Here is a 45,483-nt window from a genome sequence, read left to right on the forward strand (position 1 = left end):
TCAACGCACTCTAAAACCGGAAGGGCCCATTTGTCAGATGCCTTCTGTCGGATGCCGTCCGCGAGATGCCTTCGGCCGGTTTTCCTGTGCACGCATCCGGCGATTGGACCGCGTCTCGGTAGCCGGCCAATCAGTTCCTCGGACACGGGGTGGTGCACATACACGGTAGGCGTAGACCGGTCATGCACATGGTTCTCGTCAAAAGGCTTCTCTCAAAAGGTTGCAGTCAAACGGTTTACCTGGGGGCAAGTAAACCTTTTACACCGAGCTAGATGGTTCGTTTGGGGGCAAACAAACCTTATGACTGCAACCATCTGACGCGAGCCCTCTACCGGCATACCAAGCCGAGCAAGGAAGCTAGAAGAGCTCCCCTTTTAATGAAATCACCCAAGTTTCCACGCCAGTTCTGACTATATCGCGGAAGGTGGGTTAGGTGCGAAGGGGGCGGGTGGAGCCGTCGAGAAGCAGGCAACAGTAGCTGATGAAGACGGCGTCGGTGAGGGGTAGTTCGCCCACCGCGACTTCGAGGCCGCGGCCCCGCGGAGTGGTGCGGGCGACCTCGGTGGTGGCGCCCAACGTGGCGGAGTCTGGGATAGCGAGGATGCGACGCTGCCGGCGGAAGGGGTTCGTGCGCTCAAGCAAGTACTCGCGGCCCTGACAGAGCGCGCGCAGCATGTTCACCGTGAAGCTGGCCTGCTCCGCGGAAAAGTCGGCCCCGCGCACGGTAAAGCGCCGCGCGCCCGGGGTGTGCTTGAAGGCGATGGTGGTGCCCGTTTGGGGCAGCAGCAGGCCCGTCGGAGTCACGCGGGCGATGACTTCGCCCGCGCCATCCACCAGCGCCTCATCGCGCCACACCCAGCGCTGCATCAGAGAAGCACCGCAACAATGGCGACGATGGTCATGAGCAGCAGCGTCGCGATGATCGGAATCGCGGTTTTCTGCGTCCGGGCCTCCAAAATGACGCGCGTAAACCAGCTCAGGGCAGCAATCTCCGAATGACTGAGGTCATCGGAATCATCGCTGTCCTCGCCCTCGAACTCGAGGATGGCCTTGCGTACGCCAGAGTTCTTGGAGGAAAATTGCGCGATTTTAAGGCCGTCGTGGTCTTCAACAATCCAGTCGCCACCAGCCTCGTTGATGAAGGCAAAGGTGCGCCCGTCCAGCGAGGCCTCCAAACGCTTATCGCGCTTGGGGTTGCCCGCCAGGCGGTAGACGCGGTCATCCTCCAAGGTCACTGACGCGCCCAAGTCATCGAGGCCTAAGCGCCAGTGCTCGCCTTCCACATCCGCCGAGCGTTCCTGGAACATGCCCAACGACGCCGGCCCCTCCCCCACGAGGAGGACCGGGTTCTGGCGGTCACTGCGGTCCCAGCTGGTGTAGTGCATTAGCAGCCAACCAGGCGGGCGGCCAGGTAAGCCTCAAGCTCGTCGAGCTTGACGCGCTCCTGCTCCATGGAGTCACGCTCACGCACGGTGACCGCGTTGTCCTCGAGGGTGTCGAAGTCATAGGTCACGCAGAAAGGCGTGCCGATCTCATCCTGGCGGCGGTAGCGGCGGCCGATGGCACCAGAGACATCGAACTCCACGTTCCAGTTGGCGCGCAGCTTGTTGGCCAGCTCGCGGGCCGGGGTGGACAGCTCTTCCTTCTTGGACAGCGGCAGCACGGCCACCTTGACCGGAGCCAGACGGCGATCCAGGCGCAGCACCACGCGCTTATCGGTACCGCCCTTGGCGTTCGGGGCCTCCTCCTCGTCATAAGCATCGATGAGGAAGGCCATCATGGCGCGGCCCAGGCCGGCAGCCGGCTCGATGACGTACGGGGTCCAGCGCTCGCCAGCCTCCTGGTCGAAGTAGGACAGGTCCTCGCCCGAGCCCTTGGTATGCACGGAAAGGTCGTAGTCCGTACGGTTGGCCACGCCTTCCAGCTCGCCCCACTTGGAGCCCTTGAAGTTGTAGGCGTATTCCACGTCCACGGTGCGCTTGGAGTAGTGGGAAAGCTTCTCCTGCGGGTGCTCGTAGAGGCGCAGGTTCTCCTTCTTGATACCGAGGTCGATGTACCAGTTGAAGCGGTCATCGATCCAGTACTGGTGCCACTCTTCGTCCTCGCCCGGTTTGACGAAGAACTCCATCTCCATCTGCTCGAACTCGCGGGTGCGGAAAATGAAATTACCCGGGGTGATCTCGTTACGGAAGGACTTACCGATGTTCGCGATGCCGAACGGCGGCTTCATGCGCGCCGAGGTCATCACGTTCTTAAAGTTCACGAAGATGCCCTGCGCGGTCTCCGGGCGCAGGTAGTGCAGACCCTGCTCATCATCGACCGGGCCTAGGAAGGTCTTGAGCAGACCGGAGAAAGCCTTCGGCTCGGTCCAGTCACCCGGCTGGCCGGTCTCCGGATCATTAATATCCGCAAGGCCATTTGCCGGCTCATGGCCGTGCTTTTCCTCATAAGCCTCAATCAGGTGGTCGGCGCGGTAGCGCTTACCGGTGTGCTTGGACTCCACCAGCGGGTCGGTGAAAACCTCAACGTGGCCGGAGGACACCCACACCTGGCGCGGCTGGATCACAGATGTATCGACACCCACGACATCATCGCGGGACTGCACCATGTGGCGCCACCACTGGCGCTTGATGTTCTCTTTGAGCTCGACGCCAAGCGGGCCATAGTCCCACGCAGAGCGGGAACCGCCATAAATTTCACCTGCCTGGTAGACCAAGCCGCGGCGCTTACACAGGCTGACGACGGTATCAATGACGGATGCCATAGCTAATGGGACTCCTCTGGTAGGGGACAGTCTTTATACAGTGCGGCCTAGTCTAGCGTGCCCCTTAGCACCGCGTGCCTTCACCCCAGAAGTGTGGTGCATTTTATACACATTTCCGCATTCTTCAGCTATAGTGCCGATAGCTCTCTTTTTAACTCTCCACCGATAGAAATGACTGAAGGTGAACGGCGTGACCAACACCCAGACTGACACCCCTCCCCTCGATCTGGCGGCGGCTGCCTCCGTCATTAGCGCTTTGGATTCACCATTGCGCATCGACATCATCCAGCGCCTGGCCGAGCGCGATCACTACGTCCACGAACTGGTCTCCGCGACCGGCAAATCGCAGCCACTTATTAGTCAGCACCTGCGGGTTTTGAAACGCGCGAACATCGTCGACAGCGAGCGCACCGGCCGCGAAGTCCGTTACTCTTTGGTGGCCCCTAAGGTGCTGCCTTTGCTTCGCGACGCCTCACTGGCCACCTCTTAATGGAAGTGTGTTGATAAACTAAGCCACATGGCCATCCACGACAGTATTCCCAAACTCGGCGCTCGCAATACCCGCCAGCGCACCGCCGTCGTTGAGGTCCTGCGCAGTCTCGACAAGTTCGTCTCTGCCAAGGACATTCACCAGGCGCTTCTCGACGGTAACCAGAAAGTCGGCCTCACCACCGTCTATCGCACGCTCCAATCACTCTCGGAGATTGAAGCTGTTGACGCGCTCCACATGCCCTCCGGCGAGACCCTCTACCGCCATTGCGAGAGCGATGCGCACCACCACCACTTGGTGTGCACCAAATGCGGCCGCACCGAAGAAATCGATGGCGGCCCGATTGAAGAGTGGGCCTCCTCGGTAGCCAAGGAGCACGACTTCGAGCTCACCGGGCACGATGCCGAAATCTTCGGCATCTGCGCCGAGTGCCGCGCGGCGTCTTAGACACGCCACTTTTCCTGCCACATCGAGGATATCTTTATCCCCCCCTGACAGCACTACACAGCTCGCGCGCTACTTGACGCCGCCGAAGCGGCGGTCGCGCCGCGCGTACTCCTCCACCGCGGCGAACAAGTCTTCCGGAGTGAAATCCGGGAAGAGCTTGTCTTGGTAAATCATCTCTGCGTAAGCCGACTGCCACAGCAGGAAGTTGGAGGTGCGCTTCTCGCCGGAGGGGCGCAAGAACAAATCCACGTCCGGCATATCGGGGTCATACAACACCGAGCTGACCGTCTTCTCATTGATGGAGCGCGGGTCAAGCTCGCCGCGGGAGACTTGCTCGGCGAGTTTCCGGATGCCGTCGACAAGCTCGGCGCGCCCACCGTAATTCACGCACATCACCAAGGTCATCTTGGTGTTGTCCTTAGTCAGCTCCTCGGCGGCCTCGAGCTCCTTGATAACAGAGCGCCACAGGCGCGGGCGGCGGCCGGCCCAGACCACGCGCACTCCCCTCTCGTTGAGCCAGTGTCGCTGGCGGCGCAGCACGTCGCGGTTAAAGCCCATGAGGAAGCGGACTTCCTCCGCGCTGCGGCGCCAATTCTCGGTGGAGAAGGCATAAGCGGAAAGGCAAGGAACACCGAGGGAAAGACAGGCGTCGACGACGTCGAGAAGCACTGCTTCTCCCCTACGATGGCCCTCGGTGCGCTTCATGCCGCGCTCCTCTGCCCAGCGGCCGTTGCCGTCCATGACCAGCGCGATATGGCGCGGCAGGAACTCCTGCGGGATAGCGGGCGGATGAAGAACTCGGTTCGGGTCAGGCGTAATCACGGGTTACAGTCTACTGTTCCATGATCCCCAACGCGCCAACGCTTCGCTCAAGATGCCATTGCAGGTGCGCGCGGGTGAGGCGATGGGCCTCTTGGGCTTGGGCGTTCGTTGGTTGACTGGGGTGGTCATGGGCGATGAGCCACATGTGGTGCAGGGTTTCTGGGTCTACCTCGGCGGCGCCTGGTGGGCGGCATTGGTGGCAGGCGGCCCCGCCCACGGCTGGGTGGAAGGCGTGGTGCGGGCCGGGTCTTTGGCACTGGGCGCAATCGAAAAGGCTGGGAGCCCAGCCGGCGTGGGACATGGCTTTGAGAAGGAAGGCATCGAGAAGCATGAGCGGATCGCCGTGCTGAAGCTTGTCGAGGACATCGACGCAGGCCTCATAGAGGTAGGGATCGCCGGGGGCATCAGCGGCGGCGAGGCGCTCGGCGGATTCGAGGGCAGCACACGCAGCGGTATAGCGCTCGTAGTCCTCGATGATGCGCGCGCCGAAGTAATCCACGGTATCGGCCTGGGAAATGGTGTAGAGGTTACGCCCGGGATAAAGCTGAACGTCGAGGTTAACGAAGAGCTGCAGGCGCGAGCCGAAGCGCGACTTGGCGCGGCGCACTCCCTTGGCCACCCCGCGCACGAGGCCGTGGTGGCGGGTCAAGAGCACGATGATGCGGTCCGCCTCGCCGAAATCATAGGAGCGGATGACAAGGGCGCGGTCGCGGAAGTTTTCGCGCATGTGGAAGTTCTCCGGCTTTTAGAAGCCCAGGCGGCCCAGCGCCTTCGGGTCCGACTGCCAATTCTTGAGCACCTTAATACGCAGGTCAAGGTAGACGTTTTGGCCAAGGAGCTGAATGATTTCCTTGCGGGCGGTACCCACGATGCGGCGGAAGCGGCGGCCGTCCTTGCCTTCGATGATGCGCTTCTGGCCGGGGCGCTCCAGGTAGAGGATGGCGTGGACGTTGAGGACGTCCGGGCGCTCCTGGCTAGGCAGAATCTCATCGACCTCGACGGCAACCGAGTGCGGCAGCTCGTATTTCAGGCCGGAGAGCGCAGACTCGCGGATCAGCTCGGCGATGCGCTTGGACTGGTCTTCGTCGGTGACGTGGTCATCGGGGTAAAACTTGGGGCCTTCGGGCAGGTGGTCCACGATGACCTGGGTCAGCTCATCCAGCTGCACGCGCTCGGTGGCGGAAACGGGGATGACCACGGCATCGGGGTTCTCTTCCGCGAGCAGCTCGTGCAGGGCAAGCAGCTGGGCGCCGACTTGGTCCTTGGACGCTTTATCTAGCTTGGTGACGATGCCGATGATGGGGGTCTTCGGCGCGACCTTGCGGACGTTCTCCAAGATCCAACGATCGCCGGGGCCAATCTTCTCATCCGCGGGGATGGTCAGGCCGATGACGTCAACGTCTGCATACGTGTCTTTAACGACTTCGTTGAGGCGCTCGCCGAGCAGAGTGCGCGGGCGGTGCAGGCCAGGTGTGTCGACGAGGACGATCTGCGCATCCTCGCGGTGCACCAGGCCGCGGATGGGGTGGCGGGTGGTCTCGGGCTGGTCCGCCGTGATGGCGATCTTCTGCCCCACCAGCGCGTTGGTCAGGGTGGACTTGCCGGTATTGGGGCGGCCGACGAAAGACACGAAGCCGGAGCGGAAGCCCTCGGGCGTGTCGGTGTACTGCGAGTAGTCGGCGGGGTTGGCTTCGCCCTCGGCTGGTAGGTCGGCGAAGGCGGCATCGAAATCAGTGCTCATATTGCCTCATATCATAACGCACGCACCGGTGGTTCCTTCGCGCTGCGCAGATGGTTCCAGTCAGACGGTTCTAGTCATAAGGTTTCCTTGCCCCCAAACGAACCATCTAGCGACCTGCAGAAGGTTTGTTTGCCCCCAAGAGAACCTTCTGACCCGAACCATGTGAGTAGAACCTTATGGCTGGAAACCACATCGTTGAAGGTGGGCCACGAAAGCAGCGGTGCGCGAGGGTGAGAGTTGATGGCGCGAGCGTATCCGCCGCATGGCGACTGCGAAAAAGCTTGCGCCACATGGCATCTTCCAGGAGGCATCTGTTAAAAGGCGTTTTCACGCCTAAAAACGCCTTTTGCGGCGTCCAGATGGCGTTTTTACTACCAGAGACGCCTTTTGGGAGATGCCGTTTGCCGGGCACCTTTTGCGGGACCACAGCGAAGGCTGACGGCAGGGCCACGTAAGGCCGAGACTCAGACTGGTGCGCGAGACCGCCAAGCCTCAAGCTGCAAAGGCGCGCGGGCAGCGGTCACGGATTGGCGGCTAGAGCTCCTCCACCCGGAACTGCAGCTGCGGATTAGCAAAGACATCCTGCGACTCGATGAGCAGCAACTCCTGCGAATCCGCCTCGTAGGTGTTCTGCAGCAAGTCGAAGACCGAAGAAGCCGTGCGCTTGAGCGCTTCCTTCGCATCGTGGGTTTCCACGTAGTGGCCGGTGAAAAGCGAGGCCGTGACGTCACCCGAACCGTTGCGCTTGAAAGGCAGCTTGGGGGTGGCAACCAGGAAGGCGCGCTCGCCATCAACGGCGAGCATCTCAATCTCGTCCTCACTGGTCTCCGGACGCTGCACCGAGGTCACCAGCACGGTCTTCGGACCGATCTCCTGCGCGCGCTTCACCGCGGCAAGGGTCTGTTCCAAGGTGCCCACCTCGGAGTCAGTCAGGTAGCCCAGCTCGAACTGATTCGGGGTGATGATGTCCGCGACCGGCACGACCTTATCGCGCAGCAGCGGCGGAATCTCATCGGAGACGAAGCAGCCGGACTTGGCGTTACCCATGACCGGGTCGCAGGCGTAGAGGGCCTTCGGGTTCACAGCCTTGATGCGGTTTACCGCGTCCACGATGGCACCGGCAATATCCGGCCCACCCTGGTAGCCGGACAAGATCGCATCAATGCGCGGGAAAGCACCGCGCTTCTCGATGCCATCCACAATCGCCGTGACCTCTTCCGCCGGGATCATCGGCCCGCCCCAATCGCCATAACCGGTGTGGTTGGAGAAGTTCACCGTGTGAATCGGCCACACCTCATGGCCAGCGCGCTGAAGGGGAAAGACTGCTGCGGAGTTGCCCACGTGGCCGAAGGTGACGTGGGACTGGATGGAGAGGATGTTCATAATCCTCTATTGTGCTACGTCCCACCACACACCTCAACGATTGGCCTTATTTAGCAAACACGCTGTCTTAGCGCGGCCGTGTCAGGCGCGGCACCAAGCCCGCGCCGGGCCACTTTAGATGCCGCCGCCGGGTACTTCCTTGTCCAGCTCGGCGCGCTCGGCGGCATCCGGGAAGGCCTTCGGGCCAGAAGGCTTAGGTTGGTAGCTCACGCCGCGTGCTGCCAAGTCCTCGTACCAGTCCGCCAGCAGCTCATTCTGCAGGCCGAACATTTCCTTCTCTTCCGCCGCAGTCGTGTGGTCATAGCCCAGCAGGTGCAGGCAACCATGCACGGTGAGCAGAGCCAGCTCGTGCCCCAGGGAGTGGCCGGCCGCGGTGGCTTGGCGCTGCGCAAACTCCGGGCAGAGTACGATATCACCCAGCATGGCCGGTCCGGCCTCCGCTGCGTCGGGGCGCCCGCCTGTAGCACCCGGGGTGAGCTCATCCATGGGGAAGCTCATCACGTCGGTCGGGCCTTCCAGGTCCATCCAGCGCACGTGCAGCTCCGCGATGGTGTCCAGGTCCACCGCGGTAATGGTGCACTCGGCATCCGGATTCACGTCGAGGCGGCCGAGGGCGTAGGAGCAGACGTCGATCAGCATCTCCTCGTTGACGCCGTCATAGCCGGACTCGTTGATAAACTCGATGCTCATTTCTTCTCCTCCTGCTCAGCAAAATTGTCGTAGGCCTCCACGATGCGCCCGACCAGCTGGTGGCGCACCACATCAGCAGAGCCCAGCTCCGCGAAGTGGATATCCGGCACGCCCTTCAGGATGCGGCGCACCAGGCGCAGACCGGAGACCTGGCCACCCGGCAAGTCCACCTGGGAGATATCACCGGTCACCACGATGGTGGAGCCAAAGCCCAAACGCGTCAGGAACATTTTCATCTGCGCCGGCGTGGTGTTTTGGGCCTCATCGAGGATGACGAAGGCATCGTTGAGCGTGCGGCCACGCATATAGGCCAAGGGGGCGACCTCAATGATGCCGGCTTCCATGAGCTTCGGAATCATCTCCGGGTCGATCATGTCCCGCAAAGCGTCGTAGAGCGGGCGCAGGTAGGGGTCAATCTTGTCGTTGAGCGTGCCAGGCAGAAAGCCCAGCTTCTCCCCCGCTTCCACGGCCGGGCGGGTCAAGATAATGCGGCTGACCTGCTTGGCGCGCAGGGCCTGCACCGCCTTGGCCACCGCCAGGTAGGTCTTACCGGTACCGGCCGGACCAATGCCGAAGACAATCGTGTTCTCATCAATCGCCTGCACATAGCGCGATTGCCCCACCGTCTTCGGGCGCACGGCCTTGCCGCGGCGCGAGACGATATCGGCCGCGAGCGTCTCAGACACGGAGGCCGGGGCATCCACCGTGACCAGGTCCAGGGTGTGCTTCACGGTATCGGTGCTCACCGGGTGACCGCGGCGGGCAATCGCCTCGAGTTCCTCCAGGACCTTGCGCGCGCGGGCTACCTCATAATCGGGGCCGGCGGCAGTAATGGTGGTGCCGCGGGCAAAGAGGTCCACGCCCACGAGGTTGCCCAAAACGCGCAGGTTATCGTCCGCCGGGCCCAGCACGGTGGCGAGGTAGGCGGAATCGAGATCAAACTTGGTGGTGATAATAGGCACGCCCAAAAGGCTACCAGCGCGCGGTCAGGGTGCCGATGCTGGCCAAGGCCACCATGCTTGCCGACGCCGTCCGCAACACCTCCGGCCCCAACTTGATCGCCGTCGCACCGGCCTCTTGCAAGCGAGCTAGTTCCTCCGCGCCGATACCGCCCTCCGGCCCCACCAGCAGGTAGATGGTTCCGGTGGAGTCGAGGTCCTCCAGATCCTTGAGCCGCGCTTGAGCTTCCTCGTGGAGGACCAAGGCGCGGGTGCCGGACATCTCCTGGCACAGCTGGCGGGTAGTAAGCGGGCCGCGCACCGCGGGTACGCGCACTCGGCGCGATTGCTTCGCCGCCGCCACGGCTGCAGATTCCCACTTCGCTAGCGCCTTCGGGGCCTTCTTGGCATCCCATTTGGACACGCAGCGATCCGCCTGCCAGGCGATGATCTCATCCGCCCCGGCCTGGGTAGCCAGGTCGACGGCGAGTTCGGCGCGCTCAGACTTGGGGATAGCCTGGACCACGACCACCCTCGGGGAGGGTTCGGGGAGGATCGCGAGGTCGTCGACAAGCGCGACCAGCGTGTCCTTGCCCTGCGTATCAGTGATGGTGGCGGTGGCGCGGCGCCCGGACCCATCGATCAGGACCAAGTGCTCCCCTGGGCCCATGCGCTTGACGGTGACTGCGTGGCGGCCCTCCGCACCATCGAGGCCCACCGGCTGGCTGACCTCCGCGAGGGAAAGATCCGGGTGGAGGAAGACGGGTAAAGACATTAGCGGCGGAACTTATCGCGGAAGCGGCTAAAAAGGGATTCGCCCTGGCCATCCCCGGCATGGTGGACCTCGGTGCCTCCGTGGCCGGCGGCGCGGACCTTTTCGAGGGCCTCGCGGGTCTTCTTATCCAGGTCCGTCGGGATCACCACATCCACGTGAGCGTGGAGGTTGCCGAATCCGTCGGTGCGCAGGCGCGGCATGCCCTTGCCCTGGAGGGTGATGGACTCGCCCGGCTGGGTGCCCGGCGCGATATCGATGGTGAGCTCCTCGCCGTCGAGCTGCTCGACGGTGCAGGAAGAGCCCAGAGCTGCATCCACCATGGGCACGCGCACGGTCAGGTGCAGGTCATCAGCATTGCGCTCGAAAACGGGGTGCGGCTCGGTGTGTACCTCGACGTAGAGGTCACCAGCGGGGCCGCCGCCGTGGCCGACCTCGCCCTGGGAAGCCATGCGGATGCGCATGCCATCACCAATGCCGGCGGGGATGTTCACCGTAATATCGCGGCGCTTGCGCACGCGGCCATCACCGCCGCAGTGGCCACAAGGGTCGGTGACTACTTCGCCGAAGCCATAGCACTTCGGGCAATCGCGAGTGGTCATCATGTTGCCCAGCATGCTGCGCTGGACCTCCTGAACCTGGCCCATACCGCCACAGTGATCACAGGTCACCGGCTTGGACTTGGACTCAGAACCAGAGCCCTCACAACGGTCACAGACCACGGCGGTATCGACCTTGACCTGCTGCTTCACTCCGCTATAAGCCTCTTCGAGGGTAATCGTGGTGCGCAGCAGCGCGTCATCGCCGGGCTGCACACGGGAACGCGGGCCGCGGGAGGCCGCTCCCCCACCGAAGAACTCGGCGAAGATATCCCCGAGGCCGCCGCCACCGAAACCACCAAAGCCGCCGCCCTGGGCCGCACGCTCCTCCATGGGGTCACCCCCCATGTCCACAACCTGGCGCTTCTGCGGATCCAGCAGAACTTCCTGTGCAAGGGAAGCCTCGCGGAACTTCTCCGCGGCCTCCTCATCGCCCGGGTTCACATCCGGGTGGTATTTGCGCGCTAGCTTGCGGTAAGCCTTCTTAATCTCGGCGTCGGACGCCGACTTTTCTACACCAAGAATGCCGTAGTAGTCACGAGCCACGTACTGTCATCCTTCTATATCTCGTTGATACTAAATCTAATCCGACGGGCCAGCTTACTCGCCCGCCAAAATTTCACTCACATAGCGTGCAACGGCAGAGACCTTGGAGATTGTTCCCGAGTAATCCATATACGTCGGCCCCACCACACCTAGCCCGCCAAGTGCTGCGGCCTCCGAGCCTGTGCCGAATCCATAGCGCGTAGCTACGACAGAGGTTTGGCGCAGCTCATCGGCTTCGTTTTCCTCGCCAATAGATACTGAAACATTGCCCAGGTCCGGCACGCGGGCCAGCAATTTCAGCACCACGACCTGTTCTTCAAGAGCCTCGATGATAGAGGGCAAACCCTCGGTCAGGGCCACGCGGGTGAGGTTGGAGGTGCCCGCCATGATCAGGCGATCGGAGGGCTGCTCCACGAGGGTCTCAATCAGCGTCGTCGCCGCCTTGAGGAGGTGGGGGCGGATATCGGCCGGGGAGTCGTCGACAAGCGCGGCCAGCTCCACCGAGGCTTCCGTGAGCGTTTTCCCCTCCAGGGCGGTGTTGAGGATATCGCGCAGGCGGTGGGTCTGCTCGGGGTCGATGACATCATCGAGCTCCACATTGCGCTGATCGACGCGCCCATTATCCGTAATCAACACCAAGAGCAGACGCACCGGTGAGAGTGCCACGACCTCGCAGTGCTTCACGCGGGAGACCTTGAGGTTAGGCATCTGTACGACGGCCGCTTGCTTAGTTACCTGGGCCAACAGCTGGACAGAGCGGCGCAGCACGTCTTCCAAATCCACGCCGCCCTCGAGGAAGGTGAGCATGGCGCGGCGCTCGGCCTTGGAAAGCGGCTTAACATCGTGCAGCGTATCGACGAACTGGCGGTAGCCCTTCTGCGTGGGCACGCGCCCGGAGCTGGCGTGTTCTTGAGCGATGAGGCCCTCGGCTTCGAGCACGGCCATGTCATTGCGAATCGTCGCCGAGGACACGCCCAGCTGGTAGCGCTCGAGCAGGGCCTTGGAGCCGACGGGCGATTGCGAGGCGATGTAGTCCGCGACGATGGCGCGCAGGACCTCTTGGCGGCGGGCATCGGTGGAGCTAGACATGTCTTTAAGGCTATCCGTTCTGGCGGGCAAGTGTGGAAGCTGGTGCCAATCTGCCTCGGTGCGCTGGTAGCCCGCCACCACTTCCCGCAGGTTCCAAAGTGCGTTCTTAGAAGCGTCCATCATGCGCTTCCAGGTGGCTCGAAAACTGATGGTCCCTTTAGTCTGGTCTCTTTTGAGGACAAAGAGACCATCTGCGGGCCCATTTCCTGCGATAGATGGTCCCTTTTCGCCGTAAACGGACCAAATTAACGGGACCAAACTAAAAGGACCACTTAAAAGACTAACCGTATCGAAAGCGACTAACAGGTTTCTCGACGTGGAGAGAGAAACTAACACCGACTAACACCGCTATCAAACTTCCCGACGACAGGAGCAAAACTAACAAATTCCCAGCGGGGCTAACTTTAAGTCACTATGTCTCCTCGGTATCGAAAGGCCAAGGCTTGGCCACTTCTTCGCGGCTTCGCGGTTGCATCACACAGATGGTTCTACTCAGATGGCTCAGGTCATACGGTTTACCTGCCCCCAAACGAACCTTCTAGCAGCCTAAGGAAGGTTTGCTTACCCCCAAACGAACCTTCCGACCGGAGCCTTTCCACTGGAACCATGTGCGGAAGGCTGAGGACAGGCCACGAGCAGGGTACGGCCGCTAATGAGCCAGCTGATGCGGATCCGGAGGTCGGCCCGCAGGCGGGGCAAGCCCCCTAGCGAGCGGTGCCTTCGGCGGTATCTTCGGCGACGAGGAGGTCAGTGATGATGCCATCCGCGAGCAGGCGGCCCGCCTTGGTCACGCGGAGGCGCTCACCGGCACGCTCGAGCAGGCCGCGCTCGATGAACCGCGCGGCCACGGGCTCCGCCGCTGGGGCGAGCCAGGACGCAGGGATGCCCTCGCGCAGGCGCAGCCCCAACATGATGCGCTCGGTATGGCGGTCAGCCTCCGTGAGCTGCTCGCGCTCCTTGATGGGCAGCTGCCCCTCACCTACCGCCTTGATATAGGTCCGCGGGTTCTTCACGTTGAAGAAGCGCTCGTTGCCCAGGTGCGAATGCGCGCCCGGGCCCGCGCCCCACCAGTTGCCGTCCACCCAATAGATGCGGTTGTGCTGGCACTCCCCGCCCGGCTTGGCCCAGTTGGACACCTCATACCACTCGAAACCTTCGGCCTCGAGCGTGGAAGAGATCATCCCATAGCGCCGGGCCAGCACGTCCTCATCCGGTGCGGGCAGCAAGCCCTTGGACACCTTGCGGGCCATACGCGTGCCATCCTCCACGATGAGCGAATACGCACTGATGTGGTCCACCCCGGTCTCCAAGGCGCGCTCCAGGGTCAGGGCAACGTCGGCGTCCTCTTCTGTCGGCGTGCCATAAATCATGTCCAAGTTGACGTGCTCGAAGCCCGCGGCGATGGCTTCGCGCGCAGCATCGAAGGCGCGGCCCGGCGTGTGGGCTCGCTCCAACACGGCGAGCACCCCCGGCGAGGCGGATTGCATGCCCAGGGAGAGGCGGGTGAAGCCGGCGTCGAGAAGCCCGGCGAAGTACTCCGGCGAAGTGGATTCCGGGTTGGATTCCGTGGTGACCTCCGCGCCTGGGGCGAGGCCAAAGGTATCGCGGACCTTCGACAGGACCCGGCCCAGGCCCTCAGCCCCCAGCAAACTCGGCGTGCCGCCACCGATAAAAACGGTCTCGGCTTCGCGGCCCACCTGCGCCGCCGCCATCTCCAGTTCCTTCTCCAGCGCAGCCAGATAATCGCTGGTCAGATCCCCTCCCAGCTCACCCGGGGTATAGGTGTTGAAGTCGCAGTAACCGCAGCGCGAAGCACAGAAGGGGACGTGAATGTAGAGACCAAAGGGATCCATGGGGAACAAAGTATCCGACAGCGCCGTTAAAGCGGTAGTCTATAGTGCAGACTTGCCACCCCGATTAATGAAGAAAGGCCTCTTTTAAGTGGAACCTCCGAGTCGATGTCCCCGCCGCCTACGTAAGGCGGTGGGGTAAGCCGTGTTATCTGCCATCCTGATGATTGTGGCGGGTTTCGCCGTCATCGCTCTCATTATCGTGGCCAACGCCTACTTCGTGGCGCAGGAATTCGCCTTCATGTCGGTGGACCGCACGCAGCTGCGCCAGCGCGCCGCGACGGGGGATAAGTCCGCGGAGCGCGCCTTAAAGATCACCCAAAAGACTTCCTTCATGCTCTCCGGCGCGCAGCTGGGTATCACGATTACGGGCCTGCTCATTGGTTATGTGGCAGAGCCCCTCGTGGGCCAAGGCCTGGGCCAGCTGCTCGGCGGCGTGGGCGTGCCCACGGGTGTGTCTGTCGCCATCGGCACGGTGACCGCGCTGGCGGTGTCGACGGTTCTCACGATGCTCTTCGCCGAGCTCTTCCCGAAGAACTACACCATCGCCGCACCCATGAAGTCAGCGCTGTGGTTGTCCGCATCCACGATGTGGTATCTCAAGATCTTCGGCTGGCTCGTCCACTTCTTCGAGTATTCCTCCAATGCCCTTCTCAAGGTCTTCGGTATCGAGCCGGTGGAGGATGTCGATTCATCTGCCACCACCGATGACCTGGAGTCCATCGTGGATGCCTCCCACGAGGCCGGCGACTTGGATGAGGACACCTACCTGGTCCTCGACCGTCTCCTCGACTTCCCCGAGCACGACGTGGAACACGCCATGATTCCGCGCTCGCGCGTGGATGTCATCGAGCCCGAGACCACCATTGGTGAGGTGCGCGAGATGATGTCGGAGAACCACACCCGCTACCCCATCATCGACGATGAGCACAATCCCATCGGCGTAGTACACCTCTACGACGTGCTGGGCAGTGAGCTGCCCCTGGCCACCCCGGCTCGGGAAATCATGAAGGACCCCGTGGTGGTGCCGGAGCTCATGCCGCTTCCCGACGTCGTCACGGAGCTTCGCGATGCCGACGAGAAACTCGCCTGCGTCATCGACGAATACGGCGGCTTCGTCGGGATCGTGACCATGGAGGACTTGGCCGAGGAAATCCTCGGCGATGTCACCGACGAACACGACCTCGAAGAGACCGAGGAAATCACCGAGCAGGACGAGACGCACTGGATCGTCGACGGTGACACCCCCATCGACGAGGTCGAGCGCGCCATTGGCCACGACCTGCCGGAGGGCGATTTCGAAACCGTCGCCGGCCTGCTCATCGCGCATTCCGGCACGTTGCCGGACGAGGGTGAAAAGCTCTCCATCGAGCTCGAGGCTGAACCGGAAGATTGGGTCGATGGTGACGAAGCCCCCATCCGCACGCTCAACGTGCGCGTCGAGGAAATCGACCGCCACGTGCCCTCCGTCCTGGCACTCGAGCTGGTAGAGGAATTCCCGGAAGGAGAGGATGACTAATGACTGATACCTGGTGGTTTAACCTCCTTATCACTATTCTCATCATCGCTGCTTCCGCGTTCTTCGTGGTCATCGAGTTTTCCCTCATGGGCGCACGCCGCAACCGCTTGGAGGAGACCGCGGAATCCTCGGCGGCTTCGCGTGCGGGCCTACGCTCGCTGAATGAGCTGACCGTCATGCTGGCCGGCGCCCAGCTGGGCATTACCGCCGCAACCTTCGTCCTCGGTGCGGTGACCAAACCTTGGGTCCATCACCTGCTGATGACCCCACTGGAGGCCCTTGGCCTGCCGCTGGGCGTTGCTGACGTCATCTCCTTCCTGCTGGCCCTTTTCGTGGTGACCTTCCTGCACCTGGTCATTGGTGAGATGGCGCCGAAGTCCTGGGCCATCGCCCACCCGGAGACCGCCCTTCAGCTCATCGCGGTGCCTGCCCGCGGCTTCATTTGGCTCTTCCGTCCGCTGCTGCTCTGGATCAACAAGATGGCCAACAAGCTGGTGACGATGACCGGCGAGGAACCTGTCGACCGCGCTGGTGCGGCTGGCTATGACGCGGAGACCCTTCGCCACTTGGTCGAGCACTCGCGCCTGACGGGCACGCTTGACGATGACTCCGCCAACCAGATCACCGGCGTCATCGAACTGGAAGCCGCCACTGCGGCCCAGTTGGCCCGCGAGCACGGCTCGGAAATCCTGCCGCTATCCTCCGATGCCACCGTGGCTGAGCTTCATGATCTGGTGGTGCGCAAGTCCATCATGCGCGTGCTGGTCTACCCGCGTACTTCGCGCATCCCGCGCATCGTCCACGTGCGCGATACCTTGCTCGCGGACCCGGAAACTCCGGTGCTGGATTTCTCCCGCCCCGCACTGGCGGTGGGCTCATCCTCCACCGTGCAGAAGACGCTGGACCAGATGCGCGCCCGCAACGAGCAGCTCGTCATGGTGGGCAAACCCACCAAAGACAAGACCGTGTGGATCCTCACCTGGGATGACATCATGGGCCAGCTGTGGCCGCAGATTACGGAGCAGTTGGACCAGGCCGCGCCGGCCACCAAGAACCCAGGGGCTTAGCGCGTACGCGCTAAGCCCCTGGCACACGAAGCTAGGCGGTGGCACGCAAAATTATTCGTGCCACACTAGCAGCGAAGAGCGCCGCCGAGAGAGGGAATCTCGGCGGCGCTCTTCTTAGGTAATCCTTGTGTGTTGGCAACAAGGAAGTCTGTGATGCGGCGACTATGCGGTCGTGGCGGCCTTCTTCTGGCGCTTGGCGCGCACACGGGCAACGACGGCGTCGATACGCGCACGCTCCTCCAAGAAGGGCGGCGGGTTATGCCCGCGCATGGTGCGCACGAAGGCGGGGTGCGCCTCAACGACGGTGTGACGCCAAGCCTGCACGGCGATGAGCGAGGATTCACCCGCGCGCTTGTACAGATTCGGCAGGGAGACCACATCGAGGTTGCGGGCCACGGCGTCGGTTTGCGCCAGCACGTACTCGACCAGCTCGCGCAGGTAGGCGGCCACCGCGGCGGTGCGGCCACGCAGGGTTTCCGCCAGCTCCGAGACCACAACGGGCGGGCCGGAGATGGGCAAGCCCTCAGCCAACGCGCGGGCGGTAAGCTGCTTCGGCTCCTCCACATCATTGTCACCGGAGGAGGCAGCGGAGATGGTGCCGGATTTCAGGCCGGAGACCAGCGCGTGGCGCAGGCCGATGAGCTCGCCGACACAACGCCCAGAATCCACGCGGGCGTCTTCGACGATATCCCCCAGCTCAGCTAGGCAGTCGAGGGCGAGTTCATCATCCCAGTCCTCAATGGCCTCGATGAGGTGCTCGATGTAGTCAACGACTTCATCGCCGATGTTATAGATTTCTTGGGTCAGCTCACGGTGGCGCAGCTCGGCTGCGATCTTGTGCATAGGCTGCCCTTTCCGTGAGAACCTCTAGTTGAGGTTTAGAGTTTTTCTGACCCCGCTGACTCTATTAGAGATCCACCCATTCGGCTGCGCGACACTCCGAAGGAATTCACAGACTCCATCCAGCCTTATTTCTTGCCGGCGTAGAGGCGCTCGATATCCGCTGCGTAGCGCTGCGCCACGACATAGCGCTTGACCTTCATCGTGGGGGTGAGCTCGTTACTTTCCTCGGTGAGGTCCTGGTCGAGGATGACGAACTTCTTAATACCCTCCGCGTGGGAAACGGTGGCGTTGACCTGGTTAATGGCGTCCTGAATATCCGCGCGCAGTGCTGGATCGGCAGCAACCTCACGCATACCCTTGGCCGCGGAGATGTTGTGATCAGCCTTCCAGCGCTTGAGCGCATCCTCATCCAGGGTGAGCAACACGCCGACGAACGGCTTGCCGTCACCGACCACCATGGCTTGGGAAATCAGCGGGTGGGAGCGCAGGATATCTTCCATCGGGCCAGGAGAGACGTTCTTGCCGCCAGCGGTGACGATGAGATCCTTCTTGCGGCCAGTGATGACGAGCTTGCCATCCTCATCAATCTCACCCAGGTCGCCGGTGTTGTACCAACCGTCCTGCAGGGCGTTCTCGGTGGCTTCCTCGTTCTGCCAGTAGCCCTTAAAGACGATATCGCCCTTGATCATGATCTCGCCGTCGTCGTTAATGCGCATCGTCGTTCCGCCCAGTGGCGGACCAACGGTACCGATGGATTGATCGACAAAGTCGACGGCGGCGGCCGCGGCGGTCTCCGTCAAGCCATAGCCCTCATAGATGGTCACGCCGATGCCGCGGTACCAGTGCAGCAAATCCTGCGAGATGGCCGAACCACCGGAGATACAGTACTTGACTTCGCCGCCCATGGCCTGCCTAATAGCGGAGTAGACCAGCTTGTCAAAAGCCTTGTGCTTGGCCTTAAGGACACGGTTAGGCCCCTCCGGAGTATCCAGCGCCTTCGAGTACTCGATAGCGACCTTCTCCGCGCGATCGAAAATGGCGCCCTTGACTGCAGAAGAACCGTGAGCCTTGGCGGAAGCGCCGTTGCGTACCTTCTCAAAGACGCGCGGCACGCCCAGGATCAGGTTCGGGCGGGAGCGCGCGAATTCGATGGTGATGGTGCTGAAGTCGGACCAGTGGTTCTGGGAGGCACCGCCGATGGTGACCGCCAGCGACACCGCGCGGCTAAAGACGTGTGCCAAGGGCAGGAAGGTCAGAACGTGGGAACCCGGCACGGCGATGGCGCCAATGGGGTTGGTCAGCAGGCCGCGGGCCTCCGCGAGCCAGTTGCGGTGGGTCAGCATGCAGCCCTTGGGGCGCCCGGTAGTGCCGGAGGTGTAGACCAACGAGGCGACGTCATCGGTGCCCGTGGCCTCGATGCGCTGGTCGACGGTATCGTCACTGACATCGCGGCCCTCAAACTTCAGAGTATCGATGGCGGAAGAGTTGATCTCTAGGATGCGGCGCAGCTGGGAAGGAGAGCCGTGCAACTGTGGGGTGCCATCCTCTTGCAGCTTCAGGTGCTTGACCAGCTCGGAGTGCTCGCGGGTTTCCGTGATGGCGAGGATGGCACCGGAATCCTCGATAATCCACTGGACTTGGGACATCGACGAAGAGGGGTACACCGGAACGGAGATAGCACCGGCCGCCCAGATGGCGTAGTCCAGCAAGGACCACTCGTAACGGGTGGTCGAAATAAGAGCTACGCGGTCGCCCTGCTCCACGCCGAAAGCAATGAGCCCCTTGGCCACCGCGTAGACCTCTTCCACGAACTCTTTGGCGGTCACGTTGACCCACTCATAGTTCGCAGGGCGGGTAAACAGCACGCCATGTGGGCGGGCGTGCGCCGTAGCCATCATCGCGGTAAGGCAGGTTTCGCCGTCCTTGATCTCGAACTCCGCCTTCGTATGCGCTTCATTCAAAGTCACAGTTGTGTCCTTTCCCACAAAAATTAAATTCCAGCCCACTCTACCAACCGGATTTCTCCCACGCGCAGGAAGGGCGTGGCACAATTGGGGGACGTGACTACCCGTGATCTGCTTCAAGAACTTGCCCAACGCCACGGCGTGGCCTGCGAGTACACCGCCCAGAACGGACAGCCCGTGTACGTCAGCGAGGAGACAATTACCTATACGCTGCGCGCACTCGGCGTCTCTATCTCCGACCGTCCGGACGATGAAGAGCTAACCCAGGTCTTGTTCGAGGACTACCTCGAACGCGCCTCCCGCCCGCTGCCGCCCTGCGTGGTGGCCCGCGAAGGCGCCGAAAAGTCCTTTGCCGTCCACGTCCACGACGGCGACCCCGTCACCGTGACCATCGAGCTGGAGAACGGCGAGACTCGGCCGACCTACCAGGATCCGAACGACGCCCCGGCTGCCGACGTCGCCGGAACCATGTGGGGCGAAGCCAGTTTCCACGTCCCCGGGGACCTGCCCTTAGGTTTCCACAAGCTGCGCTTGTCCTCGCCCGGCATCGGTGAGCACGAGTGCCCGCTCATCGTGGTGCCCAATCACCTCAGCACTGCGGATCGCTACCTTGACCGCCCCGCGGCGGGCGCGATGGCGCAGCTGTATTCGGTGCGCTCCGAGAAGTCCTGGGGCATGGGTGACTTCGGTGACCTCGCCGAATTGGCGGAGACCTTGGCACCGGATTATGACTTCCTCCTTATTAACCCGCTGCACGCGGGCGAGCCGATTCCGCCAGTGGAGGATTCGCCCTACCTGCCCACCACCCGGCGCTTCATCAACCCGATCTATATTCGCATCGAAGATGTCCCAGAGCTGAAGCTGCTCAGCCCAGAACTTCAGGATGATGTGGCCGAGCTCGCCGCCGAGTTCCGCGAGCGCAACAGGTCGGCAGAAGAGATTGATCGTGATTCCATCTTCGAAGCCAAGCTGCAGGTCCTGCAGGAGCTCTTCAGCAAGGGGATGACCCCGGAGCGCCGCACCGCTTTTAGTGAGTACCAGCGCCGCGAGGGCCGCGGCCTGCGCAACTTCGCGCTGTGGTGTGCAGAGACTGAGCTTTCGCGCCACAGTGGACGCCGCCACGCGCTGAGCCTCGACGTCAACGACTTAGCCGAGTTCTACTCGTGGCTGCAATTCCTCTGCGATGAGCAGCTGGATGCCGCCCAGCGCCGCGCGCTCGAGGCCGGCATGAGCATCGGCCTCATCACCGATATGGCCGTAGGTATCCACCCCGCTGGTGCCGATGCCGTGAATCTGGCGGAATACCTCGCCCCGCAATGCTCGGTGGGCGCCCCGCCGGATGACTATAACCAGCAGGGCCAGGACTGGTCCCAGCCACCGTGGCACCCGGTCCGCCTGGCGGAAGCCGGCTACGAGCCATGGCGTGATTTGCTGCGCACAATGCTGGGCAATGCTGGTGGCCTGCGCGTCGACCACGTGCTGGGCCTGTTCCGCCTGTATTGGATCCCGCGCCAGTCCACCCCGCTCAACGGTACCTACGTGACCTATGACTGGGAGGCCATGCTCGGCATCCTCGCACTCGAGGCTGAGCGCGCCGGTGCGGTCCTCGTGGGCGAGGACCTGGGCACCCTGGAACCGTGGGTCCAAAACGCCTTGCGCGATATGGGCGTGCTGGGCACCACGATCATCTGGTTTGAGCACGCCAACGAAGGCCCTACCCCACGCCCGCAGGATCAGTACCGCCACATGGCGATGTCCTCGGTGGGCACGCACGATCTGCCGCCGACGCTCGCCTACCTGCGCGGCGACCACATCGAGCTGCGTGCCCGCCTAGGCCTTTTGACCCGCCCCGTGGCGGAAGAAGTAGCCGAGGACCGCGCCTGGCAAGAAAAGGTCAAGGATAATCTGCAGGCCTATGGCATGTTGGAGAACCGCGAGAGCGAAGAGGACGTGCTCGTCGCCCTGCATCGTTATGTTGCGGGAACTCCCTCGGCGCTGACGGTCACCAACGTGGTGGACATGGTTGGTGACGTGCGCGCACAGAACCAGCCGGGCACGACGAAAGATCAATACCCGAACTGGTGCATCCCGCTGTGCGATACCGCCGGCAAGCCGGTGCTCTTGGAGGATCTACCGAAGCAGGAGCTCTACCAGCGCCTCGCCCAGGCCGCCCAACGTCCGGGCACCCAACGCTAAAGCGTCGTCCCTCTAAAGGACGACGCCGACGATGGCCACCACGACGATGAGCGTGATCATCAACCAAAGGGTCACGCTCACTCGGGATTTGGGTAGTGCGCGCTTGCGGTGAGAAGGCTGTGAGCGCTCAGGGTCCCACAGGCCTTCGCGGTGATCATCGGGAGTCATGGTCATTTATCCTAGTCCGCCCCTCCACGAGTGTGTACACGCGGTCGATGGCCCACATCAACCCCCACCCCATCACGGTTGCGGCCGGCACTGCGGTGACGGCAAGCACCGCCATTTGCGCCCACACTGGCGCCTGCACGAGCCATTCCATGCCCTCAGGGTAGCCTGTTCACCATGAGCAGTGCACCTTTCGACGTCACCTGCCCCGCGGGCACCATCACCGGCTACCTCGATGAGGACGTGGCCCACTTTCACTCCATCGAGTACTCCCATATCCCGGGGGATTTCGAGAACCCCGAACCTGCCCCACCCCGTGACCAGGATGCACGCACCCCGCACCCGGAGAAGGTCGCGCTCACCATCACCGCCCCCGCACCCGGCAGCCGCACCACGTCACTGGCGCCCACGTTGGTCTATATCCACGGCGGCCGCTACGAGCACGGCTCCCACGAGGATCCCCGGGCAGCGGGCACGCCCACCGCACAGGCAGGCATCGTCCACGTGCAGCTGGGCTACCGCGTGGGCCTGCCGGGGCTTGCCCGTTTCCGTGGTGATGAGCCCGACCGCTACCGCGCCATCGAGGACCTGCAGCTGGGCTTGGAATGGATCCAGCGCAATATCGAGGCCTTCGGCGGGGATCCCACCAACGTCACCATCTTGGGCCAGTCCGCCGGCGCCAACGCCGTGCTGTGGCTGTGTCGGCGGGACCACTACCGCGGGGCCTTTCGCCGAGCACTAGCGCTCTCCCCGGGCTTCCCGCGGGAGACCTTCGAGGAGCGCAGTGCCACCCTGCGTCAGGTGATGAAGAAGCCCATCACGCGTTCCTCGCTTGCGGCGATGAGCCAAGAGGAGCTTGCCGCCGGCTACGCCAAGTTCCGCAAGAAGTACAGCCTCGATATGGCGCTGGGCCCCACGCCCCTGGAGTGTGGGCAGCTTGCCGACGTCCCCCTCATCCTCGGCAGTACCCGCGACGAGTTCTACAACATCCCGGCCACACGGAAGATTGACCGCTCCCCGTTCCGCGGCCTCATCCTGCGCTATGCGGCGCCGCGCTTTGGCTTTCCCCGCAATGGTTTCCAACCTTGGTATCAGGTGGCGCAGCACATGGACAAGGAGCGCCCAATGGGCCGGATGGTGGGTGATGCCATCATCCGCCGCTGGGCTGCAGAGGTAGCGGAGAAGGCACCGGGTAAGACCTGGATGGTGGAGTTCATCCGTTCCTCGGGCCCGGCCCTGCACTGCGAGGAGCTGCGCCCGCTCTTCGGCAGAACGCCTCTGGCCCAGTGGCTACAAGATTTTGTGCGCACAGGCGAGCCTGGCTTCGAGGCCTACCGCCCCGAGCACGCTATCTGGGAATACAACCTGGATAACGACGAGAACCGCGTGGCCTACGCCAGCTTGGATTATATTTCGGCGGCCTTCGCCCAGGATGGCAGCCTGCTCTGATCCAGGGGCATTAAGCCAAGAGGGCCGCGCGCAGCGGTTCGTGGGTCAGTTCCTCCACCATCCACGGGCTAAAGGCAAACGGCGTGGCGTCGACGGCGGCGAGCACATCGCGCACTGGCGCCCACGCAAAGGAATCGACTTCGCCGGGGTTGGGCGCCGGATCATCTTCAGTTTCGAAGAGATAGACCGGGCAGATTTCATTCTCCACCACGCCAGAAGAATCCACGGCACGGTAAGCAAAGTCCGGGAGCACCAAACGCGGCGTGCCGCTCAGGCCAAGCTCGAAGCGGCCGCGGCGCACGACGGCGGCGGCAGTCTCCTCATCCGGGCCCGGGTGCCCGCAGAAGGAATTGGTCCACACGCCAGGCCAGGTCAGCTTGGACAGGGCGCGGCGGGTCAGCAGCAGCTGGCCATCGCGCACCACCCACGCAGAAAAGGCGAAATGGAGCGAGGTATCCGCGGTATGTACGGCGGCCTTGTCAGCGGTGCCGGCGGGTGTGCCCTCCGGCGAAGCTAGAACGACGAGTTCCGTCATAGATTGAGGTCTCCTACATAGCGCACGTTGCCAATGCTAAAGCGCGCGTTCCAGAGGTTGCCTGGGGCAACGTTATAGACATATTGAAGGTTGGTGGACGCACCGGCGCCCAGCGGGTGATCCAGGCCCGGCGCGGCCACATCCGGGTGGACAGCGGGGTCAACATCAATCGAATCCACGGTGGCCCAGCCGCCGTTGCCGTCGGCACGCTCGAGGGTGGGTTCCGGGAGGGCGTCGACAGGCATCGGCACCTCGTTGAGGTTGTGAATCTTCACAGTCAGCACCGTTCCGCCACCGCCGGAGTACAGGCCCTGCAGCTCAAATTCCACGTTGAGGCCCTCGTCCTTAACGGGGGCTGCCAAGTCGGAGGTGACCTCGTGAGCGTCCACGTCCTTGGCCTCAAAGGTCGGCGGCTCCGAACTGGAGACCACGATGTTGTCCTGCGGACCCACGTCCGGCGGCTGGAGGATACTGCAGCCTGACAAGGCAGCCAGGCACAGCGGGGCGCACGCTAGGGGGAGGTATTTCTTCACCGCGGATCCTTTTCCATCACGATTTCGGTTTCTCCCCTACCTTAGTCGACGGGTTGGATATTCCTATTAAGGGCGTAACATCGGCCGGCGATGAACTCTATTCTCCGCATCGTCCGCAGCGCCTCCGCTCTGTGGCCTTTCTATCTTGGCGTCCTTATCACCGCGTCAGTCACCGCGATTCTGTCGCTGCTGACACCTTTCATCCTCCGCGAAGCCACCGATACCGTCGTCGCAGGCGGACCACTGCGCACCATTCTGTGGTGGGTCGTAGCACTCTTTGTGGCGGACGCGCTGGGCAACGTGGTGAAGAATATCGGCGGCTATATCGGCGATGTGATGGTCGCACGCCTGCGCCAGATTCTTTCGACGCGCTACTTTGCCAAGCTGCTCTCCGTGCCGCAAGGTTATTACGACAACCAGGTTACCGGCACCATCATTGCGCGCTTGGACCGCTCGATTGCGAATATCACGCAATTCCTGCAGTCCTTCTCCAATAACTTCTTCGTCATGCTCATCCAGGCCGCGGCGGTGCTAGTCATCACCGCGGTGTACTACTGGCCGCTGGCCATCCTGCTGGCTGCGCTCTTCCCCATCTATATGTGGCTCACCGCGCTGACCTCGGAGCGCTGGCAAAAGTTTGAGGCCATTAAGAACGAGAACATCGACGTGGCCAATGGGCGCTTCGCGGAGGTCATCGGACAGGTGAAGGTAACCAAGTCCTTTGTCGCCGAGGCCCGTGAGCTGGCTTCCTTCGGTTCGCATTACCGCACGGTGGTGGATACCACGAAGCCGCAGTCGCGCTGGTGGCATTCCATGGACACCGCGCGCGGCGCGGCCATGGCGCTGATCTTCTTGGGCATCTATGGCCTAATCTTCTGGCGCACCTTGGAGGGCCACTTCTCCATCGGTGACATGGTCATGCTCCTGCAGCTGGTGAACATGGCCAAGCAGCCGGTGTTCATGATGAGCTGGATCGTGGATGTCAGCCAGCGCGCTATTGCCGGCTCCAAGGACTATTTCAAGGTCATGGAAGAAGTCCCAGAGCCCACCGTCAACCCGCAGCTGGTCGACGCCGCTGAAACCTCCGACGTGCCGGAGCTCGACCTCACCCCGGCCAAGCCGCTGCGCCCCGCAGAAGGCCCGGTCTTCGCCTTCGAGGACGTGTCCTTCTCCTATGAATCGGATAAGCCGGTCGTCGCCGACATCACCTTCGCCGCCCAGGAAGGCCACAAGGTCGCGCTCGTCGGCGAGTCCGGCGGCGGCAAGTCCACCCTGGTCAACCTACTGTTAGGCCTCTACCAACCCACGGAGGGAAAGCTGACGGTACTGGGCCACGACGCCGCGGAGCTCACCGCGGAGCGCCTGCGCGCTTCAGTCGGCGTGGTCTTCCAGGAGTCCTATCTTTTCTCCGGCACCATTCGGGAAAACATCGCTTATGGCAAGCCGGGCGCCACGATGGAGGAGATCGTGGACGTCGCCAAGCGCGCCAATGCACACGGCTTCATCGAAGAATTCCCCGATGGCTACGACACCGTCATCGGCGAGCGCGGCCTCAAGCTCTCCGGCGGGCAGAAACAGCGCGTGGCCGTGGCGCGCGCCATGCTGAAGGACGCCCCCATCCTCGTCCTCGACGAGGCCACCTCGGCGCTGGACACCAAGGCTGAGCGCGCCGTGCAGGCCGGTCTGGACGAGCTCATGAAGAACCGCACCACGCTCATCATCGCGCACCGCCTGTCCACCATCGCGGACGTGGACACCATCATCACCCTAGACCGCGGCCGCATCTCCGAGATTGGCGCGCCAGCGGAGCTGGCGCAATCGGGCGGCATCTACGCCGAGCTGCTGCGGCTGACCCAATCCGCCTCCGCCGCCGACCGCCAACGGTTGAAAAAATACGGATTCGTCCAAGCCACCGACGAGTAAGGTGGGACGCATGCATTTCCCTAGCCTGAAAGAACTCTCTGCCCGCGGCACCCGCAAGTGGACCGTCTATGACGAGGACATCCTTCCACTGTGGATCGCTGAATCAGACTTCCTCACCGCACCGGCGGTCAAGGAGGCCATCCAAGAGGCTGTCGACGCCGAGTCCTTCGGCTACACCCCGGCACCCAAGGCCTCTGAGCTCAACGCGGCGCTAGCGGATTTCTATGAAGCGCGCTATGGCTGGCGCCCAGAACACGTCTTCTGGATCGGGGACGTGGTCCGCGGCCTGCTGCTCGGCGTGCAGTACTTCACCGAGGGCGCGGTGGCCGTGCCGGTCCCCTCTTACCCGCCGCTGCTGGAGCTGCCGGAGACCGCCGGGCGCGAGAAGATTGAGACCTCGCTGGAGCTCGACGATATCGAGCGCGCCTTTAAGGCCGGCGCCGGCTCCATCCTGCTCTCCCACCCCTATAACCCGCTCGGCATTGTCTTTGATGAGGACTGGCTGCGGAGGCTCGTGGAGCTGGCAGATAAATACGATGCCCGCATCCTCTCCGATGAGATCCACGCCCCGCTCGTCTACGAAGGCCGCCACATCCCGCTCGGCGCCTTGTCCGACCGCGTTATTACCGTCACCGCCACGTCCAAGGCGTGGAACACCGCGGGCTTGAAGTGCGCGCAGGTGATCTTCTCCAATACTGCGGATGTCGAGCGCTGGAACTCGCTGACCGGCGTGGCTAAGGACGGCACCGGCACGCTCGGTGTCTTGGCTGCGGAGGCTGCCTACCGCCACGGTGGGGAGTTCCTTGACGAGGAGATTGAGTACCTGAAGAAGACCCGCGATTGGCTGGTGGAGGAGTTACCCAAGCGCGTTCCGGGCCTCAAGACTTCCCACCCGCAGGCCACCTACCTGCTGTGGTTGGACTTTAGCGAGACCGCCATTGGGGATAACCCGAAGCCTGCGGCCTGGGTGCGCGAGCACGCCAAGGTAGCCCTCAACGAGGGTGTCACCTTCGGCACGGGCGGTGAGCATCATGCCCGTCTTAATTTTGCAACCTCCCGTGAGCTGCTCGAAGAGGCACTCGACCGGCTGGAGAAAGCATTTAGCTAAAATTTACATCTCATGTCATGGGCATTATCCTTAGAAAAATGTCCATTAATGACGTTCAGGCCCCCGCCCAGTCCGCTTCGAAGACGAGCTCCCCCATCGGCATCGTCATCGTTGCCTCCCTCATGCTCTTCTCCATGTTCTTCGGAGCGGGCAACCTCATCTTCCCGCCGGAGGTCGGTGTCTCCTCCGGCACCAACTTCTGGCCGGCCACCATGGGCTTCCTCGCCGCTGGCGTAGCCCTGCCGGTCTTGGCGGTGATCGCGGTGGCCATTTCCGGCCAGTCCGTGCGAGATATCGGAAACCACGGCGGCAAGATCTTCGGAGTGGCCTTCTCCGTCATCGCCTACCTAGCCATCGGAGCCTTCTACGCCCTGCCGCGCACCGGCGCGGTGTCCATGGAAACCGCGATTACCCCGCTGCTCGGATGGGAGGGAACCTTTGCCAACGGCGCCTTCAACGTCGTCTTCTTCCTCATCGCTTTGGCCCTGGCCTGGCGCCCCAATGACATCATCGACACCTTGGGCAAGTTCCTGACCCCGGCGCTGGTCATCCTGCTCGCCGCCCTCATTACGTTGGCCACACTGGCCAACCCCCGCGTTCCCGGCACCCCGACTGAGGAGTACGCCTCCGCGCCCTTCGTCACAGGCCTCTTCGAGGGCTACAACACCATGGATGCCATCGCGGGCCTGGCATTCTCCATCGTCATCGTGACTTCGCTGCGCTCCAAAGGTTTCTCTACTGACCGTGCGCTGCTGCGCGGAACCATCACTTCCGCCGTCATCGCCGGCGCGCTGCTTGCCGCTATCTACCTGGGCCTGGCGTGGATCGGCCAAACCATGCCGAATGGTTCCTCCTATGATTCCGGCGCCGCCTTGCTTGCCGACGCCTCCAATCTCACCATGGGCAACGTCGGCCAGGCCGTCTTCTCCGCCATCGTCATCCTGGCATGCATGACCACCGCCGTGGGCCTGATTTCCGCCACCTCGGAGTTCTTCGCCCTGCTCGTGCCGAAGACCACCTACCACTTCTGGGCTTGCCTATTTACCGCGCTGTCCATCGCCTTCGCCTTCCAAGGCCTGGATACGGTGCTCGCCATCGCGGTCCCCTTCATCGTGTTCTTGTACCCGCCGGCTATCTCCCTGATCGCGCTGACGCTTCTGCAACCAGCAGTTAAGAAGTGGGTCACCTTCTACTGGGGCTTCCGCCTGGCGCTGTGGGTTTCCGTCCTGTGGTCCGCCGCCACCTCCTTCGGCGCCCCGCTTGGCTTCTCCCCTGGCCAAGACGTTGGCCTGGGCTGGGTGGTTCCCACGCTCCTCGCATTTGCTATCGGCGTTATCATCGACGTTGTATCTACATCCTCGTCGAAGAAAAGTGAGTAGTTCATGACGCCCCGCGCCGCTCTATCCATCCTCGATTTCTGCACCATTTATGAGGGGGAGACCCCTTCTCAGTCCATGGCCAGGTCGGTCGAGCTGGCGCAACAAGCGGAGGCCTTGGGCTTTGAGCGCATGTGGTACACCGAGCACCACAACATGCCCTCTATTTCCTCCTCCGCCCCGGCGGTTCTCATCGCCCACATTGGCGCGAAGACCGAGCGCATCCGATTGGGCTCCGGCGGCATCATGCTGCCGAACCACGCGCCTTATGTTATCGCTGAACAATTCGGCACCCTCGCCGAGCTCTACCCCGGCCGCATCGACTTGGGCCTGGGCCGCGCACCCGGCACCGATATGAAGACCTTGGGCCGCGCCCTGCGCCGCGATAGAAACGCCGCCGAGCGCTTCCCTGAGGATGTCAAGGAGTTGCAGGGCTACCTTTCCGGAAAATCCCTCGTCCCCGGTGTGCAGGCCATCCCCGGCCACGGCACCAACGTGCCGATCTACATCCTCGGGTCCTCGCTCTTCGGCGCCTCCCTGGCCGCCAAATATGGCCTGCCTTATGCCTTCGCCTCGCACTTCGCCCCGCAGCACTTGGAAGCCGCCACGGCCTATTACCGCGAGAATTACCAGCCTTCCGAGGCCCACCCCGAGCCCTATGTCATCGCCGGTGTCAACGTCACCGCCGGGGATAACGCAGAAGAGGAATTCGAGAAGGTCTGTTTCCGCCGCGTTAAGGCCTTCGTCAGCCGCGGCAAGCAGCTCAGCGACGACGACGTCGCCCGCATCATTGACTCCCCACAGGGCCAGCAAATCATCAGCATGCTTCAGTACTCCGCAGTCGGCAGCATTGAGCATGTGCGCGAGTACCTCACCGACTTCCAGCAACTAGCCCAGGCGGACGAGCTCATGATCTCCCTGCAATCCACAAGCCACAAGGCAGCGTTGGGTAATATGGCAAACCTGGCACAAGCGTGGCAGATGTAGGCGTACGCCCAGGCGCGCGTACGCACATCTTTACCCGTCACAGCGTTGTTCTACATAGAGGAGAATTTCGGTGTCCCTTCGGCGCACACAGCAACACAGCATGATCGCTGATTACCTGCGCACCCTCATTCGCAGCAAGAAGCTTTCTCCTGGTGATTTCCTGCCCAGCGAGGCCGAGCTCTGCCAACAGTTCTCCTCTTCCCGCGGCCCGGTGCGCCAAGCCGTCGCGGCACTGCGCTCGGAAGGCCTCATCTCCTCCGGCCGCGGCCGCCGCTCTGTCGTCCTCGGCCGTTTTACCTCGGAGTCCTTCGACTCCATTTATTCCGTGACGCACTGGCTGCGCGAGCGCGGCTTCGAGCCCGGCGCGTCCACCTTGTGGCTGGGGCGCTGCCCTGCTTCCGAGCAGGAAGCCGAGTTCTTGCGGGTAGAGACAGGTTCCCCCGTAATCTTTGTGCACCGAGTGCGCAGCGCCAACGGCATGCCCATCGCCATCGAGCGCATGTTCTTCCCACTGGACGTGGGCAGCCACATCCTCAACTTCGATGCCGACAACGAGTCCATCCACGATCACCTACGTAAGCAGGGCGTAGACTTCGACAACGTCAATCGCGAGCTCTCCCTCGCGTCCGCCAGCGAGGAGGATGCGCGCTCCCTTAATGTCGAGCCCGGCACCCCGCTGTGGCGCCTGCACTTGGACATCTCAGATCACTCTGGTCATCCCGTCGAGTGCACCGAAATCCTGTACCTCGGGGACCGCCTGACGCTGGGCATGACGAGCGTGCGCGGAAGTACCTCCCCGCTCGAGGTCAAGTTGTCGGAAGGATGATGAGAGCCTGGATTGGTGCGCTGGGGCTGGTCGTGGGGGCGTCGTTAAGCGCGTGTTCTGCCGGCTCCACGGCAGTGGTTGATTCTGACTCCTCTGCGCTGACGCTGGCCACCACGACGCCGGCGACCTCCCTGGATTTCACCACCGTCGGCGGAGCCGCCATCCCGGCAGCACTCATGAGCAACGTCTACGAGACCCTGGTGCGCATCTCCCCGGAGGGAGAGATTGTCCCCGGGCTCGCCGAATCCTGGGAGGTCGAGTCCACACGCTATACCTTCCACCTGCGTGAGGCTTCCTTCTCCAACGGCGAGGCTTTCACCGCGCACACCGCCGCGTGGTCCATCAACGCGGTGAAGACGGAGTGGACGAACGGCATTAGCGCCCAGATGGACGTGGTGGAATCCGCCACGGCTGTCGACGATCACACGCTCCTCGTCACCCTTAAACGGCCCTCCGCCGGGTGGTTATGGTCCATGGGCACCGCCATCGGTGCTATGCGCACTCCCACCGAAGCGGTGGGCACCGGCCCCTTTGCCGTCGCGGGCTTCTCCCCCAACGAATACATCGCGCTGCGCGCCCGCCCAGACTACTGGGGCACCCCAGCGGAAGAAGACATCACCATCCGCTACTTCCCGGATTCGCTGACCGCGGTTAACGCCCTGCGCTCCGGCGGGGTTGATGCGGTGTGGGGCGTACAGAACCCGGAGCTGCTCGACACGCTCGATGACTCCATCGAGACCGCCGTGGGCACCACGAACGGCGAGGTGTTGCTGTCCATGAATAACCAAGCAGCACCTTTCGACGACCCCCTCGTGCGCCGCGCCGTGGCCTATGGCATCGACCGCCGGGCCGCCAACGAGATCCTCTGGGAAGGCCGCGCGCAGGATACCGGTGGCTCACCCGTCCCGCCGACTGACCCCTGGTTTAGCGGGAAGGACTACTACCCCTATGAGCCTGCGCGCGCCCGCGCGCTGATGGAGGAGGCCGGCGCGGTGGGCACGCCGCTCACACTCACGGTACCGAGCCTGCCCTATGCGCAAACACTCTCCGAGTTCCTCTACTCGCAGCTGGAGGAGATGGGCTTTGAGGTCACGCTGGAAACCGCCGAATTCCCCGCCGTGTGGCTGAGCCAAGTTATGGGCGCGAAAGACTATCAGATGTCGCTCGTCGCGCACGTCGAGCCGCGCGATATCCCTACCATCTTTGGCAACCCGGACTATTACCTCGGCTATGATTCGCCGCAGGCCCGCACGCTGTTGGAGCAGGATGACATGACAGGGGCCGTAGACCAGATCATGGAGGACATGCCCGCTCTGACGCTGATGAATATGCCCAATATCGTGCTCTACCGCGAGGGCCTGATCGGCCTGCAGCCGAACCAAATCACCGATGCCATTGAGTTGCGGGGCGTGCGATGAGAATACTGCGCTTCCTCGGCACCATGTGGGCTGCCTCCATCATCATTTTCCTGCTCATGCGGGCCGTGCCCGGCAACCCGGCGCGCGTGGCTTTGGGCGTCAACGCCACCGATGAGGCCGTGGAAAAGCTAACGCACTCCATGGGCTTGGACCGCCCGCTTCTCGTCCAATACCTAGAGTGGATGAAAGGGCTGTTGACCGGCAACTTCGGCATCTCCCTGTCCTCGCAGCAGGACATCACTCCGCTGGTGATTGACCGCGCGCAGGTTACGCTGTTGCTCATCGGGCTGGCCATTGTCCTCGCCCTAGCCGGGGCTATTCCCATGGGCATCCTGCTCGCCCGCTTTAAACTCCCCGTGCTCAATGCGGCCACGCAGCTGGGCATCGCGGTGCCCAGCTTCTTAGTCGGTATCCTGCTGGTCGCCGTGTTCTCCGTGCACCTGGGTTGGCTGCCGGCGAATGGCTGGCAGCTGCCGCGCGAGGGTTTAAGCCACCTCGTCCTGCCGGTCATCTCGTTAGCACTGGTGCAAGGCGCCATGCTCACGCGCTACGTGCGCGCCACCCTCCGCGAGGAGATGGACAAGGACTATATCCGCACCGCCCGCTCCCTGGGTGAATCCCGCACCGGGGCGCTGGTCCGCCACGGCCTGCGCAACGCCGCCCTGCCCGTACTCACCGTCACCGGCGTGCAGCTGAGCACCCTGGTGGTGGGCGCGGTGGTCATCGAGAATGTCTTCGTTATCCCAGGTCTCGGCTCGCTGCTTCTCGACGCCGTCTCCACCCGCGACCTCACCACCGTCCAGACCCTCATCATGGTCTTCGTTACCTTCACGCTGACCGTCAACCTGCTCACGGACCTGGCCTACCGGGTCATCGACCCGCGGCTGAAGGAGGCTAGATGAAACCCGGCTATATTCTGGTGGGCCTGACCATCCTGCTCGCCCTGGTCTCCCTGGTGTGGACGCCCTATGACCCGAACCTCATCTCCCCCGACCGCTTAGCCGGCCCCAGCCTGGAGCATCTCATGGGCACCGACCGCTTCGGGCGCGATACCTTCTCCCGCATCCTCGCCGGCGCCCAGATCACCGTGCTGGTGGGCGTGGTAGCGGTGGCCATCGCCGCGCTCATTGGCGTCCCGCTGGGTATTATCGCCGGGATGCGCGGTGGTGGCTTCATCATGGCGGCCACCGACCTGCTGCTGGCCTTCCCGGCGCTGCTGCTGGCCATCGTCGCCGGCGCGGTGTGGGGCTCGTCGACGCTCACGGCGACCATCGCCATCGGCATCGCCGGCATCCCTTCCTTCATCCGGGTCACGCGCTCCGGCACGCTGCAGATTATGACGCAGGACTATATCGCGGCCGCCCGCATCTCGCGCGTGCCGTCGGCGCTCATCGCCTGGCGCCACGTCCTGCCCAACCTCGGCGGCATCGTGGCTATCCAGGCCTCCGTCTACTTTGCGCTGGCCGTCCTCGCCGAGGCTGGCCTGTCCTACCTCGGCCTGGGCACCGCCCCGCCGACCGCCTCGTGGGGACGCATGCTGCACGACGCCCAGCCCCTCCTGGCCACCCACCCCCTCCAGGCGCTGTGGCCAGGGCTGGCCATCGCCGGCACCGTCCTCGGATTCAACCTACTAGGAAGCCATGCTGACCGTCACTGATCTGCGCGTGGGCCCTGTCGGCCCCATCTCCTTTTCCATCGCACCCGGCGAGCGCGTCGGCCTCATCGGCGATTCCGGCAGCGGCAAGTCCCTCACCGCCCTAGCCATCATGGGGCTGTTGCCCGACCACCTGCAGGCCACCGGATCCATCCGCTTCAACGGCCAGGAGCTGCTGAGCATGCGCGACCGTGACCTGCGCAAGCTGCCGCTGGCCATGGTCTTCCAAGAACCCATGACCGCGCTCGACCCGTTGATGAAGGTCCCCGGCTTCAACCGCTTCCCGCACCAGCTCTCCGGCGGGCAACGCCAGCGCGCGCTCATCGAGATGGCCATGGCCCGCCATCCCAAGCTCCTCATCTGCGATGAGCCAACCACCGCCCTGGATCCCTTCACCCAGGAGGAAATCCTCTCCACCATCGTGGATGCCGCGGACAGCGAAGACACAGCGCTGCTGTTTATTAGTCATGACCGGGACGTCGTCAAGCGCGTGTGCGACCGCGTCGTGCGCATCGGTGAGCTCACCGCTCCCGACCTCACCCCGCCGCCCATGCCCACCCTGGGCGAGCCCGTCATCGAGCTCAAGAACGTGACCAAGACCTACCGCGGGGTGACCGCGCTGGACGACGTCTCCCTCGCCGTCCGCGAGGGCGAGCGCCTCGGCATCGTCGGCGGTTCCGGCTCCGGCAAATCCACGCTGCTCAAGCTGCTCACGGGGCTAGCGGAGCCGACCTCGGGGACGGTGGCGGTGAAGAAGCGTGTGCACATGGTCTTCCAAGACCCTAAGGGCTCGCTCAACCCGCGCATGCCTATCTGGAAGATCGTGGCCGAGGGCGGCGGGACGCGCGAAGAAGCCGAGGCGGTGCTGCGGGAGGTCGGCATCGAGGGCTTCGAGCGCTATCCCCGGGACTTCTCCGGCGGGCAGCGCCAACGCATTTCGCTGGCGCGCGCCGTGGTGGGCAAGCCGGAGATTCTGCTGGCGGACGAGGCCGTCTCGGCGCTGGACGCCACTTCGCGGGCCCAGGTCCTCGAGTTGCTACAGCACGTGACGAAGGACATGACGCTGGTCTTCGTCTCCCACGACATCGACGTCGTGCGCCACTTATGCCCCACGGTGGCGGTCCTGCAGGACGGCCGGCTCGTGGATCGCGGCGAAACGAGTAAGGTGTTCTCCCGATATGGAACACCCACTGCCGCAACGTCCTAATGCACTTCAGCTCTTTACCGCCTTTAACACCTCCGCGCGCCGCTGGCCCGGTGCCCTGCGCGCGGCGTTGGCGATCATTATCCCCGGCGGGATCGCTGTAGCGACGGGCCACCCGGATGCGGTGCTGCTCATTTCCGCCGGCGCCTTCTCCGTCATCTACGGCGAGGGGCACCCCTACCGCACGCGACGCCGCGTGATCCTCACCGCTGGCGGACTGCTCACGCTGGCGGCCACGGCCGGTTCCCTCGTCGGCGTGCATGGGCTGGCGCTGTCCGCGGTGTTTACGGTGGCTCTAGCAACCATCGGCGCGTTCGTGCAGAATGCGCTGCGGCTGCCGCCGCCGGGTTCCTTCTTCATCGTGATGGTGGCCGGTGGTTCCACGATGCTGCGTGGGGTCTCGCCGTGGGAGGTGGCCGCGTGGAGCCTGGCCGGCGTGTTGGCCAGCTACGTGCTGGGCATGCTGCCGCGTTTCCGGGATCCGCACGGTCCGGAGACCCGCGCGGTGGCCGCGCTGGAGAAGGCCGCCGATGCCTTCGTGAACTCCGATAGCGATTTCCTGGCTCGCCACCACCAGGCGCAGTCCGCCATCTCCACGGCGTGGCAAACGCTTGCCGACGCCGGCGTCATCCGCGGCGGCCGCATCCGCCACCCCGCCCAGGCAGAGCTGGTGCACCGCGCGCTAGCCGCACAGCAGCGCATCGTGGCGCACCACAAGCAGGTCGGCGGCAACTCGGATGAGCTCTCTGATTCCCCCACCTACGTGGACCCGGACCGCACCAGCATCCCGCACACCAAGCCGACGATGCGCTACCGCTTCTACCGCGCCGCGGTGGGCAATTCCCACGCGGTGGTGACGGCTGAGAAGATCGCGCTTGGTGGCCTGGCCACCGCGTTCATTGGCATGGCGCTGGGGCTCAACCGGCCGGACTGGGGCGCGGTCTCGGTGCTCCTGCTCTTGCAGTGGGGGCCGGACCGGGTTCCGGGAACGATTCGCGGTGTGCAACGTATGCTGGGCTCCGTCTTAGGCGTGTGTGTCTTTGCGCTCATTGCCTCTTTCAGCCCGCACGGCTGGGGGTTGGTGCTCGCGTTGGCCTTCTGCCAGTTCTGCGCGGAGATTCTGGTGGTGAAGAACTACGCGCTATGCGTCATCTTCTCCACTCCCCTGGCACTGCTGATGGGCAATTCTTCGGAGCACATGGCCCACACCATCGGCTCGCGTATGGCGGAGATTGGGCTCTCCGTGGTCGTGGCGATGCTCTTCTTGTGGCTGTGGAAGCCGCGCGCCCAGCTGACCAACCACTACCGCCTGCAAACGCGCTGTTTCGAGGCGATGGCCGCCCTGCTCGGCGCGCTACTCATTAAGACCCCTGAGGAGGCGCTGGCACAGCGGCGCGACCTGCACTACGAGTTGCTCTCGGAACGGCGCAGCATCCAGTCGCTGGCGACCAATCACTCCGATATCAGCGAATTCTGGGAGCGCCACACCGCCTTGCAACCGGCCGGCTACTTCCTCTTAGATTTCTGCGTGGTCAATCCGCTGTCGCAGCCCAGCCGCGCGGAGCTGGACACGCTCATCGCGAAAATCACCGCAGCGGAAATGCGGTCCTGACCTCCTAGCACGGGCAACCCCCGGTTGCCCGCGAATTATTTCACCGATAGCAACAGGTTCGGGTCGAGTACGTGTTCCTCCACGCGCTCGAAGCAAGCGAAGGCTTCCTCCAGCTCACGGACATTCTCATCAAAATTAGGCAGCGACATGGCATTCCAATCGACGCAGAAATAAGTGCCTTCATCCTAGCTCACACCACTGTCATTGTGCGCACCTGCGATAATGGTGAGGGTGAACACTCGAAAATCTACAGGTCCACCCGTTGGCATCTATCCTCACGACATGCACCCCGGCTTGGTTCCGGGTATCGGTGTGGAGGATCAACGCAACGCTTTCGCCCTTGACAAGGTCCCTTTTTTCAGCACCGCTACTTTCATCGTAGCCTTCATCGTGTGGGGAATTAGCTCACCAGAATCCGTCTCGGCCGCATCCTCCACCGCTTTTTCCTGGGCCATCACCAACGCCGGCTGGCTGCTCAACATCACCATGATGATGGCCGTAGCCACCATGCTCTACATCGGTTGCTCCCGCCTAGGCCGCATCAAGCTCGGTACTGATGACGAAGAGCCCGAGTTCGGTTGGTTCAGCTGGGTTGCCATGATGTTTGGCGCCGGCATCGGCGTCGGCATCTTCTTCTACGGCCCCTCGGAGCCGCTGTCGCACTACCTCACCCCGCCGCCCCACACAGTCGACGGCAACAGCGTCGAGGCCCTGCACCAGGCCATGGCCCAGGCGCACTACCACTGGGGAATCTCGCCCTGGGCGGCGTACGCCCTGGTCGGCGGAGCCATCGCCTATTCCTCCTACCGCCGCGGGCGCGTGCCTCTGGTGTCCTCCATTTTCAAGCCGCTGTTCGGCTCCCGCGATACCGACGGCCCGCTGGGCAAGCTTATCGACGTCCTCGCCCTCGTCGCCACGCTCTTCGGCACCGCCGCCACACTGGGTCTTTCCGCTATCCAGATCGGCCAAGGAGTATCCATCATCCGCGGCGCCGGCCCGCTGACCAACTCCGTGCTCATCGTGATCATTGCGGTCCTTGGCTGCGGCTTCATCATCTCGGCGGTCTCGGGTGTCTCCCGCGGCGTGCGCTATCTCTCCAATTTCAACATCACGGTGACACTCGGCTTGGTCATCTTTGTCTTCTTCACCGGTCCGACCTTGCTCCTGCTCAACCTCGTGCCCTCCGGCATCGTGACCTACATCGACCAGCTTTTGCCGATGATGGCCAAAGGCCTGTCCTGGGGCGATGAAACAGTCGAGTTCCAGTCCTACTGGACCGCCTTCTACTGGGCATGGTGGATTGCCTGGACGCCGTTCGTCGGCATGTTCGTGGCCCGTATCTCCCGCGGCCGCACGCTACGCGAATTCACGGCCGTCACCGTCTTCGCTCCCTCCCTCATCCTCATTTTGGCCTTCACCATCTTCGGCGGCACAGCCATCACCTTTAAGCGCGAGAACCTGCCCAACTTTGATGGCTCCGCCTCCGGCGAACAGGTGCTCTTCGCCATGTTCGACAACCTGCCGCTGAGCAGCATCACACCCTTCATTTTGATCCTGGTGCTGGCGGTCTTCTTCATCACCTCCGCCGATTCCGCTTCGGTCATCATGGGAACCATGTCCTCCAAGGGAAACCCTGCCCCCAACAAGTTCATCGTCATTTTCTGGGGCCTGTGCATGATGGGCATTGCCGTAGTCATGCTGCTGACCGGCGGCGAAGACGTACTCACCGGCCTGCAGAACCTGACCATCCTGTCTGCCCTGCCCTTCTGCATCGTCCTGCTGGTCATGATGGTGGCCTTCATCAAGGACCTGCGCTCCGACCCGATGTTCATCCGCCGCGCCTACGCGCGTGCCGCGGTGGAAAACGCCGTCGTGCGCGGCATCGAGGAGCACGGCGATGACTTCGAGCTATCCATCGAGCATGCCGACGAAGGCCGCGGCGCTGGCTCCGACTTCGACTCCTCAGCGCACCGCTATACGGACTGGTACCAGCGCACCGATGAAAAGGGCGAGAATGTAGACTACGACTTCGACACCGATACCTGGGCCGATGGCTACGAGCCAGACGCCGAGCAGAAGGAGAAATAAATGGGGTTGCCTGAAAACATCGTCCTCGACGGCTATACCCTCATCGAGCAGCACGAAATCGATCACGAATTTCTCATCAACGGCTCCCCGCTCACCGCGGCAACTCCCGTTCTTTTCGCACTCAGCATCGGCGGCATGCTCCTCGTGGCCGCGAGCTTCTTTCTGCGCGGTACCCGCCGCTTTATCACCGGCCTCCTCGGCGCGGTCCTGACTCTCACGAAGCTGTGGTGGATGCCCATCGCACTGGCCCAACAGTTCAACGACAGCCAGGTCTTCGGCTATACGCTCAAGTACTACCCCCAATACTGGCCCGTAGCATCCATCATCGTGGTCGGCATCGCGTTAATTGGCCTGATCTCCGCGTTTTTCTTCCGGCGCTAACGCGACTCCAACACCGCGATCGCAATGTGCACCCGATTGGTACCGCCCAGTTTGTCCAAGATGTGCTTGATGTGGGTTTTCACCGTGGTCACGGAGACGTAGAGCTGTCCGGCAATCTCTTGGTTGTCTAGGCCCTGGGCCACCAGCTCCGCCACCTCGTTTTCGCGCTGGCTTAAGCCCTCTAGCGGGCAGGGCTCAACCACCTCCACCTCTGCCGGCTCCGGCGCAGGACGCTTGAGCGCCAGAAGGTTCTTCAGAGCCTGCGGGCTCAGCAGCTGCTGCCCCGTGGCAGCGGCCCGAACCGCAGAGACCAGGCCCTCCGGCTCGATGGTCTTGAGCAAAAAGCCCATTGCCCCAGCATGCAGCGCATCCACGATGAACTCGTCGGTATCAAAAGCGGTGAGCATGACCACCGGTATATCCGGCGCGCTCGCGCGCAGCTGCCCTGCCGCCTCGATGCCGTCCATGACGGGCATGCGGATATCCATGAGGACAACATCGGGCCGCAGATCCGTCACGCGCGCCACGCCGTCGCGGCCATTGCTGGCCTCGGCCACCACCTCGATGTCCGCAGCGCCTTCCAGGATGAACCGAATGCCGCGGCGCAGTGCCTGCTCGTCATCGACTAATACCACTGAAATCATTACGCGTGTGCCTCCTCAGGGAGTTCGAGGACCCAGGTGAAGGTGGAGGCGTCGTCAAGCACTGTGAAGGTGCCTCCCGCCAGCCGGGCGCGTTCCTCCAGACCCAACAAGCCGTTGCCGCCGCCGGACTCTGGCTGCTCCGCTACTTTCTTGTTCTGCATGGTCACCCGCACCTTATCCTCCTCGTTCTCCACGGTGAGCGTCACCTTCTTCCCCGGCGCGTACTTGCGCGCGTTGGTCAGCCCCTCCTGCACGGCGCGGCCCAGCGTGTGGGCGGCTAGTGTGCTCAGCTTATCGACGTCCCCCTTCTTATAGCGCACCTTCGTCCCCGCCGCGCGAGCGCGCCCGATGTGCTCCTCGATGCTCGCGCGCGGATCCACCCGATCGTCCACGCGCAGCGCCTTGATCACCCCGCGCAGATCCTCCACAGCGGCCTTGGCCTCCGACTGGATGGTCTCTGCCGCCTCGGCGATGTGCTCTGGGTCCGCATCCTTGCGGTAGCTCAGGCCACCCGCGTACACGGAAATGAGGCTAAGCCTGTGCGAGAGGGAATCGTGGATATCGCGCGCAATGCGGTTGCGTTCCTCCAGGCGCGCCCGCTCTTCGCGGGAGCGCAGCTGGTCCTCGTTGAGCTCCGCCAGGCTGACCAGCGTGACCTCGCGCTGGCGGCGCTGCGCGCGCACCGAGCCCGTAATCCAGGCAACGATAAGAAAAATGCATCCATAGAACACGTAACCAAAGGTCGCGAAGATGTTCATCCGAATGTAAGGCACAGAGATAACGGTCACACACGAGGCCACGAACACCACCGTCCCCACCAGGGACCACCGCAGCCGGCCGCGCGAGATGATCGAAATCAACACCACCAGCACTGACAGCGACAGTGGGCGAAACCCGCCTAGTACCAGGACGAGCAGAGCCGCACTCAGCACCACCGGGTGGCCGGGGTACTCCTCGTGGATGTTGCGCTCCCGCCGCGAGTGGTGCAGGGCGAAGGGCAGCAGAATCCAGGTGGCGAAGCTAAATAGACCCATCAAGCCCATAACAAGGGCTTCCTGATCCGTCCCCTCGAAGTTTTCGATATGGGGGATCCATGCCGCCATATCCGCCACCACGCAGAGCAGAATGAGCAGCACCGTGATCCACAGTGGTCGCGTCTTGCTTGTCATTGTTGCCACGATAGTTCTCCCTGCGTTCCGGAAAATCCTCCCTGCGGAGGATACCGGCACCCCGGGCACGGTTCATAGCCTAAACCGCATGAGAAGAACACAGACTTTATATGAACTGCTCACCGCCGCCGGGCTCGTGAGCGCTGCTTATGGTTTCTCCCAAGGTGCTTTCGTCACTACAAGTGCGCTCGCCGCAGTGTTGTACGCGACCGTGGCAATTGGTCTCACGCTGCTGATTCTGCGCAAGTACCCGGGCATTGCGCATGGCGTGGTGTGGGGCATCGCGGTCACCAGGGTCGCAGCTTCGCTCAACAAATGCATGAACGACCTCCTCATCCGCTTCTTCCCGGAGTGGCTGGTCGAGGCCGGTATCGCCCCGCTCCCCGAAGAACTACTCAAATTCCTCGGCGTCCTCTTCATCTGCTCGTGCATCATCCGGCCCCGTCATTGGGCGGACTACGTCTTCGTCGGGGTGGCGGTAGGCATGGGCTTTAGTGTGGGCGAGAATGTCGTCTACTACGTCAACTTGACGCTGGAGAACCTGGATTCCGATATCAAGGGCACCTTGATGGCGGTCCTTGTCCGCTTCATCGCGAACCCTCTCATGCATTCTTTCTTTACCGGAATTGCCGCCTATGGCCTCGCCCGCAAGCAGCCGGTGCGATGGTTGCTCCTTGCCATGGCGGTGCACTTCGCTGCCAACTTTGGCCCGTCTGTCACTATCGCCCTTGAGAACGCCCTGTGGCCCGTCTTTGCCGCCCTCATCATTCTCATTTCTCTGTGGGGCGCCACGATTGTCAGCATTGTCAAGATCCGGAAAATCCTCCCTGCGGAGGATACCGGAGCAAAATCGCAGCTCGTAGGGTCGAAATCATGAAAAACACACTGATTTATTCCTGCCTCGGCGTTCTCGCCGCAGTACCGCTTGCCGACGCCCTCCTCCCCGACCCCACTCCCGTGACCACCGCCGTGCGCGGTATCCCAGGGCTAGAATGCCCGGAGGATCCGTACGCCTCCTCGCAGACCTGGAACTGCGGGGGTGCGACCATCATCGCCGAAGAAAGAAGCTCCTCGCACCCGGTAGAGACGTACCTGCCGCGCCAGCACCGCTCCTTCAACGGGACGCGCGCGCTCACCGACGCCCCCATCACCACCCAGGCACCGGATCTCTACCGCGTGTCCGACGAGAATGGAATCACGCTGGCCCACCCCGACGAGAACACCATTTCCTTCCTCCACATCTACGGACCGAAGGAACGTGACTTCGCCGACCGGGTACAGGAGGACGCATGAAGTACCTGTACTTTCTGCTGACCCTCGGCGCGCTGGTCGTGTCTACCTTCCACTACGCGGGCGAGCCCTTCCTGCCCGCAAGTGCTCTTGCCGCCGTGGTCTTCGCCGCCGTACTCGTCTCCCTCACGCTGTTCCTCCTGCGCCGCCGGCCAGGAATTGCGCACGGCGTGGTGTGGGGCTTCGCGGTCTCCGGGCTGGCGGTGGAACTCAATACGAACATGACCCACCTCCTTGCCCGCGCGGGCCTGGACTGGCTGGGCGCTGCGGGATATGCGCCGCTCAACGAAGAAGCGCTCAAGTTCCTCGGCGTGCTGTTGATCTGCACCTGCGTCATCCGGCCCCGAAGCTGGCTCGACTATGTCTTCGTGGGCGTGGCCGTGAGCATCGGTTTCACTGTGGGTGAGGACGCAACCGCCTTCGCGCGCATGACGGCGGATAACCTCGATTCGGATACCGCCGGCGCAATCGGGGCGGTGGTCATCCGCCTGGTGTCCAACCCGCTCTCCCACTCGCTATTCACCGGGCTTAGCGCCTATGGCCTATCCCAGAAACAGCCTGTGCGCTGGCTCATTGCCGCCATCGCGGTGCACGTGACGAACAACCTCTTCCCGTCGCTAAGCACCGCGTTCGACGACGCCATCTGGCCCCTCCTCGCCGGCATGGCTGTCGTGCTAGCCGTGTGGATAGCCACCATCTGGGGCGTTATTGCGCTGCGGAAGAAGGCGGCTGCACATCCAGCCCTGTCCCCTGCACCGGCGCGCGCATAGCCTTCGTCGCCGGGGAGGGATGGGCGTCCTCGGCGGCGAGGCGCTCAAAGGCCACCGCCGCCAAGGCCGCAGCTTGATCCCCCAGAACGGAATCATCGAAGCGCACCAGCGGCGAGTGGTTCCACTCGCGCATGTGCTCCGGGGTGTGCGGATCTCCCGTACCGAACCACATGAAGGTGCCCGGAACCTGGGATAACACCGCGCCGAAGTCCTCCGAGGCCATCATCGGGGTGTCCATGGTCAGCACATTTTCCGCACCGAACATGCCTGCCCACAACGACGCCGCGAACTGATCCTCGCGTTGTGAGGTCTTCGTCGCCGAATACAAAACCTCAAAGTCCACCTTTGCGGTACAACGATGCGAGGCCGCCACGGAGCTTGAGACCTCGATGATCATTTGGCGGACGGCATCGATGTGTTCGTCGCGAAGCACGCGCACCGTCGCGCCCAGCTCCGCCTTGTCCGGGATGACGTTGACCGCGCCGTCGCCCGCGCGCAAGTTGGTCACCGTGATGACAATCGGCGAGTTCGCGTCGAAGCGCCGGGTCAGCGCCACCTGCAGCGCCACCTGGATCTCCGCCAAGGCCGCGACGGGATCGATAGCATCATGTGGGCGCGAGCCATGCCCACCTTTGCCGTAGACGGTAATCCCTAGGTTGGACGACGAGGCCATCATCGGGCCGGCGATGTGGTGGAAGGTGCCCCGATCCTGCGGGCCGACGTGCAAACCGTAGGCGGCGATGGGGCGGCGGCCAGCAGCGTCGAGCACGCCCTCATCAATCATCGGCTGCGCACCACCCGGGCCTTCCTCGCCCGGCTGGAACATGAAGATGACATCGCCCAACAGCTCCTCGCGGTGGCGGCAGAGCATCTTGACCGCGCCGATCAGCCCGGCCGTGTGCAGGTCGTGGCCGCAGGCGTGCATGTTGTTATTCGTCGAAGCGAAAGGGCTGCCCGTCTGCTCGCGCACCGGAAGACCATCCATGTCCGCGCGCAGCAGCACCGAGACGGGACGCTCTCCGCGCTTGCCGCCGCGCAGCACCGCGACGACCGAGCTGAGATCGCGTCCCAGTTGAATCTCCAGCGGCAAGCCTTTAAGAGCTTCGAGCACCTTCTCCTGCGTGCGCGGCAGGTGCAGCCCGACCTCCGGGTTCTGGTGCATATCGCGACGGAACTCCTGCAACTCCGGAAGCAGCTCCCGGCCTTCCTCCACGAACACCTGGCTGGCCAAACGCTCCCCGAGCTTGGCGGAAACCATCGGAAGCGGTGGCAGTTGCTGACGGTGGCGCGGTGCCATCTTCATGGTGTCATCCTTTCCGAGCATGTGCGCCGAGCATACCGGAATCTGTATTAAGGTAGCAGTCTATGAAGCTTCTCTCTGCGCTTTTGAGCAGCGCACTTCTCATGTCTTCTGCCCCCGCTTACCAGGAATCCAGCCGCGATGAGCAATCCTCTCGATGGGGCGTGGACGCAACGTTCAGCATCCTCAACGCCATGGGTTCCTCCTCGCACCTTCTCACTGATCTGTTCACATCGGAACAGGAAGGGTATCCGTACCCGGTGGATGCGTCGATAAGCACGGCGTCCGTTGTCTCCCGCGCCCCGACCGATGAGCCTGGCCGGGAAAAGTGGCTCGTGGCCTCGCCGTCCATGGGACGTGAGATTCCCGTCGACGTCGTCCTCGGCAGCGGCGGCCCGGTGGTGTACTTCCTGGAAGGTGTCGACTCCCCGGAAACCTCCAACTGGATCACCAAGGGGCATCTGAAGCGCGTTTTCGGCGACTCCGACGCCAGCATCGTCATCCCCTCCCAAGGCGCTGGTTCCATGTGGACCGACTGGAACGAGGATGACCCCAAGTTGGGCCGCCACAAATGGAACACCTTCGTCACGCAGGAGCTCGCTCCGGTGGTTGAGGCAGAACTACATCACAACGACAAACGCGGACTCATCGGCTTGTCGATGGGCGCGTCCGGCGCGGTCATGATGGCCAACAACCACCCGGGGTTCTTCGATGCGGTGGCGGGAATTTCCGGTTGCTATTCCACGACGAGCACGGTGGGTCAAGGAACGGTTGACCTGACGGTGGGCAGCCTCGGTGGCAACCCGCGGAACATGTGGGGCCCGCACGGCTCGCCGGACTGGCTGCGCAATGACGTGATGGCTCACCCGGAGGGGCTGCGCGGGACGACGCTCTATCTTTCCGCTGCCACTGGCGCATGGACGGATGAAGAGATGGCGGCCTACCCTAACAAATCCCTCGATGATCGCATCGGCGGCACCCTGCTGGAGGCCGGCTCAAAGCGGTGCACGGAGGAGTTTTCCGCCGCGCTTGACGACGCCTCCCTCCCCCACACCACCGACTACCTCGACTCCGGGGTGCACGACTGGGTGATGTTTGGCAAGCAATTGCAGCCGGCGTGGGACGCGATTAAACCGGCGCTGTACTAGCGACGACCCCACCGCCCAAGCCTGTCGGCCCGAAAGGCTCTCCCCTTTCTGAGGCCTATCTCCCGTCCCCCAGTCACCGTTCAGCCAGCCCTAGCCAACCCTCTCTCCGCCCTTGGTCGGTGTTTCATCCCGTCTGTGAGCAGGTTATTTGCTCTTCCGGTTGCGGGGTTGCTAGTGCTGTTT

General features: G+C 63.1%; 43 protein-coding genes. 22 read left to right on the forward strand and 21 right to left on the reverse strand.

Going from position 1 to position 45,483, the window contains the following annotated elements; translation table 11 throughout:
• Positions 1-429: 429 nt before the first annotated feature.
• From HMPREF2943_RS00725 to HMPREF2943_RS00735, 3 genes are read right to left on the reverse strand one after another with little or no spacing between them, the layout of a single operon-like run.
• Positions 430-867: a hypothetical protein gene (locus HMPREF2943_RS00725; protein WP_070710536.1), complete on the reverse strand. Its 438-nt coding sequence runs from the start codon at positions 865-867 to the stop codon at positions 430-432.
• A complete protein-coding gene (locus HMPREF2943_RS00730) occupies positions 867-1,385 on the reverse strand; it encodes a hypothetical protein (RefSeq protein ID WP_070446676.1) in 519 nt (172 codons plus the stop codon). Before HMPREF2943_RS00730 ends, HMPREF2943_RS00725 begins: the two co-directional genes overlap by 1 nt.
• On the reverse strand, positions 1,385-2,764 hold the full coding sequence (locus tag HMPREF2943_RS00735) for a glycine--tRNA ligase (protein WP_010190757.1): 1,380 nt from the start codon (positions 2,762-2,764) through the stop codon (positions 1,385-1,387). Before HMPREF2943_RS00735 ends, HMPREF2943_RS00730 begins: the two co-directional genes overlap by 1 nt.
• Positions 2,765-2,954: 190 nt before the next feature.
• Between HMPREF2943_RS00735 and HMPREF2943_RS00740 the strand changes: the two genes are divergently transcribed.
• Together HMPREF2943_RS00740 and HMPREF2943_RS00745 are read left to right on the forward strand one after the other, a co-directional pair.
• Positions 2,955-3,254, forward strand: a complete 300-nt coding sequence (locus HMPREF2943_RS00740) for an ArsR/SmtB family transcription factor (protein WP_070446677.1) — start codon at positions 2,955-2,957, stop codon at positions 3,252-3,254.
• A gap of 27 nt (positions 3,255-3,281) precedes the next feature.
• Complete coding sequence (locus HMPREF2943_RS00745; RefSeq protein ID WP_070644584.1) at positions 3,282-3,701, forward strand: Fur family transcriptional regulator; 420 nt, start codon at positions 3,282-3,284, stop codon at positions 3,699-3,701.
• A 69-nt stretch (positions 3,702-3,770) separates the two neighbouring features.
• Here the strand turns inward: HMPREF2943_RS00745 and HMPREF2943_RS00750 are convergent, their stop codons facing one another.
• The 10 genes from HMPREF2943_RS00750 to hemW form a co-directional block, all read right to left on the reverse strand.
• Positions 3,771-4,523: an isoprenyl transferase gene (locus HMPREF2943_RS00750; protein WP_070710537.1), complete on the reverse strand. Its 753-nt coding sequence runs from the start codon at positions 4,521-4,523 to the stop codon at positions 3,771-3,773.
• 10 nt (positions 4,524-4,533) lie between these two features.
• On the reverse strand, positions 4,534-5,250 hold the full coding sequence (recO, locus tag HMPREF2943_RS00755; RefSeq protein ID WP_070525526.1) for a DNA repair protein RecO: 717 nt from the start codon (positions 5,248-5,250) through the stop codon (positions 4,534-4,536).
• An 18-nt stretch (positions 5,251-5,268) separates the two neighbouring features.
• On the reverse strand, positions 5,269-6,264 hold the full coding sequence (gene era, locus HMPREF2943_RS00760) for a GTPase Era (protein ID WP_049157277.1): 996 nt from the start codon (positions 6,262-6,264) through the stop codon (positions 5,269-5,271).
• A 534-nt stretch (positions 6,265-6,798) separates the two neighbouring features.
• Positions 6,799-7,647, reverse strand: a complete 849-nt coding sequence (pdxY, locus tag HMPREF2943_RS00765) for a pyridoxal kinase PdxY (RefSeq protein ID WP_070710538.1) — start codon at positions 7,645-7,647, stop codon at positions 6,799-6,801.
• Positions 7,648-7,761: 114 nt separating this feature from the next.
• Positions 7,762-8,337 carry an rRNA maturation RNase YbeY gene (ybeY, locus tag HMPREF2943_RS00770; protein ID WP_070446682.1) on the reverse strand — a complete coding sequence of 192 codons (576 nt, stop codon included), beginning with the start codon at positions 8,335-8,337 and terminating at the stop codon, positions 7,762-7,764.
• Positions 8,334-9,299 (reverse strand): PhoH family protein, encoded by a 966-nt coding sequence (locus tag HMPREF2943_RS00775; RefSeq protein WP_070644580.1) that lies wholly within the window; start codon positions 9,297-9,299, stop codon positions 8,334-8,336. The genes ybeY and HMPREF2943_RS00775 overlap by 4 nt, the downstream gene beginning before the upstream one ends.
• Before the next feature lie 10 nt (positions 9,300-9,309).
• Positions 9,310-10,050, reverse strand: a complete 741-nt coding sequence (locus HMPREF2943_RS00780) for a 16S rRNA (uracil(1498)-N(3))-methyltransferase (RefSeq protein ID WP_070710539.1) — start codon at positions 10,048-10,050, stop codon at positions 9,310-9,312.
• The gene (gene dnaJ, locus HMPREF2943_RS00785; protein WP_070644578.1) at positions 10,050-11,192 is read right to left on the reverse strand and encodes a molecular chaperone DnaJ; all 1,143 of its coding nucleotides are present in this window, start codon (positions 11,190-11,192) and stop codon (positions 10,050-10,052) included. Before dnaJ ends, HMPREF2943_RS00780 begins: the two co-directional genes overlap by 1 nt.
• Before the next feature lie 54 nt (positions 11,193-11,246).
• Positions 11,247-12,281: a heat-inducible transcriptional repressor HrcA gene (hrcA, locus tag HMPREF2943_RS00790; protein WP_070525541.1), complete on the reverse strand. Its 1,035-nt coding sequence runs from the start codon at positions 12,279-12,281 to the stop codon at positions 11,247-11,249.
• Between the two features lie 704 nt (positions 12,282-12,985).
• Positions 12,986-14,134 (reverse strand): radical SAM family heme chaperone HemW, encoded by a 1,149-nt coding sequence (gene hemW, locus HMPREF2943_RS00795; RefSeq protein WP_070710540.1) that lies wholly within the window; start codon positions 14,132-14,134, stop codon positions 12,986-12,988.
• Positions 14,135-14,276: 142 nt separating this feature from the next.
• On the opposite strand from hemW, the gene HMPREF2943_RS00800 reads away from it, so the two are divergent.
• Complete coding sequence (locus tag HMPREF2943_RS00800) at positions 14,277-15,650, forward strand: hemolysin family protein (protein WP_070710541.1); 1,374 nt, start codon at positions 14,277-14,279, stop codon at positions 15,648-15,650.
• Complete coding sequence (locus tag HMPREF2943_RS00805) at positions 15,650-16,717, forward strand: CNNM domain-containing protein (protein WP_070446688.1); 1,068 nt, start codon at positions 15,650-15,652, stop codon at positions 16,715-16,717. Before HMPREF2943_RS00800 ends, HMPREF2943_RS00805 begins: the two co-directional genes overlap by 1 nt.
• 162 nt (positions 16,718-16,879) lie before the next feature.
• Here the strand turns inward: HMPREF2943_RS00805 and HMPREF2943_RS00810 are convergent, their stop codons facing one another.
• Both HMPREF2943_RS00810 and HMPREF2943_RS00815 read right to left on the reverse strand, forming a co-directional pair.
• Complete coding sequence (locus HMPREF2943_RS00810) at positions 16,880-17,560, reverse strand: hypothetical protein (protein ID WP_070710542.1); 681 nt, start codon at positions 17,558-17,560, stop codon at positions 16,880-16,882.
• Between the two features lie 125 nt (positions 17,561-17,685).
• Positions 17,686-19,527 carry an AMP-dependent synthetase/ligase gene (locus HMPREF2943_RS00815; RefSeq protein ID WP_070446690.1) on the reverse strand — a complete coding sequence of 614 codons (1,842 nt, stop codon included), beginning with the start codon at positions 19,525-19,527 and terminating at the stop codon, positions 17,686-17,688.
• Between the two features lie 93 nt (positions 19,528-19,620).
• Between HMPREF2943_RS00815 and malQ the strand changes: the two genes are divergently transcribed.
• On the forward strand, positions 19,621-21,720 hold the full coding sequence (gene malQ, locus HMPREF2943_RS00820; RefSeq protein ID WP_246817239.1) for a 4-alpha-glucanotransferase: 2,100 nt from the start codon (positions 19,621-19,623) through the stop codon (positions 21,718-21,720).
• A 12-nt stretch (positions 21,721-21,732) separates the two neighbouring features.
• On the opposite strand, the gene HMPREF2943_RS12445 is transcribed toward malQ, so the two are convergent.
• On the reverse strand, positions 21,733-21,888 hold the full coding sequence (locus HMPREF2943_RS12445) for a hypothetical protein (protein ID WP_168163674.1): 156 nt from the start codon (positions 21,886-21,888) through the stop codon (positions 21,733-21,735).
• Between the two features lie 174 nt (positions 21,889-22,062).
• Between HMPREF2943_RS12445 and HMPREF2943_RS00825 the strand changes: the two genes are divergently transcribed.
• A complete protein-coding gene (locus HMPREF2943_RS00825) occupies positions 22,063-23,334 on the forward strand; it encodes a carboxylesterase family protein (protein ID WP_070710544.1) in 1,272 nt (423 codons plus the stop codon).
• A gap of 10 nt (positions 23,335-23,344) precedes the next feature.
• On the opposite strand, the gene idi is transcribed toward HMPREF2943_RS00825, so the two are convergent.
• Both idi and HMPREF2943_RS00835 read right to left on the reverse strand, forming a co-directional pair.
• Complete coding sequence (gene idi / locus HMPREF2943_RS00830; RefSeq protein ID WP_070710545.1) at positions 23,345-23,869, reverse strand: isopentenyl-diphosphate Delta-isomerase; 525 nt, start codon at positions 23,867-23,869, stop codon at positions 23,345-23,347.
• The gene (locus tag HMPREF2943_RS00835) at positions 23,866-24,402 is read right to left on the reverse strand and encodes a hypothetical protein (RefSeq protein WP_070644571.1); all 537 of its coding nucleotides are present in this window, start codon (positions 24,400-24,402) and stop codon (positions 23,866-23,868) included. The genes idi and HMPREF2943_RS00835 overlap by 4 nt, the downstream gene beginning before the upstream one ends.
• Positions 24,403-24,492: 90 nt before the next feature.
• Here HMPREF2943_RS00835 and HMPREF2943_RS00840 point away from each other — a divergent pair, with 90 nt between their 5' ends.
• The 12 genes from HMPREF2943_RS00840 (at position 24,493) to HMPREF2943_RS00895 (ending at position 38,979) form a co-directional block, all read left to right on the forward strand.
• Positions 24,493-26,325 (forward strand): ABC transporter ATP-binding protein, encoded by a 1,833-nt coding sequence (locus tag HMPREF2943_RS00840; protein ID WP_070710546.1) that lies wholly within the window; start codon positions 24,493-24,495, stop codon positions 26,323-26,325.
• 10 nt (positions 26,326-26,335) lie between these two features.
• Positions 26,336-27,433: a MalY/PatB family protein gene (locus HMPREF2943_RS00845; RefSeq protein ID WP_070710547.1), complete on the forward strand. Its 1,098-nt coding sequence runs from the start codon at positions 26,336-26,338 to the stop codon at positions 27,431-27,433.
• A gap of 38 nt (positions 27,434-27,471) precedes the next feature.
• Positions 27,472-28,812: a branched-chain amino acid transport system II carrier protein gene (gene brnQ, locus HMPREF2943_RS00850; protein ID WP_070710548.1), complete on the forward strand. Its 1,341-nt coding sequence runs from the start codon at positions 27,472-27,474 to the stop codon at positions 28,810-28,812.
• Between the two features lie 3 nt (positions 28,813-28,815).
• Complete coding sequence (locus tag HMPREF2943_RS00855) at positions 28,816-29,796, forward strand: LLM class flavin-dependent oxidoreductase (RefSeq protein ID WP_070710549.1); 981 nt, start codon at positions 28,816-28,818, stop codon at positions 29,794-29,796.
• A gap of 100 nt (positions 29,797-29,896) precedes the next feature.
• Positions 29,897-30,622 carry a GntR family transcriptional regulator gene (locus HMPREF2943_RS00860; RefSeq protein WP_246817240.1) on the forward strand — a complete coding sequence of 242 codons (726 nt, stop codon included), beginning with the start codon at positions 29,897-29,899 and terminating at the stop codon, positions 30,620-30,622.
• Complete coding sequence (locus HMPREF2943_RS00865; protein ID WP_070710551.1) at positions 30,622-32,040, forward strand: ABC transporter substrate-binding protein; 1,419 nt, start codon at positions 30,622-30,624, stop codon at positions 32,038-32,040. Before HMPREF2943_RS00860 ends, HMPREF2943_RS00865 begins: the two co-directional genes overlap by 1 nt.
• Entirely contained in the window at positions 32,037-32,942 is a 906-nt protein-coding gene (locus HMPREF2943_RS00870; protein WP_070710552.1) for an ABC transporter permease, read from the forward strand. Before HMPREF2943_RS00865 ends, HMPREF2943_RS00870 begins: the two co-directional genes overlap by 4 nt.
• The gene (locus HMPREF2943_RS00875) at positions 32,939-33,697 is read left to right on the forward strand and encodes an ABC transporter permease (RefSeq protein ID WP_070710559.1); all 759 of its coding nucleotides are present in this window, start codon (positions 32,939-32,941) and stop codon (positions 33,695-33,697) included. The genes HMPREF2943_RS00870 and HMPREF2943_RS00875 overlap by 4 nt, the downstream gene beginning before the upstream one ends.
• Positions 33,681-34,901, forward strand: a complete 1,221-nt coding sequence (locus HMPREF2943_RS00880) for an ABC transporter ATP-binding protein (protein WP_070710553.1) — start codon at positions 33,681-33,683, stop codon at positions 34,899-34,901. The genes HMPREF2943_RS00875 and HMPREF2943_RS00880 overlap by 17 nt, the downstream gene beginning before the upstream one ends.
• Positions 34,873-36,510 carry an FUSC family protein gene (locus HMPREF2943_RS00885; protein ID WP_070644563.1) on the forward strand — a complete coding sequence of 546 codons (1,638 nt, stop codon included), beginning with the start codon at positions 34,873-34,875 and terminating at the stop codon, positions 36,508-36,510. The genes HMPREF2943_RS00880 and HMPREF2943_RS00885 overlap by 29 nt, the downstream gene beginning before the upstream one ends.
• A 282-nt stretch (positions 36,511-36,792) precedes the next feature.
• Complete coding sequence (locus HMPREF2943_RS00890) at positions 36,793-38,598, forward strand: BCCT family transporter (RefSeq protein ID WP_246817241.1); 1,806 nt, start codon at positions 36,793-36,795, stop codon at positions 38,596-38,598.
• Positions 38,599-38,979: a cell division FtsX domain-containing protein gene (locus tag HMPREF2943_RS00895; RefSeq protein ID WP_070710555.1), complete on the forward strand. Its 381-nt coding sequence runs from the start codon at positions 38,599-38,601 to the stop codon at positions 38,977-38,979.
• Here the strand turns inward: HMPREF2943_RS00895 and HMPREF2943_RS00900 are convergent.
• Both HMPREF2943_RS00900 and HMPREF2943_RS00905 read right to left on the reverse strand, forming a co-directional pair.
• Positions 38,976-39,623, reverse strand: coding sequence for a response regulator (locus HMPREF2943_RS00900; RefSeq protein WP_070446706.1), 648 nt, complete (start codon positions 39,621-39,623; stop codon positions 38,976-38,978). The two genes, HMPREF2943_RS00895 and HMPREF2943_RS00900, sit on opposite strands and share 4 nt — an antisense overlap.
• Entirely contained in the window at positions 39,623-40,792 is a 1,170-nt protein-coding gene (locus tag HMPREF2943_RS00905; RefSeq protein ID WP_246817242.1) for a sensor histidine kinase, read from the reverse strand. The genes HMPREF2943_RS00900 and HMPREF2943_RS00905 overlap by 1 nt, the downstream gene beginning before the upstream one ends.
• A gap of 88 nt (positions 40,793-40,880) precedes the next feature.
• On the opposite strand from HMPREF2943_RS00905, the gene HMPREF2943_RS00910 reads away from it, so the two are divergent.
• Genes HMPREF2943_RS00910 through HMPREF2943_RS00920 form a run of 3 tightly spaced genes read left to right on the forward strand, consistent with a single transcriptional unit; the run spans position 40,881 to position 42,852 of the window.
• Complete coding sequence (locus HMPREF2943_RS00910) at positions 40,881-41,669, forward strand: PrsW family glutamic-type intramembrane protease (protein ID WP_168160908.1); 789 nt, start codon at positions 40,881-40,883, stop codon at positions 41,667-41,669.
• Complete coding sequence (locus HMPREF2943_RS00915; protein WP_070446708.1) at positions 41,666-42,085, forward strand: hypothetical protein; 420 nt, start codon at positions 41,666-41,668, stop codon at positions 42,083-42,085. The genes HMPREF2943_RS00910 and HMPREF2943_RS00915 overlap by 4 nt, the downstream gene beginning before the upstream one ends.
• Positions 42,082-42,852: a PrsW family glutamic-type intramembrane protease gene (locus tag HMPREF2943_RS00920; protein ID WP_070710556.1), complete on the forward strand. Its 771-nt coding sequence runs from the start codon at positions 42,082-42,084 to the stop codon at positions 42,850-42,852. Before HMPREF2943_RS00915 ends, HMPREF2943_RS00920 begins: the two co-directional genes overlap by 4 nt.
• Here HMPREF2943_RS00920 and HMPREF2943_RS00925 read toward each other — a convergent pair.
• On the reverse strand, positions 42,788-44,155 hold the full coding sequence (locus HMPREF2943_RS00925; RefSeq protein WP_070710557.1) for a M20 metallopeptidase family protein: 1,368 nt from the start codon (positions 44,153-44,155) through the stop codon (positions 42,788-42,790). The two genes, HMPREF2943_RS00920 and HMPREF2943_RS00925, sit on opposite strands and share 65 nt — an antisense overlap.
• A gap of 62 nt (positions 44,156-44,217) precedes the next feature.
• On the opposite strand from HMPREF2943_RS00925, the gene HMPREF2943_RS00930 reads away from it, so the two are divergent.
• Complete coding sequence (locus HMPREF2943_RS00930) at positions 44,218-45,300, forward strand: alpha/beta hydrolase (protein WP_070710558.1); 1,083 nt, start codon at positions 44,218-44,220, stop codon at positions 45,298-45,300.
• The last annotated feature ends 183 nt before the right edge of the window (positions 45,301-45,483 follow it).

The sequence above is a fragment of the Corynebacterium sp. HMSC072D12 genome, from assembly GCF_001813925.1.
In the GTDB taxonomy this organism is placed as follows: Bacteria; Actinomycetota; Actinomycetes; order Mycobacteriales; family Mycobacteriaceae; genus Corynebacterium; species Corynebacterium aurimucosum.

What these genes read in the sequence shown, in the direction of transcription:
- HMPREF2943_RS00725 (WP_070710536.1), bottom strand. Translation starts at nt 867, where the DNA reads ATGCAGCGCTGGGTGTGGCGCGATGAGGCGCTGGTGGATGGCGCGGGC.
- HMPREF2943_RS00730 (WP_070446676.1), bottom strand. Translation starts at nt 1,385, where the DNA reads ATGCACTACACCAGCTGGGACCGCAGTGACCGCCAGAACCCGGTCCTC.
- HMPREF2943_RS00735 (WP_010190757.1), bottom strand. Translation starts at nt 2,764, where the DNA reads ATGGCATCCGTCATTGATACCGTCGTCAGCCTGTGTAAGCGCCGCGGC.
- HMPREF2943_RS00745 (WP_070644584.1), top strand. Translation starts at nt 3,282, where the DNA reads ATGGCCATCCACGACAGTATTCCCAAACTCGGCGCTCGCAATACCCGC.
- recO (WP_070525526.1), bottom strand. Translation starts at nt 5,250, where the DNA reads ATGCGCGAAAACTTCCGCGACCGCGCCCTTGTCATCCGCTCCTATGAT.
- era (WP_049157277.1), bottom strand. Translation starts at nt 6,264, where the DNA reads ATGAGCACTGATTTCGATGCCGCCTTCGCCGACCTACCAGCCGAGGGC.
- pdxY (WP_070710538.1), bottom strand. Translation starts at nt 7,647, where the DNA reads ATGAACATCCTCTCCATCCAGTCCCACGTCACCTTCGGCCACGTGGGC.
- ybeY (WP_070446682.1), bottom strand. Translation starts at nt 8,337, where the DNA reads ATGAGCATCGAGTTTATCAACGAGTCCGGCTATGACGGCGTCAACGAG.
- HMPREF2943_RS00780 (WP_070710539.1), bottom strand. Translation starts at nt 10,050, where the DNA reads ATGTCTTTACCCGTCTTCCTCCACCCGGATCTTTCCCTCGCGGAGGTC.
- hrcA (WP_070525541.1), bottom strand. Translation starts at nt 12,281, where the DNA reads ATGTCTAGCTCCACCGATGCCCGCCGCCAAGAGGTCCTGCGCGCCATC.
- hemW (WP_070710540.1), bottom strand. Translation starts at nt 14,134, where the DNA reads ATGGATCCCTTTGGTCTCTACATTCACGTCCCCTTCTGTGCTTCGCGC.
- HMPREF2943_RS00805 (WP_070446688.1), top strand. Translation starts at nt 15,650, where the DNA reads ATGACTGATACCTGGTGGTTTAACCTCCTTATCACTATTCTCATCATC.
- HMPREF2943_RS00810 (WP_070710542.1), bottom strand. Translation starts at nt 17,560, where the DNA reads ATGCACAAGATCGCAGCCGAGCTGCGCCACCGTGAGCTGACCCAAGAA.
- HMPREF2943_RS12445 (WP_168163674.1), bottom strand. Translation starts at nt 21,888, where the DNA reads ATGACTCCCGATGATCACCGCGAAGGCCTGTGGGACCCTGAGCGCTCA.
- HMPREF2943_RS00825 (WP_070710544.1), top strand. Translation starts at nt 22,063, where the DNA reads ATGAGCAGTGCACCTTTCGACGTCACCTGCCCCGCGGGCACCATCACC.
- idi (WP_070710545.1), bottom strand. Translation starts at nt 23,869, where the DNA reads ATGACGGAACTCGTCGTTCTAGCTTCGCCGGAGGGCACACCCGCCGGC.
- HMPREF2943_RS00840 (WP_070710546.1), top strand. Translation starts at nt 24,493, where the DNA reads ATGAACTCTATTCTCCGCATCGTCCGCAGCGCCTCCGCTCTGTGGCCT.
- HMPREF2943_RS00845 (WP_070710547.1), top strand. Translation starts at nt 26,336, where the DNA reads ATGCATTTCCCTAGCCTGAAAGAACTCTCTGCCCGCGGCACCCGCAAG.
- brnQ (WP_070710548.1), top strand. Translation starts at nt 27,472, where the DNA reads ATGTCCATTAATGACGTTCAGGCCCCCGCCCAGTCCGCTTCGAAGACG.
- HMPREF2943_RS00855 (WP_070710549.1), top strand. Translation starts at nt 28,816, where the DNA reads ATGACGCCCCGCGCCGCTCTATCCATCCTCGATTTCTGCACCATTTAT.
- HMPREF2943_RS00860 (WP_246817240.1), top strand. Translation starts at nt 29,897, where the DNA reads ATGATCGCTGATTACCTGCGCACCCTCATTCGCAGCAAGAAGCTTTCT.
- HMPREF2943_RS00865 (WP_070710551.1), top strand. Translation starts at nt 30,622, where the DNA reads ATGAGAGCCTGGATTGGTGCGCTGGGGCTGGTCGTGGGGGCGTCGTTA.
- HMPREF2943_RS00870 (WP_070710552.1), top strand. Translation starts at nt 32,037, where the DNA reads ATGAGAATACTGCGCTTCCTCGGCACCATGTGGGCTGCCTCCATCATC.
- HMPREF2943_RS00875 (WP_070710559.1), top strand. Translation starts at nt 32,939, where the DNA reads ATGAAACCCGGCTATATTCTGGTGGGCCTGACCATCCTGCTCGCCCTG.
- HMPREF2943_RS00880 (WP_070710553.1), top strand. Translation starts at nt 33,681, where the DNA reads ATGCTGACCGTCACTGATCTGCGCGTGGGCCCTGTCGGCCCCATCTCC.
- HMPREF2943_RS00885 (WP_070644563.1), top strand. Translation starts at nt 34,873, where the DNA reads ATGGAACACCCACTGCCGCAACGTCCTAATGCACTTCAGCTCTTTACC.
- HMPREF2943_RS00890 (WP_246817241.1), top strand. Translation starts at nt 36,793, where the DNA reads ATGCACCCCGGCTTGGTTCCGGGTATCGGTGTGGAGGATCAACGCAAC.
- HMPREF2943_RS00895 (WP_070710555.1), top strand. Translation starts at nt 38,599, where the DNA reads ATGGGGTTGCCTGAAAACATCGTCCTCGACGGCTATACCCTCATCGAG.
- HMPREF2943_RS00900 (WP_070446706.1), bottom strand. Translation starts at nt 39,623, where the DNA reads ATGATTTCAGTGGTATTAGTCGATGACGAGCAGGCACTGCGCCGCGGC.
- HMPREF2943_RS00905 (WP_246817242.1), bottom strand. Translation starts at nt 40,792, where the DNA reads ATGACAAGCAAGACGCGACCACTGTGGATCACGGTGCTGCTCATTCTG.
- HMPREF2943_RS00910 (WP_168160908.1), top strand. Translation starts at nt 40,881, where the DNA reads ATGAGAAGAACACAGACTTTATATGAACTGCTCACCGCCGCCGGGCTC.
- HMPREF2943_RS00915 (WP_070446708.1), top strand. Translation starts at nt 41,666, where the DNA reads ATGAAAAACACACTGATTTATTCCTGCCTCGGCGTTCTCGCCGCAGTA.
- HMPREF2943_RS00920 (WP_070710556.1), top strand. Translation starts at nt 42,082, where the DNA reads ATGAAGTACCTGTACTTTCTGCTGACCCTCGGCGCGCTGGTCGTGTCT.
- HMPREF2943_RS00925 (WP_070710557.1), bottom strand. Translation starts at nt 44,155, where the DNA reads ATGAAGATGGCACCGCGCCACCGTCAGCAACTGCCACCGCTTCCGATG.
- HMPREF2943_RS00930 (WP_070710558.1), top strand. Translation starts at nt 44,218, where the DNA reads ATGAAGCTTCTCTCTGCGCTTTTGAGCAGCGCACTTCTCATGTCTTCT.